Here is a 56,822-nt window from a genome sequence, read left to right as displayed (position 1 = left end):
CGGCTGCCAGGTAAGGATTGGCCTGGGCTTCCGGGGAGGGGCCGCGGTCCACCACTTCTTCATAGGGGATCGCTTTGCTCCATGCGTAAAAACCGCCCGCTCCAAGCAGGCACGCCAACAGCAGCCCCACCCACAGTAATGGCCGGTTCATCGGACGCCTCCCGCACTGAACAGGGCACGCCAATCGTTGCACAATGTCTGCTGGACTGAGACCGGGGGCAGGTGATGGCCATAGGCGAGGTTTTGCCAGTGCCGCGTCAATTCATCACTGAAGGCCAGCAACTGCGGCTGCTGCAATTGGTGAACCCGTTGCAGGATCTGGCCTTCGGTGTCAGCACTTTTAAGGGGCAGGTTGAAGTCATGCAGCAACCTGCTCAGCAGGCCACGATACAAAAGGCCGAGGGCCTCCCGTGGCTGGGTAGACCAGAGTTGCTCGGCGGCGCTGGCGATATCCTCGGGCAGGGTCTCGGCGCCCAGTTCCAGGCCGAACAATTGCGCGGGTGGTGGTTTCGCTGCTTTGGGTGTACGTGCCCCGCGCAGGCTGACAAAGGTGTGCAACCAGTCCCGATAACGCCAGGCCAGCAGGGCCACACCACCGATCAGCAGGCTCCATAACAGCACTTCCAGGCCTTGGGCGACAGGCTTGAACGTGTTGCTGTTGAGGTTGTCCAGCAGCGCTTGCAGCCACGCCGGAAGTTTGCCGTCACTGTGTGCCTTGTTTTTAACGACGGGCTTTTCTTCGCCAAAGCGATAGCGGGTGACGGTTTCCGGATTTTTGAAGGGCGGCTTGTCCAGCAGCGACTTGATGGACTGGCTTGCGCTTTGGGGAGGTAGTGGCTTGGCGTCATCCGCCATGGCGGGCAGGTTGAATGGCAGCAAGGTCAGCCCGATCACCAGCACTAACAGTGGCGCCACACTGCTCAGACGCTGGCGCAGGCGGCGGAATACCAGCTCCAGGTCCCACGCCTCCAGCAGGGTGCGGCGATTGAGATAAAGGCTGAAACCACAGGCAACATAGATGGGCTCCCAAAACACCAGGATCAAGGCGTAGAAGGCGTTGCTCAAGTGTTCCAGCCAGACCCCCTCGGAGCCCGTCGCCAGCGCCAGCCGTTGCCAATCCCAATCCAGTTCAAGCTGTTGCGGAATGAATAGATAGAACAGCGCCATGCAGCCGAACCACAGGCCGATTTCCAGGTGCACCCCAACGGTGGTCAACCAGCGCGCGGCTCCTGCATTGCGCTGCAGCAGCACGCCCAGGCGTTTCTGGCGCGCCTGGCCGTCCAGGCCTTCGAGCTGGCTGACCGGCATTACAAAACTGCGGCTGAGGCTAAGTCGGCGCCAGGTCAGGCTGGCCAGCAGTTGGTGGTTAAGCAGTCTTGGCCATTCGCGCACGGCCTGCTTAAGGCTGGGTGTTTCGCCGAACAGGGCTTTGGAGAGGATATATAAAGGCAAGCGGTCGAACGCCGGTTTGAGCCACCAGAACAGGAACATGGCTGTGGACGGGTATTTCCATAGCAACGCGGTAAGCAGGGCAAAAACCGGCAGGGTCACCAGCGCCCAACTGCTCATCAATAGCAGGCGATGTTCCCGGGCCATTAATACCCCAAGGTCCATGGCCTCCCATGCGGTACGCGGGCGAATCGCCACGCTGGCATTACTCAGGCGCATGGCGAGTCCGTCCGGCAAGGGTCAGGTAAGCCGCCACCAGCAGCCAGAGTGCAGCACCCACCAGGTATTTGATCCAAGGGGCGATCTGGGTGGTGGAAGACCAGTAGGCCTCGATAAATGCTGCGATCAGCAGGAACACCATGACACCGCACAGCAATTGCACACTCTTGCGCGCTGCGAGCCGCAGGGATTCGCCACGGGTCAGTTGCCCCGGGGCGATCAACGCCCAGCCCAGTTGCAAGCCTGCGGCACCGGCGAGTGCTATGGCCGTCAACTCAAAGGCCCCATGGCCGATGACAAATGACCAGAAGGTCTGCCCATAGCCGATTTCGGTCAGGTGCCCGGAAACCGCGCCGATGATCAGCCCGTTGAATATCAGGAAAAACACACTGCCCAGGCCGAACAGCAAGCCGGCGGCAAATGTCTGAAAGGCGATACCGATGTTGTGCATGACGTAGTAGCCAAACATCATCCAGTCTTCGCTCGATGCACGTTCGGCGGCGCGCCCCAGCCGGCTGGCCTCGGGGTCATACATGCCCTGCATCTCTGCCACCTGCTGGGGGCTGACAATGCTGTAGATCAGGTCGGGGAACAGGTAGACCAGCAGGGCAATGCCCAGCAGGCTGCCAAAGAACAGCAGGCTGGCAATCAACACGAAACGCCACTGTTCTCGCACCAGACGCGGAAAATCGGCCAGGACGAAACTCAGCACGTTCGCGGCCAATTGGCTGCGGTGGCGATACAGTTGTTGATGGCCGCGCAATGCCAGTTGTTGCAGGGGATCCACCAGGTAACTGCTGTAGCCGCGCTCCTGGGCGAGGGCCAGGAGCTGGCATAGACGCCGGTATTGATGAGGGAAATCGGCCATATCACTGGCCTTGGCCTTGCCGTGTTCCAACTGCTTCAGTTGTTCGGCAAAAGCTTGCCATTGGTGTTGGTAACGGCTTTCGAAAAGACTCTGCTTCATGTCGGCCCCAGCAGGCCGCGGGCCACACCGTTGAGTTGCTCCACGGCGCGGGCCGGGGACACCTGCAGCGGCGTCGCGAGGATCGAGGCGAGTTCGTGTACCCGTTCAGGGGACAGTTCGCCCTGGCGTTCGGCGAAGCCAAGAATCGCTCGCTGTTCACTCAGGTCCAGGGCAAACGGCAAGCGCAGGGCTGCAGCTTGGGGCACCTGGGGACGTGCCAGAGGCTGTTCGCGGTAGACCACCAAGGTGCCAGCGGCCAGGTCGCCAAGGCGTTTGAAATGAGGATGTTGCAGGCAACTGATTGCGCCGAGAAAGTAGCCGAAAGGCAGCATGTCGACAAACCGCAGGAGGTTGCGGATCAGCGACGCCGACCAGCCTATGGGGGTACCGTCGTCCTGCACGACCCGCAAGCCCATGACCTGTTTGCCCGGTGAGCAGCCCTGGTTGAGTACCTCGAACAGCACCATGTACCACCAACTGACCAGGAACAGCAGAAGCGACCCCAGGCCAACACCTATATTGCCGAGCAACGCCAATGGCACCAGCAGCACGCCCATGATCACTGCACGTGCGCCGAGGTCGAAGGCAAATGCCAGCGCCCGTGGCACCAGGCCGGCTGGGCGCAGCGGCAGGTCGATGCCCTCCGGGGTCTCGATCTGGTAGAGGGTGTCCAATGGGGCTGATGGCATCGCGATCCTTGGCAGTGCAGAGCGGCTGGAGACACGGATGCTAACAGTGTCGGTGATGGAAGCAACTACTCAAGGTTTTGCTGGATGTTTGTACAGTAGAATTGGTGCTGGCCCCGAACACGGCTGAACGCCTAGACTTCGTCGATCTTCAGCACAGGAATAGCCCGTGACCTCCATTTTCTGGTACGACTATGAAACCACCGGCATCAACCCGCGCAGCGATCGCCCACTGCAGGTTGCCGGCATTCGTACGGACCTCGATCTCAACGAGGTCGGCCCGCCGGTCAATCTTTACTGCCAGCCCAGCGACGACATCCTGCCCCATCCCGCCGCCTGTGCCATTACCGGCATCACCCCTGTAACACTGGCGGAAAAAGGCCTGGCCGAGGCCGATTTCATGACCCGTGTACATGCCGAACTGGCGGCCCCGGGAACGTGCGGCGCAGGCTACAACACCTTGCGGTTTGACGATGAAATGACGCGCTACAGCCTGTATCGCAATTTTTTCGACCCCTACGCGCGGGAGTGGCAGGGCGGTAACAGCCGCTGGGACCTGATCGACGTGGTTCGCACTGCCTACGCCCTGCGCCCGGAAGGCATCGAGTGGCCCCAGCAGGACGGGCGCGTGACCCTCAAGCTCGAGCGCCTGACCGCCGCCAACGGGATTGACCACGGCCAGGCCCACGATGCGTTATCCGACGTGCGTGCCACCATCGCCCTGGCTCGCCTGGTGCGCGAGAAGCAGCCCAAGCTGTACGACTGGCTGTTTCAACTGCGCAGCAAGCAACGGGTGATGGACCAGGTGCGCTTGCTGCAACCCATGGTGCATATCTCCGGACGTTTTTCTGCCGAGCGTCATTACCTGGGGGTCGTGCTGCCCCTGGCCTGGCACCCGCGCAACCGCAATGCGCTGATTGTCTGCGACCTTGGGCTCGATCCCCAGGGGCTGCTGGACCTGGATGCCGCTGCCTTGCGCCAACGCCTGTACACCCGTCGTGAGGACCTTGCCGAGGGCGAGCTGCCGGTGCCGCTCAAGTTGGTGCATATCAACCGTTGCCCCGTGGTCGCGCCCTTGAACGTACTGCGGGCCGAGGATCGTGAACGCCTGCAATTGGATATGGATATTTGCCAGGCGCGGGCGCTGCGGCTAACTGACGCACAGGCACTTTGGCGCGATAAGTTGGCAGTCATTTACGCCGAGGAAGATTTTGCACCGAGTTCAGACCCGGAACAGCAGCTTTACGAGGGTTTTATCGGGGATCGTGATCGACGCTTATGCGAGCAAGTCCGGGCGGCTGAGCCTGCGCAATTAGCCAGCCAGCAGTGGCCTTTTGATGATCACCGTTTGCCTGAATTATTGTTTCGCTACCGGGCGCGTAACTTCCCCGATACGCTGAACAGCGAGGAGCTACAACGCTGGAAACTTTTCTGTCAGCAACGTTTGGCAAATCCTGAATTCGGTGCGCCGAATACCTTGGAGGCATTTAATCACGCTCGGCAGGAGTTGGCCGTTAGTGCGACGCCGTTTCAGCAGCAGGTGCTGGAGCAATGGCAGAGATATGCTGACTCTTTAGCCGCTCGTGTGAATCGGTAATAGCGGTTTGTAGAAAAGACGGTCAATAAAAAACGCCAGCAAGCTGGCGTTTTTAATGGGTCGCGTATCAAGCGCAGACCGGGTGAGGCTTAGCCCAGCAGGGTAGCCCAGCCTTCAACCACGTCACCGCCCCACTTGGCTTTCCACTCTTTCAGGGTTTTGTGGTTACCGCCTTTGGTTTCAATCACTTCGCCGTTGTGCGGGTTCTTGTATTGCTTGACCTTGCGAGCACGCTTGGTACCGGTAGTTTTCACGGCGCCACGGGGTGCTTTAACTTTCGACTCTGGATCCAGCAGCGCGATGATGTCACGCAGGGATTTGGAGTATTCACCCATGAGGGTGCGCAGTTTGCCTTCGAATTCCAGCTCGGTTTTCAGTTTGTCATCTTGGGACAGGTTCTTCAAACGAGCTTGCAGCTCTTTGATAGCTTCTTCGGTGGCACGGTATTCGTTGATCAGAGACATGTGGACTACCTTATGTAGAACGCTGATTGACAGGGATAGTGGCCCAATAATAGTCAGGCGGTTTCCCCAAGTAAACATTTAAGCGCGTATTCAGGTGAATTACTTTGAATGTTTGTGAAGACGCTATGCAATCGAGTTAATTAGTAGGGGGCTATCCCGAAAATAATCTCCTTGAAATTTGCATAATTGCTGCAGCGTGCGCTGTTCATTCATATAGCGATGGTAAAACCATGCGCTATTAAGGGACGTGGCCAGGGCAACGGATCAGAATAAGGCTCATCGAATACTGCAGTTTTTCTGCACAATCGCTAGAATGGCGGCCTTTGCGAAGTTCTGGAGTTCCCCCCTAATGCGCACTTTTCGGCTGGTGATTGCTTGCCCGGACCGGGTCGGCATCGTTGCCAAAGTCAGTAACTTTCTGGCCTCCCACAACGGCTGGATCACCGAGGCGAGCCATCACTCGGACAACCTCAGCGGTTGGTTCTTCATGCGTCACGAAATCCGTGCCGACACGCTGCCCTTTGGTCTTGAAGCGTTCCGCGAGGCATTTGCGCCCATCGCAGAAGAGTTTTCGATGACCTGGCACATCACCGACACCGAGCAGAAAAAGCGCGTGGTGTTGATGGCCAGCCGCGAATCCCACTGCCTGGCCGACTTGCTGCACCGCTGGCACAGCGACGAGCTGGACTGCGAGATCGCGTGCGTGATCTCCAACCATGACGACCTGCGCAGCATGGTCGAGTGGCATGGCATTCCCTATTACCATGTGCCGGTCAACCCGCAGGACAAGGAGCCGGCATTCGCCGAGGTCTCTCGCCTGGTCAAGCAGCATGAGGCCGACGTGGTTGTGCTGGCGCGCTACATGCAAATCCTGCCGCCTGAGCTGTGCCGCGAATACGCAGGCAAGGTGATCAACATTCACCACAGCTTCCTGCCTTCGTTCGTGGGGGCCAAGCCTTACCACCAGGCTTCCCTGCGTGGCGTGAAGTTGATTGGCGCAACCTGCCATTACGTCACTGAAGAGCTGGATGCCGGTCCGATCATCGAGCAGGACGTGGTGCGTGTCAGCCACAGTGACAGCATTGAGGACATGGTGCGGTTTGGCCGTGATGTCGAGAAGATGGTGCTGGCCCGTGGCCTGCGCTATCACTTGGAAGACCGCGTGCTGGTGCACGGCAACAAGACGGTCGTATTCTGATTCAAGCGTCTTGGTTGAACAAAGAAGGGCCTGGGCGTTAAATCGCTGCAGGCCCTTTTTCATTCCCCGCACTTTTCAGGACCAGGCCATGACCGACCCACTTGATAAAGCCACGTCCAAGGCGCCTGCTACGTTGGGTGAGGGCTGCCTGAGTCGTTACGACCCGGAGGCGCTGGAGCCGGAAGACGGTACGGACTTTCCGGGAGCAGCCGAGCTGTGGGAGCAATTGCACGAGGCCGATGAATTGCCCGTTTCCCCTGGCCGAGGTGCTTGAGCGACCACCTGTTCAGCCAGCCACGCAGCCTTGGTCAGCGGTGTTCGCCCTGCGTTGAGTAGGCGTTGTACGGTTTCAAGCCAATAGCAGCGAGAGAATGCGTGGCGCATGTCCACCGGGTGCACGCCCAGGCGAATCACCGGGGCGGCGTGCCAGCGCTGTTCGCGACGATCGCTGATGACTCTGGACACCCCCCGGCGCCATGCACTGCGCGCACTCCAGGTCAGGCCCGGGGCGTCGATCGGCGTGAAATCGGGCAGTCGATACAGATGCTGCGGGCTGCTGGTGTAGCTCAGCGGTAGTTGGCGCAGGGCCTCGCGAGTGCCCTGGCTCATTAACCAGGCGGGTGCGACGAAGCCGTGCAACGGCCAGTCATGACGCCGGAATACTTCAATGCCATCCTGAAGACGATCAAGAGCCTGGGCTTGAGACAGTTGATAGAACTCAGCCTCATGGGTGTAGAGGCGGCGCATGAACCAGTCTTTGGGTGTGCGCGGTGCCGGTTGATCATCGCAATGGTAGTAACCGTGCAAGGCAAGTTCATCGCCCTTGATCACGCGGCGATCCAGCAGGCGTTGAAAATCGCCGTGGGCAGTCAAGGCGTCGCGATGATGGAAGTCCGGCACCACCAACCATGTGATTGGTACGGCACCCAGGGCATCGACGGCTTCGACAAAGGGCCGATAGTCGGCCCAGTTGTGCGGCGCCACATCGTGCAGCACCAGTAATACCGAGCGCTCATGCATGGGAAGGCATCGGCTTGTGACTGCCCAGTACCGCGTGGTAGTGGCCGAGCAGGCTGTCGACCACCGTATACCAGGCGTAATGTTGTTCTACATGACGCCGAGCCTGAGCGCCCAGGCGCCTGCTGCCGAGGTTGAACAGCTCGCGCACCGTATCGGCCATCGCCCTTGGATTGTTTGGCGCGCACAGCAGGCCGCAGCGTTCGTCGACTATCTCCGTGAACGCGCCAGCCGCCACCGCGATTACCGGTATGCCGCAAGCCATGGCTTCGAGGATGACCAGGCCAAAGGTTTCCTGGTCGCCGCCATGCAGCAAGGCATCGGCACTGGCCATCAGCCGGGCGACATGCTGTGCCGGGCGAAACCCCTCGATGACGGTGACATTGGCCGGCACGCTGGTCGGCATGCCGGAGCCCACCAGCACCAAGTGATAGCCGTCCCCCAGCCGTTTCATGCAGCGAAGCAGGATCGGCAGGTTTTTTTCCTTGGAACCGCGCCCCGCAAAGATCAGCAGGCGGGTGTCTGCGCCGATCCCCAGCTCGGCGCGCAGGCCTGGGTCGCGGGCGTCAGGGGTAAAGGTTTGCAGGTCGACGCCCAGTGGTTGGACGAACACATTCTTCACGCCGAGCCCCATGAGCTTGTCGGCCATTACCTGGCTGGGCGCCAGTACCCGGTCGAAACTTCCATAGAGTTTGCTGACATAGGCTTCAACGTTCGGGGCAAACCAAGACCCCATGCGGTTGCTCACCAGTAACGGTAAGTCGGAGTGGTAAAAGCCGATCACCGGCACATCCAGCTGGCGCCGGGCATCCAGCGCGGCCCAGGCGGTGAGATAGGGATCACCTACCTCGATCAGATCGGGCTGTAAATCGTGCAGGACATTTCGCCAGGGGGAGAGGCGAAGGGGGAAGCGGTAGCCTTTGCCGAAGGGCAGCGCGGGAGCCGGTACCTTGAAGATGCCATCCTGATTGCTCCATTGCGCGCCGGGAATCAACAGGCTATGGCGAATGCCGGGCTTGAGCCCCAGGCGTCGGTGCTTGGCGTCCAGGTAAGTGCGCACGCCGCCGCTTGTCGGGGCGTAGAACATGGTTATGTCAGCGATATGCACGATGAACATCCCTCCGATCCATTGCTCTCCTAACGTGGACCTGAGCTAAGGATAGATGTTCGGTTGGCGTTCATCGTGAAAACAGTGCAGGAGCCTGACCGGCTCCTGCGGTAGTTCAGATCCGGAAGCTGCCCACCAGCTGTTTCAACCGTGCCGCCTGCTGTTCCAGGTCGGCGCAGGCGCGCAGCGTCGATTGCAGGTTTTCCACGCCTTCCTGATTGAGGGTGTTGATCTCGGTGATGTCCATGTTGATCGACTCCACGACCGAGGTCTGCTCTTCGGTCGCGGTGGCCACCGACTGGTTCATGCCGTCGATCTCGCCAATGCGCTGGGTCACGCTGTTCAAGCGTTCGCCGGCCAGGTTGGCGATTTCCACGCTGTCATGACTGTGGCGCTGGCTGTCGCTCATGGTGCTGACCGAGTCACGGGCACCGATTTGCAGTTCCTCGATCATCTTTTGTACCTGCTGTGCCGACTCCTGGGTGCGATGGGCCAGGTTGCGCACTTCATCGGCGACCACCGCAAACCCGCGCCCGGCTTCCCCGGCGCGTGCGGCTTCGATGGCGGCATTCAGTGCCAGCAGGTTGGTTTGCTGGGAAATACTGGTGATTACCTCAAGAATCTGGCCGATATTCACCGTCTTGCTGTTAAGTGCTTCGATATTGCTGCTTGAGGCACTGATCATTGCAGACAGCTGAGTCATCGCCTTGATATTGCGTTCAACTACCTGTTGACCGTCTTCGGCCAATTGCCGTGCGTCACTGGCCTGGTTGGAGGCTTGGGCGGCGTTACGCGCGATTTCCTGTGCGGCGGCGCCCAGTTCGTTGATCGCGGCGGCAACGCTGTTGGTGCGGTTGGCCTGTTCGTCGGAATTGACCATCGACGAGTTGGACGCACTGACAACCCGCAGTGCGACTTCATTCACCTGTTGGGTGGCCGAGGACACTTCGCGGATGGACGTATGAATCCGCTCCACGAAGCGGTTGAATGCAGTGCCCAGGGTGCCGAACTCATCGTGATTCTGGATGGCCAGGCGGCGAGTCAGGTCACCTTCGCCGTCGGCGATGTCTTGCATGGCACGGGTCATGAGGTGCAGCGGTTGCAACAGCACGCGAATCAGCATGCCCAACAAGGCAATGATGATCACCACCGCAATGAGCGTGGCGATCACCGCCGAGGTGCGAAATTCGCTGAGCATGGCGAAGGATTTGTCTTTATCCACCGAAATGCCCAGGTACCAGTTCACCGACGGCAGGCCCTTGATTGGTGTGAAGGTCACGATGTTGTCCTTGCCATTGGCTTGGACTTCACTGAAGTCGCCGCTGATCTTCGGCGTGTTTTTTGGATACATGTCGGCCAGGGTTTTCATCACCAGGCTTTTGTCCGGGTGTACCAGCACCTTGCCGTCGGCGCTGACCAGGAACGCGTAGCCCATGCCGCCGAAGTTCAGCGCGCCGATGTTATCCACCAGGGTTTGCAGGCTCAGGTCGCCGCCCACCACGCCAATGCTCTGGCCGCCTTTAGCGCTGGGGGTAGCGATGGAGATGATCAACTGCCCCGTAGCGGCATCGATATACGGTTCGGTCAGCGTCGAGCCGTTGCTGCTTTGGGCGCCCTTGTACCAAGGCCGAACGCGTGGGTCGAAGCCATCTGGCATCTTCGTGTCGGGGCGGATGGTGAAGGCCCCTTTGCTATCGCCCACGTAGGTAGCCATGAAGGACGACGTCAGGGCTTTCTGTTCCAGCAAGCTGGCAACGGTCGAAGGCTCAGGGTTGATGGCGATGTTTTGCGCCGCGTTTTCCACCAGCGCAATGCGCCCGGTGAGCCAGGTCTGAATGTTGCTGGCGGTGACATCGCCCATTTCATGCAGGTAATTGTTAAGGTCGTCGCGAATGGCATTGCGTTGCAGGTAGTCGTTGTAGAGGGTGAACAGTGCGAAGGCCGCGATGACGATAAGGGAGGCTGCAAGCAGGATTTTATGGCTGAAACGCAGATTTTTATTCATAGCTTGAAGGGTCCGCTAAGGTCTTAATATCCGAAGCGCGTCCTTGTGGAACACGCGGGAGGGTAGCGTCAAAAAAGGTTGATATTTCCGTTGGTCCCTGTAGGAACTATCTGAGCGTTTTTTAGACTTTGTAGGTCTCACATCTGTCTTATCGACCTGGCGACATTAAAGATTAACCATGGGTGACGAAATGCCTGACTCCACGCAACTCCTTATCGGTGCCGGTCTTGACGGCCAGCCCATTGCCCAGGCCATGCGCCTGGCCAACCGTCACGGTTTGATCGCCGGCGCCACGGGCACAGGCAAGACGGTCACGTTGCAACGTCTGGCCGAAGCGTTCAGTGATGCGGGCGTCGCGGTATTTGCCGCAGATATCAAAGGTGACCTCTGTGGCCTGGGTGCCGCCGCCAACCCTCAGGGCAAAGTCGCAGAGCGCATCGCCGGCATGCCGTTCCTTAATTACACGGCCAAGGCGTATCCCGTCACGCTGTGGGATATCCACGGGCAGTCCGGTCATCCATTGCGCACCACCATCAGCGAAATGGGGCCGTTGTTGCTCGGCAGTTTGCTGGAGCTCACGGACAGCCAGCAGTCGGCCCTTTACGCGGCGTTCAAGGTGGCGGATCGCGAAGGCCTGTTGCTGCTGGATCTCAAGGACCTCAAGGCCCTGCTCAACCACCTGCGTTATCACCCGGAGTTGCTCGGCGAGGATGCGGCGCTGATGACCACCGGCTCCAGCCAGGCGCTGTTGCGGCGTCTGGCAGTATTGGAGCAGCAGGGCGCCGAGGCGTTGTTTGGCGAGCCGGCCCTGCAGCTTGAAGACATCTTGCAGCCCACCCGCGAGGGACGCGGGCGTATCCATCTGCTGGACGCCAGCCGCCTGGTGCATGAAGCACCGAAGGTGTACGCGACCTTCCTGTTGTGGTTGTTGGCGGAATTGTTCGAGCAACTGCCCGAGCGCGGCGACGCCGACAAACCGTTGCTCGCGCTGTTTTTCGACGAGGCGCATTTGTTGTTTGCCGACACGCCCAAGGCTTTGCAAGAGCGCTTGGAACAAGTGGTGCGGCTGATCCGTTCCAAGGGCGTGGGGGTGTATTTCGTCACCCAATCGCCGGGCGACCTGCCGGACTCCGTGCTGGCGCAACTGGGTTTGCGCATCCAGCATGGCCTGCGGGCGTTCACCACGAAAGAACAGAAATCCTTGCGAGCGGTTGCAGACGGGTTCCGGCCGAACCCGGCGTTTGATGCGTTATCGGTGTTGACCGAGTTGGGCACGGGTGAGGCATTGGTGGGCACCTTGCAGGAAAAAGGTACGCCGGAAGTCGTCCAACGCGTACTGGTCGCGCCGCCGCAATCGCGAATCGGGCCGCTCAGTTCGGCTGAACGCGCTGCATTGGTGGCCAGTTCGCCCTTGCAGGGGCGCTATGACAAGCCGATTGATCGCGAGTCGGCCTATGAAGTGTTGATGGCGCGCAAGGCGCTTGGACCGACCGAAGAGGCCAGGCAGGCCGACGAGGAGCCCAGTTTCACTGACAAGGCCGGGGCGTTTCTGGGAACCACCGCAGGCAAGGCGCTGAAATCCGCGATGCAGCAGGCCGCCAATCAGATGGGGCGCCAACTGGTGCGTGGTTTGCTGGGGTCTTTGCTGGGCGGCAGTAAGCGCAAGTAGCGGTTCAAGGTTTGGGCTTGCCATGGGCGGCCAGCCGCTCAAGTGCCGCGCGCAAGCCTGGATCGCTGATGCCGTCGGCCGTGGCCTGAATCGTCTCGGCCGCCGTCTCCGACAAGTCCATCGTGTGGCCCGCCGCGCCTTGCTGGACGGTCGGCGGCTGCACCTTGAACTGGATGCGCGTCAAGCTGGCGAACTCATCGAATGCCATCAATTGACGCTGCAGGCGTTTTTGCTGATAGCGCAGGCGGGTCGCCCAGTGACCATCTGTGACAATCAGCAGCAGGTTGCCTTCACGCCAGGACGCCACGTGGCAATGCTCACGGGCGGCCGGTTGAAGTTGGCTTTCGAGCAGGCGTTGCAAATGGCCCAAGCGTTGCGCATGGCCAAAGATGGCTTTCAACGGCTTGGCTTCGCGAAGCAACACGCTGGGCGCGCGGGCTGTAAGAGGGCGAAATGCCATGATTGGACACCTTAAGTAACAGAGCGGCCATCTTAGCAGAAAGCGTCTACGCGGCCCCGGGCAATGCATTGCCGGGGCTTTATCCACAAAATCAATGAGCTCCACGGGTTGAAGTTCGCGCAAAAGCCCTTATTTTAAACAAGCCCTCTCACAGCCCCTTGCCCGCCTCGGGGAACAACGCCACTTTCCTCACCCACGATTCCGGGTAGAATGCGCGTTCGCATGCGGCCGTGAGGGCTGCTCGGGCCACTCACGGTGCGCCCTCCATCCCTATGTGTGGAAGAACCTGCCGATATGTTTGCGCCTTTGTTAAAGAAACTTTTTGGAAGCAAGAATGAGCGCGAAGTCAAACGCATGCTCAAGACGGTGCAGCTGGTCAATGCCTTCGAAGAGCAGATGGTTGCCCTTTCGGACGAGCAATTGCGCGCCAAGACCGAAGAGTTCAAGGCCCGCATAGCCAAAGGTGAAACCCTCGACAAGCTGCTTCCCGAAGCCTTTGCGGTTGCCCGTGAAGCCGGTAAGCGTGTCATGGGCATGCGCCACTTCGACGTCCAGTTGATCGGCGGCATGACCTTGCATGAAGGCATGATTGCCGAAATGCGTACCGGTGAAGGCAAGACCCTGGTAGCAACCCTGGGTGTTTACCTCAACGCACTGTCCGGCAAGGGCGTGCACGTTGTGACGGTGAACGACTACCTGGCTCGCCGGGACGCCAACTGGATGCGCCCGCTGTATGAGTTCCTCGGCCTGACCGTAGGCGTGGTAACGCCGTTCCAGCCGCCGGAAGAGAAGCGCGCCGCCTACGCCGCCGACATCACCTACGGTACCAACAACGAATTCGGTTTCGACTACCTGCGCGACAACATGGCGTTCAGCATGGAAGAAAAATTCCAGCGCGAACTCAACTTTGCCGTGATCGACGAAGTCGACTCCATCCTCATCGACGAAGCCCGTACCCCGCTGATCATCTCCGGCCAGGCCGAAGACAGCTCGCGCCTGTACACCGAGATCAACAAGTTGATCCCGCGCCTTGAGCAGCACATCGAGGAAGTGGAGGGCGTGGTGACCAAAGAAGGTCACTTCACCATCGACGAGAAGACCCGCCAGGTCGAACTCAACGAAGCCGGTCACCAGTTCGTCGAAGACATGCTGACCCAGATCGGCCTGCTGGCCGAAGGCGAGAGCCTGTACTCGGCCCATAACCTGGGCCTGCTGACCCACGTGTATGCCGGCCTGCGTGCCCACAAGCTGTTCCATCGCAACGTCGAATACATCGTGCAGGATGGCCAGGTCGTACTGGTCGACGAACACACCGGCCGTACCATGCCGGGCCGTCGTCTGTCCGAAGGCCTGCACCAGGCCATCGAAGCCAAGGAAATGCTCAACATCCAGGCCGAAAGCCAGACGTTGGCGTCCACCACCTTCCAGAACTACTTCCGCCTGTACAACAAGCTGTCCGGCATGACCGGTACCGCCGACACCGAAGCGTTCGAATTCCACCAGATCTACGGCCTGTCGGTGGTGGTCATCCCGCCGAACAAGCCGCTGGCCCGTAAAGATTTCAACGACCTGGTGTTCCTGACCGCCGAAGAGAAATACGCGGCGATCATCAACGATATCAAGGACGGCATGGCCCAGGGTCGTCCGATCCTGGTAGGTACCGCCACCATCGAGACTTCCGAGCACGTGTCCAACCTGCTCAACAAGGAAGGTATCGAGCACAAGGTCCTCAACGCCAAGTTCCACGAAAAAGAAGCCGAGATCATCGCCCAGGCCGGTCGCCCGGGTGCGCTGACCATCGCCACCAACATGGCCGGTCGTGGTACCGACATCCTGCTGGGCGGCAACTGGGAAGTGGAAGTGGCTTCGCTGGACGATCCGACCCCTGAGCAGATCGCCCAGATCAAGGCTGACTGGCAGAAACGCCACCAGGCCGTGCTGGAATCCGGTGGCTTGCAGGTGATCGCATCCGAGCGCCACGAATCCCGTCGTATCGACAACCAGCTGCGCGGTCGTGCCGGCCGCCAGGGTGACGCCGGTTCCAGCCGTTTCTACCTGTCCCTGGAAGACAGCCTGATGCGCATCTTCGCCTCGGATCGGGTGAAGAACTTCATGAAGGCCCTGGGCATGCAGTCCGGTGAAGCGATCGAGCACCGCATGGTGACCAACGCCATCGAGAAGGCCCAGCGCAAGGTAGAAGGCCGTAACTTCGACATTCGTAAGCAACTGCTCGAGTTCGATGACGTCAACAACGAACAGCGTAAAGTGATCTATCACATGCGTAACACGTTGCTGGCCGCCGACAATATTGGCGAAACCATCGCCGATTTCCGTCAGGACGTGCTCAACGCCACTGTCAGCGCACATATCCCGCCACAATCGCTGCCTGAACAGTGGGATGTCGCCGGTCTGGAAGCTGCGTTGAAGAGCGACTTCGGTGTCGACTTGCCGGTCCAGCAATGGCTCGACGAAGACGACCACCTGTACGAGGAAACCCTGCGCGAGAAGCTCATGACCGAGCTGCTGGCCGCGTACAACGAGAAAGAAGAGCAGGCGAGTGCCGAAGCACTGCGCACCTTCGAGAAGCAAATCGTACTGCGCGTGCTGGACGACCTGTGGAAAGACCACCTGTCGACCATGGATCACCTGCGTCACGGCATCCACCTGCGTGGCTATGCCCAGAAGAACCCGAAGCAGGAGTACAAGCGCGAGTCGTTCACGCTGTTCTCCGAGTTGCTGGATTCGATCAAGCGCGATTCGATTCGCGTGCTGTCCCACGTTCAGGTGCGTCGCGAAGACCCGATCGAGGAAGAAGCGCGCCTGCGCCAGGAGGCCGAGGCACTGGCTGCGCGCATGCAGTTCCAGCACGACGAGGCACCCGGTCTGGAAGCGCCTGAAGTATTGGGTGAAGAGGTCGATGTGGCCCTGGCCCAGACCCCGGTTCGTAACGAGCAGAAGCTGGGCCGCAACGAACTGTGCTGGTGCGGTTCGGGCAAGAAGTACAAACACTGCCACGGCGAAATCAACTAAGATTTTTGCCTGACGCTGCTACACCCCGCGCCGCGACCGGCCCCTGCCGTCGCGGCGTTTTGCCATTAATTTCACCGTCGATCACGACGGCACAGACATCACCTATTTTTAAGGAGCGCATTCATGGCTGTTGGTCTTGGTCCTTTGCCCACATTGCACCCGGTTGCCGGTTTTGAGCTCGGTATCGCTTCGGCCGGCATCAAGCGCCCAGGGCGCAAGGATGTGGTGGTGATGCGCTGTGCCGAAGGCTCGACCGTTGCGGGCGTGTTCACCCTCAACGCCTTCTGCGCCGCGCCGGTGATCCTGGCCAAGCAGCGTGTTGCCGGCTCGATTCGTTACCTGCTGACCAACACCGGCAATGCCAACGCCGGTACCGGCGAGCCGGGGCTGGTCGCCGCTGCGCGCACCTGTGCCAAGCTGGCCCAACTGGCCGGCGTGGACGCCAGCCAAGTGCTGCCATACTCCACCGGCGTCATCGGTGAGCCGTTGCCGGTCGAAAAAATCGAAGGCGCCCTGCAAGCTGCGCTGGACGACCTGTCCGTGGATAACTGGGCGGCAGCCGCCACCGGCATCATGACCACCGACACCCTGCCAAAAGGCGCGAGCCGCCAGTTCGTGCACGACGGTGTAACGGTTACCGTGACCGGTATCAGCAAGGGCGCGGGCATGATTCGCCCGAACATGGCCACCATGCTTGGCTATATCGCCACCGACGCCAAGGTTTCCCGCGATGTGCTGCACAGCCTGATCCTGGACGGCGCCAACAAGTCGTTCAACCGCATCACCATTGATGGCGATACGTCCACCAATGACTGCTGCATGCTGATCGCCACCGGCCAGGCCAACCTGCCGGAAATCACCGAGGCCAGCGGCCCGCTGTTCGCGGCGCTGAAGCAGGCAGTGTTCGACGTGTGCATGGACGTGGCCCAGGCCATCGTGCGTGACGGTGAAGGCGCGACCAAGTTCGTGACCGTTGAAGTCAACGGCGGCGCCAACCACCAGGAATGCCTGGATGTCGGCTACACCGTGGCCCACTCGCCGCTGATCAAGACCGCGCTGTTCGCCTCCGACCCGAACTGGGGCCGTATTCTGGCTGCCGTCGGCCGTGCCGGCGTGCCGGACCTGGACGTGAGCAAGATCGACGTGTTCCTTGGCGACGTATGCATCGCCAGCCGTGGCGCCCGTGCCGAGACCTACACCGAAGCCCAGGGTTCGGCGGTGATGCAGCAGGAAGAAATCACCATCCGCATCGAGCTCGGTCGCGGTGAGTGCAGCGAAACCATCTGGACCACCGACCTGTCCCACGAGTACGTGAAGATCAATGCGGAATACCGCACCTGATAGAAGAGGATAAGCGCGGTGAAACGAGTGCATGTAGCAGCAGCGGTGATCCGCGGTGTCGACGGCAGGATCCTGCTGGCGCGCCGTGCCGATACCCAGCATCAGGGCGGCCTGTGGGAGTTTCCCGGTGGCAAGGTGGAGGCCGATGAGTCGGTCGCCACGGCCCTGTCCCGTGAGTTGCAGGAAGAGCTGGGTATCCAGGTCACCACGGCGCGACCGCTGATCAAGGTGCAACATGACTACCCGGACAAGCAGGTGTTGCTGGATGTCTGGGAAGTCTCGGCCTTTACCGGCGAGCCCCACGGTGCCGAGGGACAACCGCTGGAATGGGTGGCCCCGCGCGATCTGCCCCACTATGAGTTCCCGGCGGCCAATGCGCCGATCGTGGCGGCTGCGCGCTTGCCGGCCGACTACCTGATCACGCCGGGCGAGCTGGAAACGCCCACGCTCTTGCGCGGGATCCAGAAGGCTATTGCCGGTGGCATCAAGCTGATCCAGCTGCGGGCGCCCAACGGTTACGACCCCAAGTACCGCGACCTTGCGGTAGATGCGGTGGGCCTGTGCGCCGGTAAGGCGCAGTTGATGCTCAAGGGACCGTTTGAATGGCTCGGGGACTTCCCGGCGGCCGGCTGGCATATGACCTCGGCCCAACTGCGCAAATATGCGAGCAAGGGCCGGCCGTTGCCGAAGGATCGCTGGTTGGCGGCGTCATGCCATAACGCGGAAGAACTGGCGTTGGCGGAGTTGATGGACGTGGATTTTGTCACGCTGTCGCCGGTGCAGCCGACCCAGACCCATCCCGATGCGCAGCCGTTGGGCTGGGAGCAGGCGGCAGAGTTGATCCGTGGGTTCAGCAAACCGGTGTTTCTGTTGGGTGGGGTTGAGCCTGCGCAGCGGGAGCAGGCGTGGGAAGCCGGCGCTCAAGGTGTCGCAGGAATTCGGGCGTTCTGGCCTGAGGTTTGATGCTGTTCTGAAGGGCCCTATCGGGAGCAAGCCCCCTCCCACATTCGACCGGGTTCCAACTTTGGAATGTGATCGAAGTGTGGGAGGGGGCTACACCCCGATGAGGCCCTATCAGTCACCGAATCATCATCAGTGTGGCTTCGCCGCCGCCTGCCACAACACTTCTGCAACACCCTGGCGCTTGGCAATCACCCGCGCCGCCACAAACAGCAAATCCGACAGCCGATTGATATACGCCAACCCCACCCCTTCCAACGGCTCGACCGCATTCAAATGCTGACAGCGCCGCTCGGCACTGCGCGCCAGGCTGCGGCACACATGGGCCTGGGCAATCAGCGCTGAACCACCGGGCAAGATGAAATTCTCCAGGGGCCCGAGTTCTTCGTTCCAGCGATCGATCGCCGCTTCCAGCCGATCCACTTCCGCCGCGTTCAATGCCTTGTACTCCGGCATTGCCAACTCCCCACCCAGATCGAACAATCGATGCTGGCAAGGCGTAAGCACCTCGATCACGTCCTGTAAGCCTGGATGCTGCCCGCCGAGGGCTTCGAGATACGCCAGCAGTAACCCCAACTGGCTATTCAGCGTATCGACCTCTCCGATGGCTTCCACCCGGGGATGGTCCTTGGGCACGCGGCGGCCGTCGCCGAGGCCGGTTTCGCCTTTATCGCCGGTGCGGGTGTAAATCTTCGACAGGCGAAAGCCCATGGTCAGTGCTCCAGTTGGGTGAGTTCGTAAGGTGGCAGTTGGCCCGCCAGGGGCAGGCGCAAGGTGAAGCAGGTGCCTTGGCCGAGGGTGGAATGCACCTCCATCTGGCCCTTGTGGTTGTTGGTGATGATGAAGTACGACACCGACAGCCCAAGCCCGGTGCCCTGGCCGATTTCCTTGGTGGTAAAGAACGGCTCGAAGGTGCGTTTACGCACGTTTTCGCTCATGCCGATGCCATTGTCTTCCACCTGGATTTCCGCCCACGGCGGGTTAAGGCGCGTGCGCAGGATGATGCGCCCCGGTTCGCTGTCGTCCTCGCGCAGGTGAATGGCCTGGGCGGCGTTTTTCAGCAGGTTGAGCAGCACCTGTTCCAGTTCGTTGGCCGTGCCGGGCACGGGGCCCAGTTGCGGGTCGAACTGACGGATGATTGCCTGGCCCTTGAAATCGAAGCCAATGGCCAGGTCAAAGTCGTTACCGGCGATTTCTACCGCCTGGTCGATCAGCGCCGGCAGGTCGCAAGGCGCCATCTGCCGGTTGCTGCGGCGGCTGAAGCTGAGCATGTGGGTGACGATTTTCGCCGCCCGTGCCCCCGCCTGCTGGATACCGTCGAGCAGTTGCGGCACTTCGCGGCTTTGCAGGTAGCGGTTAACGGTGTCCAGCTCAACCCCCACCTGTTCGGCGTGTTCCAGGTTCTTGGGCAAGTCGGGGGACAGGCGCCGGCGAATGTTCTGCACGTTATGCAGGATCGCCCCCAGCGGGTTGTTGATCTCGTGGGCCATGCCGGCGGCAAGTCCGCCGACGGAGAGCATTTTTTCCGACTGCACCATCATCTCTTCCAGTGACAGGCGCTGGGTGATGTCGTCGATACGGATCACTACACCGCGCCCGGCACCGCCCATCAGCGGGTAGAAGGTCAGGGCGTAATGCTTGGGTTCGTCGGCCTTGATCCAGGTGACGCGCTCGATGCGTTCCACCGTGTGTTGTTCCACCGTGGCCTTGATCTGCGGCAGGTACGGCTTGAGCGGCTGGAAGGCGAGGTAGATCGGTTGATTCAGCGCTTCATCCAGGCGCGTGCCGGACAGGGCCGTGGCCTCCTGATTCCATTGGGTGACGTAGAGCTGTTCGTCCAGGGCGATCAGTGCCGAAGGCATCGAGTCGATGATGCTGTTCAGGTAGTTCTGGAAACCGGTGAGCTTTTTCTCGATCTTGCTGCGCACCTGGACTTCCAGCTCCAGCTTGCGGTTGGTGTGGCGTGTCTCTTCGGCCAGGCCTTGTGCCTGGTCGTAGGCCGCCTGGGAGTCGTCCCGTGCGCGCTTGAGCTGCTGCTCCCGGGCTTCGATGCGCGACAGCATGGTGTTGAAGGCTTCGGCGAGGCTGCCGATTTCATCGCGGTTGCCCCGGCCGGCACGCAGGGCGTAGTTCTCTTCGCGGGTGACCTGGCGTGACAGCTCTTCGAGTTCATGGATCGGCCGGGTGATCAGGCGTTTGATCTGCCGGGCGATGATCAACCACAGCAGCACACTGAAAATCAGGATGCCCAGGCTCGCCGTCAATGTGCCGGTATAGAAGGCCACCGGCAGCTCACTGCTGGCCACCAGCAGCAGGTGGCCGGACGGTTGGCCGGGTCGGGGCAGGGTGATGACCTGGTTACTGCGAAATTCGGTCACGCGCCAGGCTTCGATATGCCGGTAGTTGTCCGGCAGGTGCAGGCGATCGCCGTGTTGCATCTGCGCCAGGCGATTGCCTTCGCCGTCGTACAGGGCGGCGGCGCGCAGAGGCGAATAGCTGGTCAGTTCATTGAGCAGCGCATCGGCCTTGGCCGGGGATTCAAGGGCTTCGGCGGCTAGAGCCGGGTTGGATACCAGCCGGCCGATGGCCTGCAAGGCCTGGGGCGCCATGCTTTCCTGGGAGATCCAGTAGGCGGCGCTGATAAAGGTCAGGTTGGCCACCAGCAGGACGGTGGTCAGCAGCACCAGCAGGGCGGCCAGCAGTTTCTGCCCGACCGGTAGGTTTTCTAGACGCTGGCGCAGCGGCATCAGGGTTTTCCCAGGTGATAGACAGGCGGGCAGGGTAGCGCGTGCCTCAGTCGCGGGGCAATCCGCGTGCAAGTAACTGCTCGACCAGGCGCACTTGCAGTTGTTGCACATGGGGCAGGCTCAATTGGTGACGGGCGGCCGCCTGGCAAGCATAGCCCAACAAGTAGCTGATTTCGGTGCGGCGGGCGTTGGCCACGTCCTGGTACATGGAGGAATAATTGGCGGCCGTGGCCTGGATAACCCGTTCCACTTCCTGGTGCAGACCCCGCGCGGCGGCGGGTTGGCCGCAGCATTCCAACAGTTCGCCAAGCTCGGCACACAGGGTCGCGACTTCACATTGATGGCTCTGCAGTTCGCCATTGCGGCACTGGTAAAGCACCGTCAGCGGGTTGATCGCGCAATTGAGCGCCAGTTTGCGCCACAGGCGCGTCAGGATGTCGGTACTCCATTCGTGGGGGATGCCCGCAGCGTGCAGGTCATCCAGCCACAGCGGCGGAGTAGGGTGGCTCGCGTCCCCCAGCCAGGTGTAGCCATGGCCGGCGAACACCACGCGCCAGTCACCGTCGCGAAACGCGCCTTCGGTGCTGGAGGCAAAAATGCAGCGCGCCTGGGGCAGTTGCGCGGCCACCGCGTCTTGGCTGCCGAGGCCGTTCTGCAGCAGGATCAGCTCGGCGTCCGGTGCGAGGCGGTGTTGCAGTTGTGCGACAGCGCCCTGGGCGTCGTAGGCCTTGCACGCTACCAGCAGGCGATGAATCGGCTCGGGGCTGTAGGGCGTTTCAGCGAACACCGGGTAGGTATGGGCGACGCCGTGTTCCACCAGGGTCAAGCCGGGTGAAGCCCGGTAGCTGGCCAGGCGCGTGGCATCGCGCAGGATCAACCTGACGGGTAAGCCGGCACGAGCCAGGCGGGTGGCCCACAGTGTGCCCAGGCTGCCCGCGCCAAGAATATGCCAGGTGGTCGACATCAGTTTCTGCTCCGTAGGGTCGCTCACAGTGAACGGGACGAAAGAACCGCTATAATGCCCCGGCATTTTAGCTCGGGCGCGCTCCATCTCTACTGAGCCCGCCCCTTATATTGGAGAAATCACATGCCTTCGTTCGACGTGGTATCTGAACTGGACAAACACGAAGTCACCAACGCCGTCGAGAACGCCGTCAAGGAGCTGGACCGCCGCTATGACTTGAAAGGCAAGGGCAGCTTCGAATTCAAGGAAAAGGAACTGACCGTCAACCTGACCGCTGAAGCCGATTTCCAGCTGGAAGCGATGATCGAGATCCTCAAGCTGTCGTTGGTCAAGCGCAAGATCGACGCGCAGTGCCTTGAAATCAAGGACGCCTACGCCTCCGGCAAGCTGATGAAGCAGGAAGCCGTACTCAAGGAAGGTATCGACAAGGAGCTGGCAAAGAAGATCGTTGCCCATATCAAGGATGCCAAGCTGAAAGTCCAGGCGGCCATCCAGGGTGAGCAGGTTCGTGTCACCGGCAAGAAGCGTGATGACCTGCAGGATGCCATTGCCGCCCTGCGCGCCAAGACCTTCGACATGCCGCTGCAGTTCAATAACTTCCGCGACTGATGGCACATTGGGGAACCTGCGGGCGTTTTCGGCGTCCCACGCCCCAGAGCCAGCGCCTGCTCTTGAGCCCTACGGGGCTCATTTGCGTTTTCAGGCAGTCAATAAGCCGCACATTCGCCATACAGGAGAAGCTACATGGATTTAAACGCTGAAATGGATCACTTGATCAAGACCTCGCAGTCATGGATCCCGATGATCATGGAATACGGCAGCCGGGTGTTGCTGGCGGTGATCACCCTGGCCATTGGCTGGTGGCTGATCAACGTATTGACCCACCGCGTGGGCCGCCTGCTGGCCATGCGTAACGCGGACCTGGCGCTGCAGCACTTCATCACCAGCCTGGCGAACATCGCGCTGAAAGTCATGCTGATTGTCAGTGTGGCCTCGATGATCGGCGTGGCGACCACGTCGTTCGTCGCCGCCATCGGTGCCGCTACCCTGGCCATCGGCCTGGCGTTGCAAGGCAGCCTGGCGAACTTTGCCGGTGGTGTGCTGATTCTGTTGTTCCGCCCGTTCCGCATTGGTGACTGGATCGAGGCCCAGGGCACCTCCGGGACCGTCGATAGCATCCAAATCTTCCACACCGTGCTGCGTACCGGTGACAACAAGACCGTCATCGTGCCCAACGGCATCCTGTCCAACGGCATCATCACCAACACCAACCGTCAGCCGACCCGCAAGGTGGTCTTTGATGTGGGTGTGGACTACGAGGCGGATCTGCAAAAGGCTCGTGAAGTGCTGCTGGAGCTGTCAAAAGATCCGCGTGTACTGACGGATCCTGCTGCGGTGGCCGTGGTGTCGACCTTGGGCGATAGCTCGATCACTGTTTCCCTGCGCTGCTGGACCAATACCCCGGATTATTGGGATGTAGTGTTCATGTTGAATGAACTGGCGCGTGATCGTTTAAAGGCTGCGGGGATTGATATTCCATTTTCGCAGCGCGTTATTCGAGTGATGCAGGAAGCAGCTCCGAAGTAAGTGAAAGAAGCGCGTTTAACTTGGCCGAAAGGTCAGGTTAAACGTGTCACTTGAATCTCGTTAGTTAGCTTGCTAGTTATTTGCTGAAATAAAACTGCAATGAAAAAGCCGCTCCCTTGTAAACAGGGGAGCGGCTTTTTTGTTTAAGGCCGGAGCCTTAAGTCATCGTTGTAATTGAACCGGCAATTACAAGATGTTCAGCGGGTATTGCGCGATCAGACGCAGTTCGTCGAGGGAACCCGAGTAAACCTGATCAGATGAGCGATAGGTCGCCTGACGTACGCGCAGGCTCAGGTCTTTGGCTGGACCGCTCTGGATCACGTATTTGGCTTCGATGTCGCGTTCCCACTCTTTACCATTGTTAGTGGTCGAGGTGTTGGCGCCGGTACCTTTCACATAACGAGTCATGAAGCTCAGGCCTGGGATGCCAAAGGTCGCCATGTTCAGGTCATAGCGAGCCTGGTAGGACTTCTCGTCTTCAGCGTTGAAGTCGGAGCGGGCGATGGAGTTGGCCAGGAAAATCGTGCCGCCGCCGTCTACGCCGTAGCCGTACTGGCCGTCGCCGCTGACCTTCTGTGCTGCCAGGGTGAAGGTGTGAGCGCCAATGGTGTACGCGCCTTGCAGGCTGAACGCACGGTTGTCGAGCTTGGTGGTGCTGTCTTTGTCAGCACGGACCAGGCCGGCGCCGTCGCTCTTGGTGTCGTAGATGTTGAAGTCGACAGCCACGGACTGGTCATCGCTGAGCGCGTGGGTCCAGTTGACGTTGGCGTAGATCTTCTTCCAGTAGTCTTCCACTTTCGAGTAGTAGAGGCTGGTGGTGAACTCTGGGGTCCAGGAGTACACGCCGCCCACGAAGTTGGCGTCTCGCAGGCCACGGCTCGAGCCTGGTTCGGAGCTGGCGATACTGTCGCGGTAGGTTTGATCCTGGGCAACGATCGAGGTGAAGTGACCGGCTTCCAGTTTCAGATCTTTGATTTCGTTGCTGGTGATGGAGATGCCTTGCGGCAGTTCCGGCAGCAAACGGCTGTCATCGGAAGCGAACACTGGAGCGGTGGTGTACTGATCACCGATCTTCAGGACCGTATTGGACATACGGAACTTGATGGCTGCGCCGCCTTTGGAGTAGTCATCCTGCGAACGGCCGTCGGAACCCTCTGGGAACAGACCGGTGCCGGCACGGCCTTTGCCGCTGTCCAGCTTGACGCCCAGCAGGCCGATCACGTCGACACCGACACCGATGGTGCCTTGGGTGTAACCCGAGCTGAAGAGGCCGTGGAAGCCAAGGCCTGTTTCTTCGATACGGCTTTGTTCTGCACCGTGGTTACGGCGGTCACGGCTGAAATACAGGGCCCGCGTCAGAATGCTGGCTGTACTGTCCTCGATAAAGCCCTTGGAATCGTCCTGGGCGGACGCCATTGCGAACTGCGAGGTGCCTGCTGAAACAGCCAGGGCGATCATGCTCCACTTCATCACGCGCATCGTGATTTGCTCCTTTGGTTTTAGGAAGAGTACTGCCGTCCCACCTGTATTTTTATCTGGGCGGCTCTTTCTTTTTTGTGTCGGCGCAAAGTTATATCACGCAGACTCTATTGACGATACTTACCCATCTTTCCTTTCAGCTTCTTTACGAGGCTGTCGTAAATTGCTAGTTCCATGTCGCAAATTCACAGTCCGAATGTAACGGGACTGACAACTTCAATGCTGTTTTCAAACGTCTTTCAGAGTTTGTCGTCTTCCTTGGTATGCATTGAAACGCCACTGTTTTTTATCGCGAAACACTCACTTCCCTGCAGGTGCCGTTGTCGACGATAGGGGGGTGAATGCAACAAGCGCGCCCAAACTGGTAACTGAATGTCATTTTTTCGTGAAAAACGTTACGACGGTGTAAAAACCGCATAAGTACGGGCTTTTTACGCCGTTTGGTTTGGGCTTGACGCCCGTGTGTTACCGCTGTTGGGGGGGCAAAAAAAACGTTGCCCGAGGAAAACGTTACCGGTCCACCCCCATGAGTGGGTAGTTGGCGGATCTCTTTGAGGCACAAGTGGGTCATTTTGGTGCATCCCGGTGAGGCCCGAGTTAGCGTAGCTCAATTATTCGCCTGCATCGAAAGGGTGCGGTTTTTTTCTCCGGATGCGCCGGGGCTCTCCCGTATTCGCCGTGAAGCCGCCTGCATTCAAAGGTATGCTGGGCGCCGGAACTTGACCTGCCAAACGGAGTGCCCGTGGTGTTCGCCTTAGACCAACGCCTGCAACAAGACACACTGGTGATCGGGGACTTCCCGTTGTGCCGCCTGCTGCTGTCCAATGACTCGAATTACCCCTGGTTCATCCTGGTGCCACGCATCAACGGTATCAGCGAAGTGTTTCAGCTGGATGTCGCAGATCAACAGATCCTCTGGAAGGAAACTACGTTGCTGGCGCAGTTACTCAACGAAGGCCTGGGCGCCGACAAGATGAATATCGGTGCGCTGGGCAATGTCGTCAGCCAATTGCACGTGCATGTGATCGTACGTAAGCGTGATGACGCCGCGTGGCCTGCGCCGGTTTGGGGCAAGCATCCGGCCCAGCCGTACACTGAAGAACAAGTGGCGGCCATTCGTGTGCGCCTGCACGCGTTGCTGCCTGCCGACTTTATCTTTACCCAGGGTTGAACCATGGACTTGCAAGACCGCGTTACCGATCTGGAGAGCCGCCTGGCCTTTCAGGACGACACCATCGAGACCCTCAATGACATCCTGGTCGTCCAGCAGCGCGCGGTTGAACGCCTGCAGCTGCAGATGACCGCGCTGCTCAAGCGTCAGGAAGAAATGGGCGGCCAGTTCGAGACGTCCGAAGAAGAGGCGCCGCCACCGCACTATTAATCCGAGTGCAATAAAAAACCGCGACCCAGCCAAGGCTGGATCGCGGTTTTTTTGCTGCGACGGCTGGAATCAGCGACGCGGCAGGGCTGCGATCACGTCTTCGGCTTGCAGGCCTTTGTCGCGATTCATCACGGAGAACTCCACGCGCTGGCCTTCCACCAGGACGCGATGACCTTCGCCACGGATAGCCCGGAAGTGGACGAAGATGTCGTCGCCCGAATCGCGGGAAATAAAGCCGAAGCCTTTGGAGGTGTTGAACCACTTGACGGTACCGGTATCCCGATTGGTCATGTCGTAGTTTTGCGACGCGGCCGCCGGGGACGAACGGTAGAAGCTGATGGCCAGGTGAAGAACGATAGCGACCACAGCAATCACCAGGCTGAGCAGGATGGCCGGATGGCCGCCCACTTCAGGCATAGGTGCCAGGAGGGTGAGGGTTTGTACGACAACGGTCAGTACCAGCAGCGCGCTGACCAGGTTTTGCAGTTGATGACGTGTGCCTTTGTTCCAGTAAGGGATTACGGGAGCGAGCGTCAGGTTAAGAAGGCCGAACAAGGCCAGGTACAGAGCGTCGTGTTGTTGCAGGTAGGGCAGGCTTTCAGGCTGCAGGCTCGGGATAAAGGACAGCAGCAACGCTGCAACGCCCGTTAGCAGGTGGACGATTTTCAACATTTTGATTAACTCACGTTAAGACGGATCACAAGGAAGAGCTGACTGGCACGGTTCGCTTCTGAACAATGGGAGGCGTTGGGCACGTGCGCGGGTATCAGCCTATGCCGCTTGCCGTGGAAATTAACGACGGCGACACGCTGCCTATTTAACAGCAAAGGCCGTGCCTACTCAAATCGAGCATTTTCCGCGGTTGAAAGGGGCGTGGCATTTCTGCGTGAAACGCTTGTCCTAGACATGTGCAGGGGTTTCTGGCGGCCTTAAAGAAAATTTCCGACATGCCCAAAGGCTTGTACTGCACGGGCTGACAGGTCGTGCAGGGGCGATTTGCCGCATGTCGCCCGAGGGTGTCGGGCTGCGTCTCTGCGGCGCTCTTGCTAGAGTAGTCGTGCACCTGATCAATGAATGCTTGTCAATTGAAGGGGATAAACATGGCAATCGATATCGGTATCAGTGAAGAAGATCGTAAATCCATCGTCGATGGGCTTTCACGGCTGCTTTCCGATACCTATGTACTGTACCTGAAGACCCACAACTTCCATTGGAACGTCACGGGCCCCATGTTCCGTACGCTGCACCTGATGTTCGAAGAGCAGTACAACGAACTGGCGCTGGCGGTGGACGCCATAGCCGAGCGTATCCGTGCCCTGGGTTTTCCGGCACCGGGCGCCTATTCGATCTACGCCCGCCTTTCCTCCATCAAGGAAGAAGAGGGTGTTCCCAGCGCAGAAGAGATGATCAAGCAACTGGTGGCGGGCCAGGAGGCGGTCACGCGTACCGCACGTGGTATTTTCCCGTTGCTCGACAAGGTCAGCGATGAGCCGACCGCGGACCTGCTGACCCAGCGCATGCAGGTTCACGAGAAAACCGCGTGGATGCTGCGTTCCCTGCTCGAAAGCCAGTAAACGACAGCCACAGTGGCGCCGTTGTGGCGCCACTTGCTTGTTTCCACGCATTTCCTGGCGTTGTCCTACGCCTATCAACGCCCCGTCTTCTGGCTGCCTGCCTCGTCCTGCTGTCTTATAGGGCCACTGTCCAATGGGAGAACCCATGGGCTGTTGTTTGGCAATGGAGTGTCAGGTGTATGTCACGTGGAGTGGATGTGGGAGTGATGGAAACCGGTGGTTTCCACAAGATAAGCGTCGACCCCTTCGCCAAGGGGTTCGATATGGGGCTGGCCAAGCCATTGTCCCGATCGGTAAGGCTCAACGGATTTTCCACTTGTCTTCGGCTTGAGCAGATCTATTGGAATATCCTCACGGAAATAGCCAGGATCAATGCCTGCTCTGTCAGTGCATTGCTGTCCTATGTCGATCGGGAAGTGCACTTGCGGTATGGAGGAGTGAAGAACTTCAGTGGGTTGGTCAGGGTAGTGTGTGTGGTTCATCTGTTAAAGGGCCGTGCTGCCTCGCCAAGCCCTGAGTAATCGGCAGGCCTCGGGGCCGGTCCACTGTCGAGGTGGGCCTGCCCCGGGCAGAAAGCCGGCTGCGCTGCCTTGATTTACCAGATATAATCCCGCGCTTTGCTGCTGCCGGGGCTTTCTCCCTCTGCTCTTTATCAGGAGCGGGCGCGGCACAGTAACGATCGACCGCCGAGACATCGCCATGCCCATGTATGACTATCAATGTGCTTCCTGTGGACATCAGTTGGAAGCCATCCAGAAGATCAGCGCAGCGCCGCTGGTCGATTGCCCGGCCTGCCAGGCACCCGAGCTCAAGAAGATGTTGTCCATGCCGGGCTTCCGCCTGAGCGGCAGCGGCTGGTACGAGACCGATTTCAAGACCGGTTCGAAGAAGAACCTGGCGGGCGGCGACAAAGCAGACTGAGTTGAACTCCATGCGCAGGCTCCTGCATTATCCGTCCCCTGCTTTAATGTACGGTGACGAGGCAGGCCTCCACCGAATTTCGAATTACGAGAAGTGAAACCACTACCATGATGCGCAGCCACTATTGCGGCCAACTGAACGAGACCCTGGATGGTCAGGAAATCACCCTTTGCGGATGGGTTCACCGTCGCCGCGACCACGGCGGGGTGATCTTCCTCGATATCCGTGATCGTGATGGCCTGGCCCAGGTGGTATTCGATCCGGATCGCGCCGAAAGCTTCGCCGCCGCTGACCGTGTGCGCAGCGAGTACGTCGTGAAGATCACCGGCAAGGTTCGCCTGCGTCCGGCCGGTGCCGTGAACGCGAACATGGCGTCCGGTGCGATCGAAGTGCTGGGCTACGAGCTGGAAGTACTGAACGAATCGGAAACCCCGCCGTTCCCGTTGAACGAATACTCCGACGTCGGCGAAGAAACCCGCCTGCGCTACCGCTTCCTGGACCTGCGTCGTCCGGAAATGGCCGAGAAGCTGCGCCTGCGTTCGCGCATGACCACCAGCATCCGCCGCTTCCTCGACGAGAACGGCTTCCTTGACGTCGAAACGCCTATCCTGACCCGGGCCACCCCGGAAGGCGCGCGTGACTACCTGGTGCCTAGCCGTACCCACGCCGGCAGTTTCTTCGCCTTGCCGCAGTCGCCGCAGCTGTTCAAGCAGCTGCTGATGGTGGCCGGTTTCGACCGTTACTACCAGATCGCCAAGTGCTTCCGCGACGAAGACCTGCGCGCCGACCGCCAGCCGGAATTCACCCAGATCGACATCGAGACCAGCTTCCTCGATGAAAAAGAGATCATGGGCATCACCGAGCAGATGATCCGCAACCTGTTCAAGGAAGTGCTGGACCTGGAGTTCGGCGAATTCCCGCACATGACCTTCGAAGAAGCCATGCGCCGCTACGGTTCGGACAAGCCAGACCTGCGTAACCCGCTGGAACTGGTGGACGTGGCCGACCAGCTCACCGAAGTTGATTTCAAGGTGTTCAGCGGCCCCGCCAACGACCCGAAATGCCGCATCGCCGCCCTGCGCGTGCCTGGCGGCGCGAGCATGCCGCGCAAGCAGATCGACGACTACACCAAGTTCGTCGGCATCTACGGTGCCAAGGGCCTGGCGTATATCAAGGTCAACGAGCGCGCCAAGGGTGTTGAAGGCCTGCAGTCGCCAATCGTGAAGAACATCCCGGAAGCCAACCTCAATGTGATCCTGGATCGCGTGGGCGCGGTCGACGGCGACATCGTGTTCTTCGGCGCCGACAAAGCCAAGATCGTCAGCGAAGCCCTGGGCGCGCTGCGGATCAAGCTGGGCCACGACCTGGACCTGCTGACCTGCAAGTGGGCACCGATGTGGGTCGTCGACTTCCCGATGTTCGAAGAGAACGATGACGGCAGCTTCAGCGCCTTGCACCACCCGTTCACCGCGCCGAAGTGCTCGCCCGAAGAGCTGGAAGCCAACCCGGCAGGCGCGCTGTCCCGCGCGTATGACATGGTGTTGAACGGTACTGAGCTGGGTGGCGGTTCGATCCGTATCCACCGCAAAGAGATGCAACAAGCGGTCTTCCGCCTGCTGGGCATCAACGAAGCGGAACAGGAAGAGAAGTTCGGCTTCCTGCTCGACGCCTTGAAATACGGTGCGCCGCCCCACGGTGGCCTGGCTTTCGGCCTCGACCGCCTGGTGATGCTGATGACCGGTGCCCAGTCGATCCGTGAAGTGATCGCGTTCCCGAAAACCCAGAGTGCTGCGGACGTCATGACCCAGGCTCCGGGTGTGGTGGATGCCAAGGCATTGCGCGAGCTGCATATCCGCCTGCGCGAGACGCCGAAGGCTGAGTAAGGCTGCTGCGTGAAAGCGCACTGAGGTTTACGCAGTCTAAAAAGGCGCATCTTCGGATGCGCCTTTGCGTTACAAGGGGTGTATCCCACCCGGGGTGGGGTTGATAAGGTTTCTAGAGAATTTCGGAGTTGTGTTATGGCTGGCCATTCCAAGTGGGCGAACATCAAGCACCGCAAAGAGCGTCAGGATGCCAAGAAAGGCAAGATTTTTACCAAGTGGATCCGTGAGCTGACGGTCGCTGCCCGCCAGGGCGGGGGTGACCCGGGCTCCAACCCGCGTCTGCGCCTGGCCCTGGACAAGGCCCTCGGCGCCAACATGAGTCGTGACATTATCGACCGTGCCGTGGCCCGTGGGGCCGGCGCTGCCGACACCGACGACATGGTCGAGTTGACCTACGAAGGCTACGGCCCGGGTGGCGTGGCGGTGATGGTCGAATGCATGACCGATAACCGCAACCGTACTGCCGCCGCCGTGCGTCATGCGTTCAGCAAGTGTGGCGGCAACCTGGGGACTGACGGTTCGGTGGCCTACCTGTTCGAACGCAAGGGGCAGATCTCCTTCGCGCCGGGTGTGGATGAAGATGCGCTGATGGAAGCGGCGATGGAGGCGGATGCCGACGACGTGGTGACCAATGAAGATGGCTCCATCGACGTGTTTACCTCGTTCGCCGGCTTCTACGCCGTGCGTAATGCCCTGGAAGCGGCCGGTTTCAAAGGCTCCGACGCCGAGATCGTGATGCTGCCGACCACCAGTGCCGAGCTGGACCTGGACGGTGCGCAGAAAGTGCTGAAGATGCTCGATATGCTCGAAGACCTGGATGATGTACAGAACGTGTATTCCAACGCCGACATCCCGGAATCCGTGGCCGAACAGCTAGGCTGAAGAATGACGTAGATCCAAATGTGGGAGGGGGCTTGCTCCCGATGGCGGTGTATCAGTCAGCCTATGTCTAACTGGACGATCGCCATCGGGAGCAAGCCCCCTCCCACATTAGAACTACGATGTATCAAAAAATGTGTTTATCCGACCTGCAGGCGTTATGACTTTAATCCTAGGTATCGACCCCGGTTCGCGCATCACCGGTTTTGGTGTGGTGCAACACACCCCGCGCGGCTGCGTCTACGTCGCTTCGGGCTGTATCCGTACCGGCGCAGGCGAGTTGGCTGAGCGCCTGCAGATCGTCTATCGCGGCGTGCGTGAAGTGATCCAGACCTACGGACCGGTCACCATGGGCATCGAAAAAGTGTTCATGGCAAAAAACGCTGACTCAGCCCTTAAACTCGGACAAGCCCGTGGCGCCGCCATCGTGGCAGGGGCCGAAGAGGGCATGGAAATCGCCGAATACACCGCGACCCAGGTCAAGCAGGCCGTGGTCGGCACCGGTGGGGCCAATAAAGAGCAGGTGCAGATGATGGTCATGCACATGCTCAAGCTCACCTCAAAGCCGCAGATCGATGCCTCCGACGCCCTGGCCATTGCCATTTGCCATGCACACACGCGCTCCAGCCTGCTGCCTCACGGCCTGGGCATGGCACGCAGTCGTGGCGGGCGCCTGCGTCTCTGATAGCATCAGCGCAATCGTTATTTCCGGTCAGGCCTCGCTCTGACCCCAAGCTTTAAGGATCTGAACCGTGATTGGACGCTTGCGCGGCACCCTGGCTGAGAAACAGCCGCCGCACCTGATTCTGGATGTAAACGGGCTGGGGTATGAGCTGGAAGTGCCCATGACCACCCTGTACCGCCTGCCGTCGGTCGGTGAACCTATAACGCTGCATACCCATCTGGTGGTGCGCGAAGACGCGCAACTACTCTATGGTTTCATTGGCAAGCGCGACCGCGACTTCTTCCGCGAACTGATTCGCCTTAATGGCGTGGGGCCTAAATTGGCCCTGGCGTTGATGTCGAGCCTGGAAGTGGATGAGCTGGTACGAGCCGTTTCGGCCCAGGACACCTCAGCGCTGACCAAGGTACCGGGCGTGGGCAAGAAAACCGCCGAGCGCCTGTTGGTAGAACTCAAGGACCGCTTCAAGGCCTGGGAAGTGGTGCCGAGCATGTTCGCCCTGGTGCCGAACCAGCCGGATATGCCGGCGGGCCAGGTCGCGAGTGCTGAAAGCGACGCCGTCAGTGCGCTGATCTCCCTGGGCTACAAACCCCAGGAGGCCAGCAAGGCCGTCTCGGCCATCAAGGACAAGAACCTGAGCAGCGAAGACATGATCCGCCGAGCCCTGAAGGGAATGATTTAAGTGATTGAAGCTGATCGTCTGATCGCGGCCACCGGGCCTCGTGACCGTGAAGAAGTCCAGGACCGCGCCATCCGGCCCTTGAGCCTTGCCGACTACATCGGCCAGCCCACCGTGCGCGAGCAGATGGAGTTGTTTATCCAGGCCGCGCGCGGGCGCAGTGAGTCCTTGGACCATACCTTGATCTTCGGCCCGCCGGGGCTGGGTAAAACCACCCTGGCCAACATCATTGCCCAGGAAATGGGCGTGTCGATCAAGTCCACCTCCGGCCCGGTGCTGGAGCGGCCAGGTGATTTGGCGGCGTTGCTCACCAACCTCGAGCCCCATGACGTGCTGTTCATCGACGAGATCCACCGGCTCTCGCCTATCGTCGAGGAAGTGCTGTACCCGGCGATGGAAGATTTCCAGCTCGACATCATGATCGGCGAAGGCCCGGCGGCCCGCTCGATCAAGCTCGACTTGCCACCGTTCACGCTGGTGGGCGCGACGACCCGTGCGGGCATGCTGACCAACCCGCTGCGAGACCGTTTCGGCATCGTTCAACGTCTGGAGTTTTATAGCACTACCGATCTGGCGACCATTGTCAGCCGTTCGGCCAGTATTCTCGGCCTGCCCCTGGACCCGGAGGGCGCGTTTGAAATCGCTCGTCGGGCCCGGGGCACGCCACGGATTGCCAACCGCTTGTTGCGTCGTGTGCGTGACTTTGCCGAAGTACGGGCCAAGGGGCATATCACCAAGGCCGTGGCGGACCTGGCCTTGAACCTGCTGGATGTGGACGAGCACGGCTTCGATCATCAGGATCGACGCCTGCTCTTGACCATGATCGAGAAGTTCGACGGCGGCCCGGTGGGTGTCGACAGCCTGGCGGCGGCCATCAGTGAAGAGCGCCATACCATCGAAGATGTGCTGGAGCCGTACCTGATCCAGCAGGGCTATATCATGCGTACGCCAAGGGGGCGGGTGGTGACGCGCCATGCCTATCTGCACTTCGGGTTAAACATTCCGTCACGATTGGGGGAGATGCCCGTGGTAGACGAATTCCTTGATGCAGTGGACGATTAAAAGCTTCACGCCAGTCGATTTATTCGATGTTTGTGCTGTCCTAGTGGCTGGCGTCGTCATTCAGTCACTGGATATGTTTTTCGAGAATGAAAAAACAGTTGCCCCACCGGATTGGCAACCTGAGGAGTAAGCACTAGAGTATGCGCGCGCAAAACGGGGATCAGTCGTTCGCACATCGCTGTCGCGTTTATTACGAGGACACCGATGCCGGCGGCATCGTGTATTACGTCAATTATCTCAAGTTCATGGAGCGGGCTCGTACCGAGCGGCTACGGGAGCTGGGCTTTGCCCAATCCCAGCTGGCAGGGGAGGACCTGTTATTCGTCGTGCATTCCAGCGAGGCGCGTTACCACGCACCGGCGCGACTGGACGACGAGCTGCTGGTCAGCGCTGAAGTAATCGAATTGAACCGTGCCAGCCTGCGTTTCAAGCAGCAGGTCAGGCGGGCAACGGATGCAACGCTGCTCTGTGAGGGGCAGTTCCTGGTGGCGTGTGTGCGCACCAATAGTTTGAAGCCTCGGGCCATTCCCGAAACTCTACGTGCGGCCTTTGCCGCCGTGAGCGGCGCGGGTAAACAATCAAAGCAGGAGATTTAGCGTGGAACCTACCGTCGTCGACCATTCCTCCATGTGGAGCCTGGTCAGCAATGCCAGTGTCGTGGTTCAACTGGTGATGCTGACCCTGGTAGCCGCATCGGTTACCTCTTGGGTCATGATTTTTCAGCGCAGCAACCTGCTGCGCGCCGGTCGACGTGCCCTGGAGAGCTTTGAAGAGCGCTTCTGGTCGGGTATCGACCTGTCCAAGCTGTACCGCCAGGCCGGCAGCAACCCGGACCCGGACTCGGGCGTCGAGCAGATCTTCCGCGCGGGCTTCAAGGAATTCTCGCGCCTGCGCCAGCAGCCGGGTGTTGATCCGGAAGCGGTCATGGAAGGCGTGGCCCGTGCCATGCGCGTCGCCATTTCCCGTGAAGAAGAGAAACTGGAGCAGAGCCTGCCGTTCCTCGCTACCGTCGGTTCCGTCAGCCCGTACATCGGCCTGTTCGGTACGGTGTGGGGGATCATGAACTCGTTCCGCGGCCTGGCCCAGGCCCAGCAAGCGACCCTGGCCACCGTGGCCCCGGGTATTGCCGAAGCCCTGATCGCCACCGCGATCGGCCTGTTCGCCGCTATCCCCGCAGTAATTGCCTACAACCGCTTTGCTGCAACCAGCGAAACGTTGATCAGCCGTTACTACACCTTCGCCGATGAGTTCCAGGCGATCCTGCACCGTAAAGTGCACACCAGCGAAGAATAAGCAGGTAATTCCCAATGGCTTTAATCGCTCGAGCTCGCAAAAAGCGCAAGCCGGTCGCCGAGATGAACGTAGTACCCTACATCGACGTGATGCTGGTGCTGCTGGTGATCTTCATGGTGACCGCGCCGATGCTCAACCAGGGCGTGAAGGTTGATCTGCCCAAGGTTTCCAGTGAAGCCTTGCCGCAGGACAACAACACTCAGGTCCTGACCATTTCGATCAAGGCTGACAAGACCTATTACTGGAACCTTGGCAGCGAAGTCGACACCCAGAAGCAACAGGACAAGGCCTTGACCCTGCCGGCGATGACCGATGCGGTGACCAAGATCATTCGCTCCGGCAACGAAGGCGGCAAGCACACCCAGGTGTTCATCCGCGGCGACAAGTCGGTCGACTACGGTTCCGTCATGGGCGCCATGGGCGGGCTGCAGAAGGCCGGCGTCGGTAACGTTGGCTTGATTACCGAGGCGCCCTGATGCACCAACAGCGAGAGCCGTCCGCCTCGGAAAGCTTCTTCTGGCCTAGCGTCTGGGCAATTGCCCTGCACGTCCTGGTCTTTGGCATGCTGTTCGTCAGCTTTGCCATGACTCCGGACCTGCCGCCAGCCAAGCCGATCGTGCAGGCGACCCTGTATCAGCTGAAATCGAAAAGCCAGGCCACCACCCAGACCAATCAGAAGATTGCGGGTGAGGCCCAGAAGTCGGCTGCGCGCCAGACTGAAGTCGAACAGATGGAACAGAAGAAGGTCGAGCAGGAAGCGGTGAAGGCTGCTGCGGAACAAAAGAAAGAAGAGGCGGCTCAAAAGGCCGAGGAATCGAAAAAGGCTGACGAAGCCAAGAAGGCCGACGAGGCGAAAAAGGCTGATGAAGCCAAGAAAGCCGAGAAAGCTGCCGAAGCTAAAAAAGCTGAAGAGAAACAATTGGCTGATATAGCCAAGAAGAAATCTGAAGAAGAAGCCAAGAAGGCTGCCGAAGAAGAGGCCAAGAAAAAGGCCGCTGAAGACGCCAAGAAGAAAATAGTCGAAGACGCGAAGAAGAAAGCCGCCGAAGACGCCAAGAAAAAAGCTGAAGCAGACGAGGCGAAGAAGAAAATCGCCGACGACGCGAAGAAGAAAGCTGCCGCCGATGCCAGCAAGAAAAAGGCCCAGGAAGCAGCGCGTAAATCCGCCGAAGAGAAAAAGGCCCAGGCCTTGGCAGATTTGCTCTCCGACACGCCGCAGCGTCAGCAAGCCTTGGCCGATGAGCGTGGTGATGAAGTCGCGGGCAGTTTCGACGACCTGATTCGGGCGCGGGCAGCAGAAGGCTGGACACGTCCACCTTCGGCACGCAAAGGCATGACAGTAGTGCTGCAGATCGGCATGTTGCCGGACGGTACGGTGACTTCGGTCAGCGTGGCCAAGTCCAGTGGTGACGGTTCGTTCGACAGTTCGGCGGTTGCCGCGGTCAAGAATATTGGCCGGTTGACCGAGATGCAGGGAATGAAACCAAGCGACTTCGCTCCCTATCGTTCATTCAAGATGACATTCACACCTGAGGATCTAGCCTTGTGAGAAACCTTCTTCGAGGAATGCTTGTCGTTATTTGCTGTATGGCAGGGATAGCGGCGGCGGATGAAAAGAACATCCTGGTCACCAGCGGCAGCGATCGGGCCACCCCGATCGCGGTAGTGCCGTTTGGCTGGCAGGGCGGCAGCGTGCTGCCGGACGACATGGCCCAGATCGTCAGCGACGACCTGCGCAATTCCGGTTACTACGCACCGATTCCGAAAGGCAACATGATCAGCCAGCCGACCCAGGCCAGCGAAGTCATCTTCCGTGATTGGAAAGCGGTGGGCGCGCAGTACCTGATGGTCGGCAGCATCACGCCGGCCGGCGGTCGCCTGCAGATCCAGTACACCTTGTTCAACGTGGCCACTGAGCAGCAGGTCCTGACCGGCAGCGTATCGGGTACCGCCGAACAACTGCGCGACATGGCCCACTACATCTCGGACCAGTCGTTTGAAAAACTCACCGGTATCAAGGGGGCGTTCTCGACACGCCTGCTTTATGTAACGGCCGAGCGTTTCTCCGTAGACAACACTCGCTACACCCTGCAGCGTTCGGACTACGACGGTGCGCGGGCAGTGACCTTGCTGCAATCCCGTGAGCCAATCCTGTCGCCGCGCTTCGCGCCGGACGGCAAGCGTATTGCCTACGTGTCTTTCGAACAGAAGCGTCCGCGTATCTTCGTCCAGCACATCGATACTGGCCGTCGTGAGCAGATCACCAACTTTGAAGGCCTCAACGGTGCACCGGCCTGGTCGCCGGATGGTTCGCGCCTGGCATTCGTACTGTCCAAGGACGGCAACCCGGACATCTACGTGATGAACATGGCTTCGCGCCAGATCAGCCGCGTGACCAGCGGTCCTGGTATCAATACCGAACCGTTCTGGGGCAAGGATGGTTCGACCATCTACTTCACCTCGGACCGCGGCGGCAAGCCACAGATCTACAAGACCAGCGTTGGCGGTGGGGGCGCGGAACGCGTGACCTTTATCGGTAACTACAACGCCAATCCTAAGCTTTCGGCTGATGAAAAGACGTTGGTGATGATTCACCGTCAGGATGGTTTCACTAATTTCCGGGTTGCGGCCCAGGATTTGCAGCGTGGAACGGTAAAAATCCTCACAGATACCAACCTTGATGAGTCAGCTACTGTTGCGCCCAACGGCACCATGGTAATCTACGCCACCCGCCAGCAGGGCCGGGGAGTCTTGATGCTCGTGTCCATTAATGGACGCGTAAGGCTCCCGCTTCCTACCGCACAAGGCGAAGTCAGAGAACCGTCCTGGTCCCCTTACCTGAACTGACGCGGCGCTACAAAAAGAAGTACTTAACACACTGGGGTTCATTAGGAGTTTCACGATGGAAATGCTGAAGTTTGGTAAGTTTGCTGCTCTGGCTCTGGCTCTGTCCGTAGCCGTTGGTTGCTCGTCTAAAGGCGGCGACAATGCCGGTGAAGGCGCAGCTGTTGATCCAAACGCTGGTTACGGCGCTAACACTGGTGCAGTTGACGGCTCCCTGAGCGAAGAAGCTGCTCTGCGCGCTATCACCACTTTCTACTTCGAATACGACAGTTCGGACCTGAAACCAGAAGCCATGCGCGCTCTGGACGTTCACGCGAAGGACCTGAAAGCTAACGGCGCTCGCGTTGTTCTGGAAGGTAACACTGACGAACGTGGTACTCGTGAGTACAACATGGCACTGGGCGAGCGTCGTGCGAAAGCCGTTCAGCGCTACCTGGTACTGCAAGGTGTTGCTCCAGGCCAACTGGAACTGGTTTCCTACGGTAAAGAGCGTCCAGTTGCTACTGGCCACGACGAGCAGTCCTGGGCTCAAAACCGTCGCGTCGAACTGCGTAAGTAATTCGTCATGCGAACGTGCCGTCGTGCTCTAACTGTATTGGCTCTCAGCCTCGCCCCGCTTGCGGTGTGGGCTGCGGTTCCTGTGGAAGATAGCAACTCTGGCTATAACAATAGCGGGAGCAGTTATCCGCCAGCGGGTTATGGCACGAATGGCGCCTATGCTGGGGGGGCGGCTACGTCCGCTCCCTCGGCACAGGGCGAACTGTTCAACCAGCTGCAACGCATGCAGGATCAATTGGCGCAGCAACAAGGCACCATTGAAGTTCTGCAAAATGAGGTGCGTCAGCTGAAGCAGGAAGGCCTGGAGCGTTACCAGGATCTTGATCGACGTATAGGAGCCGGTGTTACACCTGCCGCTACTCCTGATAATTCTTCTGCCGGTGGCGCGCCCAGCGCGGCTATCGGTGGTGCAGCAGCAGGGGCCGCCGCTGCGAGCCAAGCCCCTGCCGCCAGCAGTGAACCGGGTGATCCGGCGAAGGAAAAGCTGTATTACGATGCAGCCTTCGACCTGATCAAGGCCAAGGATTTCGATAAGGCCAGCAAAGCCTTTACCGCCTTCCTGGGCCGCTACCCAAACAGCCAGTACGCGGGCAACGCCCAATACTGGTTGGGCGAGGTGAATCTGGCAAAGGGTGATCTGCAGGGGGCGGGCCAGGCATTTGCCAAGGTCAGCCAGCTGTACCCCAAGCACGCCAAGGTGCCCGACTCGCTGTATAAACTCGCTGACGTAGAACGCCGCCTGGGTCATACCGACAAGGTCAAAGGCATTCTGCAGCAGGTTGTAGCCCAATATCCGGGTACCTCCGCTGCACAGTTGGCCCAACGGGATCTGCAACGCTTGTAAGCGATGCAGCCGTTTAGAAGAAACCCGCGCCTGGCGCGGGTTTTTTCGTTAGAATCCACGCCCTTTTATGACACACGCTTCCTGGGGCCTACGCGTTGGCGGGGTTCCTTGAAGTGCCTGACGGAGGCGGACAGCCTGTTTAGCTGTTACGCCCGTGGCGACTATGCAAGACACATTACGCATCACCGAAGTTTTTTACTCGTTACAGGGTGAAACGCGAACCGCTGGCCTGCCCACGGTTTTTGTGCGCCTGACCGGTTGCCCCTTGCGTTGCCAATACTGTGACAGCGCCTACGCCTTCAGTGGCGGCACTGTGCGCACCCTCGAAGACATCCTGGAGCAGGTTGCCGGCTACCGGCCCCGCTACGTCTGTGTAACGGGTGGCGAGCCCCTGGCCCAGCCCAACGCCATCCCCTTGCTCAAACAGCTGTGTGATGCAGGTTACGAGGTCTCCCTGGAAACCAGTGGGGCCCTGGATATTTCCGCTGTAGACCCGCGTGTCAGCCGAGTAGTTGACCTCAAGACGCCGGGCTCCAAGGAAGTGCACCGCAACCGCTACGAGAACATCGAACTGCTGACGCCCAACGATCAGGTCAAGTTCGTGATTTGTTCCCGTGAAGACTACGACTGGGCCAATTCCAAGCTGATCCAGTACGGCCTTGACCGCCGTGCCGGTGAGGTATTGTTCTCTCCCAGCCACCACGACCTGAACGCGCGCGATCTGGCCGACTGGGTGGTTGCCGATAACCTGCCCGTACGCCTGCAATTGCAGCTGCATAAATACCTGTGGAACGACGAACCGGGGCGCTGAGATGACTGATCAAAAGCGCGCGGTCATCCTGCTGTCAGGTGGCCTCGATTCCGCAACGCTAGTGGCCATGGTTCGCGCCGAAGGTTACAGCTGTTACACCATGAGCTTCGACTACGGTCAGCGCCACCGCGCCGAGCTGGATGCAGCCGCCCGTGTGGCCCGAGACTTGGGCGTGGTCGAACACAAGGTGATTGGCCTGAACCTCGACGGCATGGGTGGCTCGGCCTTGACCGACAGCACTATCGACGTCCCAGAGGCCCCCACCCAAGGCATCCCGGTTACCTACGTACCGGCACGCAACACCGTGTTCCTGTCCCTGGCCCTGGGCTGGGCGGAGGTTCTGAGTGCCCGTGACATCTTCATCGGGGTTAACGCGCTTGATTACAACGGCTACCCGGACTGCCGCCCCGAATACGTCGAGTCGTTCGAGCGTATGGCCAATTTGGCGACAAAAGCCGGGGTAGAAGGGCAGGGTTTCCGGATCCAGGCACCGCTGCAAAACCTGAGCAAGGCCGCTATCGTGAAGGCTGGCGTAGGACTCGGTGTCGATTACTCGCTGACAGTTTCCTGCTATCAGGCAGACGATGACGGCCGTGCCTGTGGGAAATGCGACAGCTGCCGGCTGCGTGCAGAGGGCTTCCAAATGGCCGGAATTACGGACCCGACGCGTTATTTCTGATTTATTTCAAATAAGGTGTTGAATAATCCTTAGAAATCAGTATTATACGCGCCACCACACAGCGGGTCGTTAGCTCAGTTGGTAGAGCAGTTGGCTTTTAACCAATTGGTCGTAGGTTCGAATCCCACACGACCCACCATTTTTGGCGGTTTAGAAAATCCGGAAGGCCCACGCAAGTGAGGATTTCCGGGTTTTTTTTTGCCTGCGATTTGGTGCTTACCTGCCGGTGCGCAATGCACCCAAGCTATACCAGCATTTGGCAAACCTCCCTGTTGACTCTCCTGTTACGGGCACACCCTATCCTGCCCGCTCGACTTTTCAGGATGAAGTGATGATGAGCAAGCGAGTACTGGTGATTCTGGGGCACCCCTCAACCGACAGTTTCTGTGGGGCATTGACCGACACCTATGTGAAGGCGGCCACAGAGGCCGGGCACGATGTGCGTCTGTTACGCCTGGATGCACTGCGGTTTGATCCAGTGCTGCACGATGGCTACAAACAGGTTCAGTTGCTGGAGCCCGATCTGCTCAAGGCCCAGGCCGATATCACGTGGGCTGAGCACCTGGCGTTTGTCTATCCCATCTGGTGGGGCGGAATTCCGGCCCTGATGAAAGGCTTCTTCGATCGAATATTCCTTCCCGGATTTGCCTTCAAGTATCGCGAAGGCAAAGCCTTTCCCGACAAGCTTTTGAAGGGGCGCACGGCCCACCTGCTGGTCACGATGGATACCCCGCCGTGGTACTACAAGTGGGTCTACTGCATGCCGGGCCTGCACCAGATGCGCAAGACTACCCTGGAGTTCTGCGGCATCAAACCATTGAAGACCCTCACGTTCGGGCCGATCCTCGGTTCCGGCGACTCCCAGCGCGAAGCCTGGCTCAAGCAAGCCCAGGCTATTGCTTGCCGCTGACATAGCCGTTGCACAGCATCGCCTTGCAGCAGGCGATGCCGGCTTTATCCCTGCCAATTACACTGCCTTTTGCCACCTTCGGGTTTCCGACCCCGTAGACATGTGTGAAGATGCGGCGCGCCAAAGTACGCGCCTCTTCTGCGCCATAAAAAAAGGACTTTTACATGTATATCGGCAAAGCTGCCCAGTTGTCGGGCACGACAGTCAAGACGATCCGCCACTATGAAGACATTGGTTTGCTGCCGCCGCCGGTGCGCGAAGGGAAGTATCGGGTCTATAGCCAGCAAAGCGTTGAGCTGCTGACGTTTATCAAATGCGCTCAGCAGTTGGGCTTCAAGCTCAAGGAAATGCAGGCGATCCTTCAGGATCACCGGGGCCAGGAGCTGCCGTGGGATTTGGCCAACCAGGCGATTGCGGATAAAAAGCTGGAACTGAAAAACCAGATCGAAGGCTTGCAAAGTATCTACGACGGCCTTGAACAGTTCGAGAGCAGCCTCAAGGACGCCCAGTATCAATGCCAGTTTGAACATCTTTCCAAAACGGCCTGAACGAACGTGCTGCATGACCTCATGAAGCGTTGTGTGCTGTTCGGAAACGCCGGCAACCCCTGGTTACTCAATGGCTATGGCCGGCGTCGTCCGTTCCAGCCTCTAGCTCAAGGCGCCCTCGCGTCCTGGGTGCTCGCGTTCATCAGTGCGCTGCTCGGGCACAATGGCTGCAAAGAACCACGGAGATATCAAGGTCACTAACAGGATGGTCATGACGCCGCTGGAGAAGAGGGCCAGCGCTACCAGTGTTCCCAAGTCAATGACCGGCTTGTAGGCGGAAAACAGCAGGGCAAGGAAGCCCACCGAGAAAATCACCACGTTGACCACTGTCGAACGCCCGACACTGTGCATCGCCGTCAGGATCGCCTCGTCCACGTGGATACCTTGCTGAACCAGCAGCTTGATGCGCGACAGCAGGTGCACCGCGTAATCCACCACACCCACGACCAGGAACGTCACCAGCGTCGTGCCGATATTCAGCTCGATGCCCAACAGGTACATAAAGCCATACACCGTCACCGACGTGGTCAGCAGCGTCAGCATGCCCAGAATGCCCAGCCGGACGGACTTCAGCCAGAACATCATCATCAGCGTGACCACCAGCAACGCGAGCGAGAAGCTCAGGACCTGGCCCTGGGTGATCTCGGCCAATATGCCGGTCCATATTTTTGGCGTACCGGCATGGGTAACCTGCAGATTGGCCGGCTTGTTTACCAGCAGCCAGGCGTCCAGGCGATCGAGCATGGCCTTGTAGTCGCTGGCCACCGAAGAGGTCATGGTGTAGAGCGTCAAGGCCTTGGAGTAGTCGGCATTCAGTACGTTCTGCAAGTCTGAACCACCGCCGTTCTCGAACATCATGATGTGTTGCTCGATAAGCGAGTTACCGTCGACCTCAAAGGTTTCCGCCTGCCCCTCATCGTTGACCGATGTCACCTGCTCCAGGGCCTGTGGGACCCGCAGGTACTCGGGGTTCATATCATTGAGCACCAGGTTCATGCGCTTGACGTAAGCCGCCACCGAATAGGTGTAACTGACGTTTGGCTGAGACTTGAGAAAATGATCGAGCTTGTCGAGGAACTGCACGGTCTCCGTGGTCAACGCCCCACGCGGGGTCTTGGTGTCGAACGCGATCCAGCCGGGGGACGTGCCCGCGATCCGGGAGCGGTTGATGAACTCATCGGACACGCGCACCGGGCTGTCTTTCTTGAAGTAGGCGATGCCCGAGTCTTCGATATCGACCATGAAGGTAAACACCGTCATCAGTGCCAACAACGGCAAGCTGACCAGCAGCACCGGTTTGCGCCAGCGGATCAGGCGGGCACAGAAAGCTACCAGGTAGCGCGAGATGATCGACTCTTTGTGCACGGTTTTACGCGGCGGCTGATCTTTGCCCCAGATGGAAATCCACGCCGGAATCAACAGCAGCGAGATGATCAGGGCGGCCGTCAGCCCGATGGACATGAACACCCCGAAGTTTCGGATGCTGACGATGTTGTTGGTGGTGGAGATCATAAAGGTGGCGATGGTGGTCACGGTGGTCAGCACCACCGGTACGACCATGCGGCGCATGGTCTCGCGGTTGGCCTCGCGGTACGTCTTGCCGGCATTGAGTTGCTCATAGTACTCAGCCATCACATGTATCGCGTCGGCGCAGCAGATGGTGAACAAAAATACCGGCAGCACACTGGTGAGCAGGTCGATGGGCACTTTTAACAAGGCCATCAGCCCCAGCGTCCAGATCGTGCAGAAGAGGATATTGAACAGCGGCAGGAACACACCCAGCGGCTTGCGAAAGAAAAACACCAGCATGGAAGTCACAAGCAGGAACACGATAGGAAACAGCAGCGCCAGGTCGTGATCGATGATCTCTTGTTGGGCTGCGATGAAGATCGGCGTCCCGGCAATAAACACTTCATCGGTGAATTGCGGATGTTTGCTCTGATAGTCCGCGACGATCTGGCGTACCTGCTGGTACGCCCGCAGTTGCGCCTGGGCGTCGTCCTGCTTGGTGCCCAGCTCGGCCACCACCACCGCGACTTTCTTGTCAGGGGAGACCACCCCGCCGACCATTTGCTCGTTGCCCATGATCTGCGCTTCGACGACCTGCGGGTCCATGTCCAGGCCGTGCAGGGTCTTGTGAATCCACAGTTCGCCATCGGCGCTCAGGCTGATGTTTTCCAGGTCGGCCATCGAGGCCATTTCCTGGATGGGGTTAATCCGCTCCGCCAGGAACGTCAGAAACTGCTGGTCTCGTTCTGCCCAGCCCTGGTTGCGGGCGTGATCGCGCAGGGCTTTGGCTTGGGCATAGTCGTTTTGGTTAAACCCGCCGCCGAGGATATCGCTGGCCAACAGTTGGGCGCGGCTGTCGTTTTCGTGCTGGCCGACAACACGACGCAACTCGACTTCATCGTCGGCATTGGCCAGCATCAGCCGGCGAAGGGCCTGGGAGATTTCGAACTGCGCGTTGAGCGACTGCGTGTTAAATACACTGTGCGCATTGCTCTGGGCCACCATGACCGAGTCATAGGTGCCGGTGAACTCGTGCTGCAGGTCGATAATGGTTTTGCGCGCCGGGTGGCTTTCCTTGAGCAAGTAGGGGTTGGTGTCCGACATCAGCGAGCCGAGGGTATAGGTGAAGTAGGCCGTGATCGCCACCAGCACAAATACAATCGTGCGCGCATAACGCTCAACGAAGTTCAGGTATCGTTCCATAGTTCAATCGGTTCCACGAAAGGCAGGCGCAGTATTCAGCGGGCGGATACGGCAAATTCAGGCAGGTCGCCGGTTTTCAGGCCGCGCTTGATTGCGGTCTGGTTGAACAGCCAATCGTCCAGTTCGACGTTGTACTGCAACTGGTTGAACCGCAGTTGGGAGCGCGTGCCGGCGATGAAGTCTTCGGTTTCGCTGAGGGTGATGCTGTCGATTTGATCGACCGTCTCGACTTTCAGCGTACGCATCTGCTTGAACATCACGCCTTTGACGTCGAAGAAATCCTGGCGCATGACCAGGTTGTTTTGCTTGTCGATCCACACCTTGAGCTGGTTGTAGCCAGTCTTGGCGAGAATCTGCGCAGACACCGGCGTGCGCTCGATGACGTAGCACTCGCGCCCGCCCATGGTCTCCTCGCCCACCAGTGTCTGGCGGTAGTCTTCGGCGCGGATCTTGTCCAAGTCCGCGTAGGAGTAATCGCTGCCCATAAACGCGCCACGCTTATCGGTGGTCGAGATCCGACGGGTCTGTCGGCTGACCGGCAGGTACATCCACTGGCTGTCCTCGGCATTCAGTGCTTCGTGGGGGTTTTCGATGTGGAAGGCGACGTTGCGCACATCGTTGGGCGCCGAGAAGTACATGGTGAACTTGTCACTGTCCGAGTAATCCTTTTGCAGGTAGCTGAACTCCCGCACCCGGCTATTGCCTTGCTTGTCGAGCAGGATCAACGACACCTGCGACATGAAACTCTTGCCGTCATTGCGGTCACGGGCCTGACGAATGATGTCGTCGGCGTTCGGGGCGGCCAATGCCCCCATGCTGGTCAGCATCAGGAGGCTGGCGGTCAAGACCTTGAGGGGCGGCAACATAGAATTTCCTTTTCTTGAAGAGGGTTTTATTGAGATCAGTTCAGGGCTCAGAACAGGTAGCCGGCGGACACGCGCAGTTGATCGCGTTGGCGGTACTGGCCAAAAGTGCGGTCTTCCTTGCCAAAAAACACATCCACCTCCAGGCCCAGCTTCAGCCAGTCCACTGGGGTGTAGGTGAAGATGCCTTGCAGCAAAGCGTCGTCTTTGGCAGGCGGTGACATGGCCAGGACCAGGCGGGACTTGAGGCGGTCACGCAGGTGATTGCCCTCGGCGGACAGGGTGAACAACGGCTGGCGTTTGTCCTGCACCATGCCCATTTGCCAGTCCAGTAACTGCTGCTCCTGCCATTGCACGGAAATCAGCCAGTTGCGCAGCAGGTAGTCGACCCCCAGCAATGACTTGACCATTGGGCTCTGGCTGCTGCCGCGGGTGCGGTAGGGGTTGGTGACGTGCCAGCGGTCGAAGTAGGCCACCTCGCTGCGCACCACGAAGCTGTGGCCGGCATCGATCGCCAGGCCTGCGCCGCCCATGCTGTAACGTGGGAACTGGCGCTCCAGGAGCACGCGCTGATCGTCGGCGATGCCTTCGACCGCATACACCGGGTCCTGCTGGCGGGCGTTGAGGGCGACAAAACTGGCGTCCACCGAGCCGATCCTGCCGTTGGCGCTCATGCCATAGGAAAAACCTTTCTGCCCGCTGTAGTCCGGCTTCGAATCGATCACGAACAGGTCCGGGTCCGGGACTGCGAACAGCGGTGCGTCGAACTCGCTGCCCTGGGCCGGTGCCTGGTTTTTCAGGAAGTCGGTGATCCACAGGGCTTCCACTTCCCACTCGCCCACGGGCTGGGTCAGGCGCACCATCGGCACGGCGATGCGGCTGTCTTCAAGCAAGGCCGTGACCCCTTCGCGATAGTCGATGGGGTTGACCTGGTCCAGCACCCGCAGTTCGTCGGCGCGGCCCCAGACCACTTGCTGCCAACCTACGGTGACTTCACCGTCGCCCAGGTACTGGCCCCAGTAGAGGTGTCGCCAGTCGGCACTGAAGCGGTATTCATCCCGTGCCTCCTGGCTGTAAGGGTTATGCCCGTCATAGCGCGCGTCGTAGCGCACCCGGCCCTTGGCCTTGTAGTAGCCGCTGTCCCAGTTGTCTTCCAGGTTGGCCTTGAAATACGCCGCCTTCTGGGTGACAGGATCGTCGCCGTGCAGGCGCAAGGCACTGGCCAGTCCTACTTCCGCATCGGCATGGGCGGGCAACAGGTCTGCACCGGCCAGTCGCGGCGCCAGCGATACCAGGCCGAGCAACAGGCTGCGCGTGAACAATGCTGTGCTCATGACTACATCCCCAACCCGGCGCCGCCATCGATCATCAGGCTCTGGGCCGTGACCCCGGAGGCCTCAGGGCTGACCAGGTAACGCACCATGGCGGCGACTTCGTCGGCCTGGATAAAACGGCGCAAGGGCAGCTTTTTCTTGGCATTGCGCAGGATTTGCTCCTGGCTGATCCCGGCAATACTGGCTTGCGTTGCCAGCTCGCCCTGCAGCATCGGCGTATCGATCCAGGCTGGCAGAATCGCGTTCACGGTAATTCGGCGCGGCGCCAGGTCCAGTGCCAGAGCCTTGGTCATGCCGATAATGCCGTGCTTGGAGGCACAGTACGCGGTGTTGCGGACCTTGCCGATGCGACCAAGGATCGACGACAAGTTGATGATGCGGCCGCGATCCGCCAGCAGTGGCAGGCACAGCGAGGTGACATAAAAGGTGCCGTTCAGATTGACGGAAATCACCTTGTGCCAGTTGTCCAGGTCCTCTGGTTCATTCTCGTTGCAGACCCCGGCGCTGTTGACCAGTACATCGATAAAACCGAGGCGCGCCGACAGGTCGTTGAATAACCCCTGCACGCTGGCAAGGTCAGCGATATCGACGCCATGGGTCTCGACGCTCGCGGCAAAGGTTGCGGCGCCGACCCAGTCCTGCAGCGATGCCACGTCACGGTCCACCAGGATCAAGCGGTGGGCCGGGTCGTTGGCGAAATGTTCCGCCACTGCCCGGCCGATACCGTTGGCGGCGCCGGTAATCAAAAACGTTCTGGGTGTATTCATGGCATTTTCAGCCCGCCGTTGACCGACAGTACTTCGCCGGTCACATAGGTTGCGCGCTCGGCGAGGTACAGCACGGCTTCGGCAATGTCCTCCGGCACGGCAAAACGCTTGATCAACAGTCGCGACTGCACTTCCTGCTCGTGGGTTTCGAGCAAGGCGGCGGTCATGTCGGTGCTGACGATTCCCGGTGCGACCGCGTTGACGCGGATATTGCGCGGTGCCAACTCAACCGCCAGGGCGCGTGTCAGTGCCTCCACACCGCCCTTGGCGGCGGCGTAGCTGCTTTGCCCTTTGCCAGGCTTTTGCGCAGCCACTGAACTGAGGTTGATGATGCAGCCTTGACGCTGGCGCATCATGCCGGGCACCACCTGCTGGCAGCAGAGCAGAGTGCCGATCAGGTTGGTCTGGATCACCGCGCAGATGGCCTCGGTGGAGAGTGTCGCCAGCAATCCATCGCGCGTGATGCCGGCGTTATTGACCAGCAGGTCGATGCGCTCGAAGCGCTGTTCAACCTGTTCGAAAAACACCTTGATGCTGTGGGCGTCACTGATGTCGCACTGCGCCGTGAAGCATTCGCCACCGAGCTTTTCGACTTCATCACGTACCGCCAGGGCCGCCGCTTCGTCACGCACGTAGTTGAACGCGACCTGGTAGCCGGCCTCGACCAGTGCCAGGACGACCGCTTTGCCGATGCCGCGACTGCCTCCGGTGACTACCGCTGTTTTAGAAGACATGGCCGTTCCTTAGAGTGAGTTGTGGGTCTTGAACTGCGCCAGGCCAAAGCCATGGATCGCCGCCAAGGCACGAATCTGCTGCACTTGCTCGCGGCTGATGTCGCCGTAGGAGTAATGCTGGGTGATCCCCGCCAGGCCCATGAGCACAGACTCGGCCATGCAGGCATACAACTGGCCCTGTTTCAGGTAGGCCCGCACATTCGGCGCCAACCCATCGTCGAATGGCGTCTGCACGATGCCGCCGTGCATGTACAGCACGTCGCTGCGCTGGCTATTGATCGCCTGATCAACGTTCAACGGCACGGCGATGTCACAGATCACGCTGTGTTCGGCAAAATGCCCGGCGTCGAGAAACGGCTGCGCCGCGTTTGCCGCACACAGGACGATGCGCGCCTGCTTGAGGGCATGCAGGTCATCGGTGACGGTAATGAACGCGTTGGCACCAAGTCGCTCCTGCACCAGGCGCGAGACCTGCAACCCCAGCTGTGTGCTGTTGCCGTATTCGCTCAGCAGTGCACGGATACCGTCGATTTTGAGCAGGCGCTGCGCCAGCAGATCCTCGGTGGCCGTGCCCTTGATAATCGAGCGGGCAGCGTCGGCGTAGATCAGTTGAGCGGTTTTTTCCAGGCGGCGTACCGAGCCATCGCGGCCGCTGCCGATCAGGATCAAGTGGTCGACCGTGGCTGACAGCAGCGACGCATAGGTCGACGCCACGTTGCCGGCCGCGCCGACCACGGCCGCCGTCTGCGCCTGCAGCTCCAGCCCCTGTTGCTTGCAGCCTTGCTCGATGGCTTCCAGGCCCATGCCGATGGTCAAGGCGTTGCCGGAGGTCAGCGCCATGTCCGGGATTTTCAGGGCCTGGCAGTTGTTGGTCACGATGGAGGTATACATACCCAGGCCCGCGACGCGGTAGCCATCGGCGCGGGCATCCAGGATGCGATTGCCGACTTCTTTGCGAATCACGTCGAGGTCGCCGCTGATGATGTAGTCCGCCATGGCGTTGGAGTCCATGCACAGCGGGTACAACGTGAACTCCACGGCCATGCCCAATTGCGAGCGGATCACCACCGGGCCCACGGGGGCTGCCCGGCGTTCCGGCGCAGTGCGTTGCATGAACACACGTTTTTGCTCGTTGCTCAGTTGGCCCAGGGAAGGGTCGACATCACCGAGGATGTCGGCATCGATCAAATGATTGATAAAGGCCACGCGGGCGACGATGGGGGTGTCCTGCGGGGCATTGGCATGGGCGGTGACCTGGAAGCCGGTGTCGCGGGGCGCCACAGCGGGGATCAAGTCATGACAAATGGTGGCGGCCAGCGGGAATGCATCCCCGCGTTGCAACAAGTCACAGACCTTCTGCAAGGCTTTGATCAGCCCGTCGATCTCGGCGAAGCTGATGCAGGCGGGCGGTTCCAGGCGGATCACATTGGAGTTGCTGCCCGACGGCGCCACGCGCAGGGCTTCGAATTGCAGCAGGTAGCCGGCAATCAGGTAACCCAAGGCATCGTTGTATTGGGCCGACGCCTGTACCAGCGAGCTGTTGGTGCTCTGGTCGTGCAGTTCAATGCCGAGCAACAGCCCGCGACCTCGCACGTCGGCGATCACCCCGGGGTAGGCCGCCTTCAACTCAAGCAGCGAGGCCTTGAGGTATTCGCCCTTGGTGTGCACGTCCTTGAGCATCGCCTGGTCATCGGCGAACAGACGATTGAGCGCCGCCAGGGCGATATGGCAGGAGGCGTCGTCTTCGGCGAAGGTCGAGCTGTGGATATAGCTGAAGTCTTTCTCATAGTGGCTGCTGCGAATCACGGTGGCCGCAATCTTCATCAAGCCACCACCCAGAGCCTTGGACAGGCAGTAGTAGTCGCCTTGCAGATTGAAATGACTGCTGGCCAGGAAGGTGCCGGTACGACCGAAACCGGATTGCACCTCGTCGATGATCAGCGGGCACTGCTGCTCATTGCACAGGCGGCGCAGGGCTTTATAAAAATCGGCCGCGAACTCGATGATGCCGCCTTCGCCCTGGATAGGCTCCATCAATACGGCGGTGATTGCGCTGAACGCATCACGCTTGACCAGCAGTTGATCGCCGCACCATTGCACGTTCAGCCAATGGCGGGTGTGGCGCGCCGGCAGCTCCTGGAGTTGATGGGGTTGCTGGGGGTCAATGAACTCCACGTTCAGGCCGAAGCGCGCGAACGGCTGGCGATACTGTCGGCCATAGGTCAGTTGTACCGTGTTGACCAACTTGCCGTGAAAACTGCCGCGCAACGCGATGAACACCGGCTCGACGTGCAGCTCGGCGAGGTTGTGCTGACGCACCGCCTCAACCACCTGGCGCACCGTGGCCGTGGTCAGGTGGGCAGGCAGCAGGCCTGCCGGCAAGTCGAGGTCAGTCACATCCACTTCGCGGTAGGCGCGGTCGCTGGAGGTCAGTTGGGCCAGGGTAAAGTCCAGTTCGTCGAACTGGCGCTGCAGGTTTTTCTGGCGGCGAAACTCGGCGTGCTTGACGGCAATTTCTACTGCTTCGGCACCGCTGTTGGAAAAGGTCGAGATGTACGGTTCGTTGTTCTTCAATTCACGATTGAAGGCTTCGCTCAACGCGCGTCCCAGCGTACCGGCCGTGGCGCGGACCGACATCTGGGCGTTAAAAGGCACGTCATTGCGCAGCAGTGTGCAGAGCTGTTCGACAAACTGCGGGTCGTTATGGCCAAACAAGGCCGCGCCGTAGCCCCCGAGGAAATCGGTGACGGTCACTTCGTCACCCTGGCGGTTGCGGTAGAATAATTTGCTGCCCAGTGCCCGTTTGAACTCACACTCAAGCCCCAGGGCCTGAAGCAGATCGACAAACTTGGGGCGAACAAAATCACGGTAATCCATCACAGCCATGTCCTTTAAAAGAGGGAGGGGGGTACACACACGTCAGGCGCTGTTGGCCTGTTCGCTGTACTTCAATTGGTAGCAAGCGCTGAAACCGTTGTCGTCGCGGTTGAGCACCAGGCCATCGTCGAGCCGCGTCGAGCAGGGAGCCCCCAGCACAAACGGCAACTGCGCGGCCACGGGTTGGCTTAATCCGGCAATCGGTGGCACACGCTGGGCGAGCAGGGCGCAGCGGGCCAGGATCAGGTCCGCCAGGCTGGGAGCCGCACTCAGCAGACCGGTCAGCGGTACGCCACTGGTGATGTGGGCGGCGCCGGTTCGGGCCAGTGTGTGGCTCAACTGTCGGTCTTTGTCGGGCGTGCCGGTGCCGCTGCACACCAGCACGTCGACTTGCTGGTCTGGCAGGTTCAAGTGCTCGATCGCGGCGTCGGCGGTCATTGTCTGCAGGCAGACCTGGGGTTCATCGCCCAGATCCTCGCGACGGCGCAGGACCAGGGCCGCCGCGCCTTCGCCAGCGATACCGCCGGTGCCGTGCGCATCGAAAGCGCGCAGGGTGTCCGAACCGTCGGCGCTGATCGTGCCGGCCTGCACCAGGGCGCTGAGTGCCAGCGCATCGAGTTCGCTGCCCGCACCGACGATGATCGCCACGTCAATTCGTCCGCTCTGCAACGCGGCGCACGCTTCACGCAAGGCCGCCAGGTTGCCGGAGACCCCTTGCATGTAGGCGTTGCATTCACACTCAAGCTTGAGCGCCAGGCTGACCACGCCCAGGAGGATATTGCTCAGGCCCTTGAGCACCAGAAACGGGTCCTGTGCCCGCTCGTGCAAGATACGCCGGGCCAGGTGCTGCATGTCGGCACCTTCGCCCTGGCGGCATTCGTGGAGCAACTCGCCGTAGGACGCCAGTGACGGGTGGGTATAGCCACCCTGGCAGCAATAGAGGCCGTAGGTCAGGCCGTCGGCGCCCGGCGTCAGTTGGGCTTCGGCCAGTGCCTGTCGAACGGCGCTGACGCCCCAGATGACGGCGGGCGTGCAGTAACGTTGCAGATTTTGGGCGAGGTCCTGGCGACTGCGCTGGTGATCGTCATAGTGAATCTGCCCGAAAGCCGTGACCCGTTCACTGTGAAACTGCAAAGAGCGCAAGGGCTTGATCCCGCTGCGCGACTCACAGGCCGCCGACCAGAAGGCGTCCACGCCCCAGCCGCTGGCCAGGACACAGCCGCTGCCGGCAATGGCGATGGGGGGCGGTACGCCGCTCATTGCGCGTGCTCCTGGTATTTGCCCAGCACCAGGCAGGTATTGAGCCCACCGAAGCCGAATGAATTGCTGAGTGCCACATCGACCCGGCGGTTGACGGTCTGATGGGCGCAGTAGTCCAGGTCACAGTCGTCGGCGGCACTGTGCAGGTTGAGGGTCGGGGTAATCCTGTCGTGTTGGCAGGCCAGTGCGGTGACGATGAATTCGGGGGCGCCGGCGGCCGCGATCAAGTGGCCGAATTGGGATTTATTGGCGCTGATCGCCAGCCGTCGATAGTGCTCGTCCTGGGCGAACACCGACTTGATCGCCAGGGTTTCGGCGGCATCGTTGAGCGGGGTGGAGGTGCCGTGGGCGTTGATCAGGTCCACCTGTTGCGGGCGGATGCCGGCGTCGTGCAAGGCGGTCTGCATCGCCAGGGCGGCGCCTCGCCCTTGCGGGTCGGGCGCGGTGACCTTATAGCCGTCCAGGCTGCTGCCGAAACCCAGCACTTCGGCATAGGGCACGGCGCCACGGGCAAGTGCCCGCTCGAGGGTTTCGAGCACCACAAAACCTGCGCCCTCACCGGCAACCAGTCCGCTGCGATGGCGATCGAACGGGCGGCAAAGCCCGGTGCCCCAGCGTTGCTCGCTGCTCGCCGCACCCAATAGGTAAAGCGCGGTCATGGTGTCCAGGCTCAGCACCGAATCGGCGCCGCCAGCGATAGCGACGTCGACTTCTCCCCGGCGGATCATCTGGAATGCGTTGCCGATGGCCTGGGAAGCCCCGGCACAGGCGCTGCTGATGTTGATCACCGGGCCTTCGCAACCGATGTCGTCGGCGATCACCCGGGCCAGGCGGTCGTTGCTCTGGCACAACGAGTGGGCGGCATCGACCTGCTCAGCCTTGGCCATCAAGTAGCGCCAGGCCGGAGGGGCATTCGGCTCATCGGCGACGGTCAGCAGCATGTCCTGGATCTTGTGCGCCGGTGCGCCGGAAGCACACAGCACGGCGGCATCCCGCAACTGCGCGGGGCTCAGGCCGCTGTCGCTGATGGCTTGGCTGGCCGCCACCCAACCCAACTGGCTGCGTTTTTCCAGGGGCGTCTGCCAGGCGCGGTGACCTTGCAGGTAGTCCGGTAGTTGGCGGGTGTCCACCGGCGCCGCGTAGCGCACCGGGAAGGTGCCGTCGGCCACGCCTTCGGGCTGCCAGGGGCGGATGCAGTGCTCACCGAGCAGCATCTGCGCCCACATGGTTTGCCATTCGAAACCGAAACCGGTCACGGCACCCAGGCCGGTGATCACAATCCTTGGTGGACTCATGCCTGTTTCTCCATGGCTTCATTGACCAGTAATACGGCGCCCCAATGGCCCGTACGGCTGTGATTGAGCAGCAGCGTGTAGCCATCGTGTTGATCGTGAAGGGCCAGGGCAATTTCAGTCAGCAGGGCGCTGGCGCCCAGGTTGCCGGTCATGGGCTGGCAGCTGTGGAGAATCGCCTGGGTGTCTGTGAGTAGACGCGCCAGGGATGGGGTGTCAGGCGCGGCGACAATATGGGCTACGTCGCGCAAACCCAGTTTTTCTCTGCTTAATGTCTGTTGGATGACCTTGCTCGCCACGGCGTGGGAACGTTCGGGCGAGGCGCTGTAGCCACGGGCGAAGCCGGCGATGCGCAGGGCGCGTGCACCGTTTGCAGGAGGGCAGGCGGTCAGCAACAGCGCTGCGGCGCCTTCGCCGTAAACGTCCGGGGTCGCGAGAGGAGGGCGTTCGGTGGTGTCGCGCAGGTACAGGGCCGGCGAGAGATTCGGGCTACTGCTGACCACGACCCCTGCATCGGCACGCCCCTCGGCGATATGTTCGAAGGCCTCGATCAGCGCGTCGACCCCGGCATTACTCTGTGAGCAGAAACCGCCCATCGGACCATGGCAGTGCAACGCTTCGGCGACATAGGCCATGACACTGCTGTTGAGCATCATCAATGCATGCAGCGGCGGGGTATAGGCAAACAGTTGCGTGAGCAGCGCATCCGGTTGCTCGGCGATGGCCTGCACGGCCTCCCAGCAGGAACTGGGGCCGTCCACTTCCGGGATGGCAGCCATCAGCGCCACCCGCTCGCCAGGCAGCTGCAAGTCCTTCAACGGGCCGGCAATCTGCCCGGCGCAGTACAGCAGCCGAGCGCCCTGAGGTTCGACACTGCGTTGAATCTTGCGGTCGAACACCGTGGTCGGCAAGCGCGGTACGCTCACGGGGTACGCCAGCTGGTCCGGGGCAAAATCCAGCGGTTGTGCCGCCTGCACCGGGCCGTGCAAGTCGGTGCACTCAGTGCCGGCGTGGTTGAACACCGAAGCGGCGATCAGGTAGACGGGTTTTGCTTGAAGGCTGTTCATCTCATGCTTTTCCCAAAACCAGCGAACTGTTGACGCCACCGAAACCGAACGAATTGGACAGCACCACATCGATGGGCTGGCGCTGCGTTTCGGTCAGGAAATTCAACTCAGGGAACTCGGCGTTTGCCGGGTCATAGTTAAGGGTGGGTAGCAGCACGCCCTGTTGCAGGCTCATCAGTGACAGCACCGCCTCGATCGCGCCGCTGGCCGCAAGGGAGTGGCCGATCGCCGATTTGTTGGCTGTGAAGGTCATCGTGCTTACGCCGGTGCCGAATACCTGCGCAATCGCCAGGGCTTCACTGCGATCATTAGCCTGGGTCGACGTGCCATGGGTATTGACGTGATCGACCGCGTCGCAGCCCAGGCCTGCATGGGCGAGTGCTGCCTTCATGCAATGGGCGTAATGGCTGCCATCGCGGCTGCTGGAGGTGATCTTCTGCGCTTCGCAATAGTTGGCGTAACCCAGGACGCGGCCGATTGGCGTGGCCTTGCGGCGCTCGGCATGTTCCCTGGACTCCAGCACGATCATCGCCGCGCCCTCGCTGAGGACGAACCCGCAACGGTCGTTCATGAACGGGCGGCTCTGTTGTTCGGGCGCGAGGTCGGCACGTTGGCAAATGGCGCCCAGGCCGTCGAAGCTGTAATACGACAGTTCATGGGCCATCAACTCGACGGCGCCACATAGGGCCAGGTCGATGTCACCGCGCTCAATGGCGCGAAACGCGGCGCCGATTGCCATGGTGCCGGCCGCGCAGGCATCGGAGTGGGTGCTGATATGGTCGCGAATGCCGAGCAGGCGGGCGATGTGCACCGTCTGCTGGTCGATCCGACGAGCGAATGGGCCGCCCATCAGGGTGTGGTTGTCCAGGTAGCGATCCAGGTCGACGCTGCCGACGTCGTCCATATAACGGCTGGCCTCTTGCAGGTCACGGCTTACACAATGCTTGTTGGCGCCGAGGAACACGCCGCTGGGCACGCGGGCGAAGTCGGCGCGAACCAGGCCTGCCTGCTGCAGCGCCTGCCTGGCCACGAACTCGGCGAGCAGGCTCTGGCGCGGCAGGGTTGTGTCACCCGTCGCCACTTGTGCGCTGATGGCTTGCCATTGAACGGGGTCAATGTAACCCGCGGCGCTCGCCGCAAAACCCAACTCGGCAAACACCGGGTGTTGGCGAATGCACGAACGCTTTGCGCCGATCTGCGCAAACAGCGTTGCAGCGTCCAGTGCCGTGGGCGCTACCAACCCATAGCCCGTGACTAAAACCTCTCGCGGCCCCATGAAGAAACTCCTAGACCGCTTCCGGCAAGCGGGACGCGGCAAACTGCTCAACCAGATGGCGAGAAATGTCGTCGCCTTCCATCGGCGTCAAGCGCGCGCTGCAACCGCCGCACACCACCTGGCGACGCTCATTCAGACGCGCCTG

At 60.1% G+C, this 56,822-nt stretch carries 54 protein-coding genes, 1 tRNA gene and 2 pseudogenes (2 of these 57 only partly in view); 31 read left to right on the top strand and 26 right to left on the bottom strand.

All coding sequences use genetic code 11. The features are described from left to right. The 4 genes in view from F6S08_RS23945 to F6S08_RS23930 are tightly spaced (each overlapping or abutting the next) and all read right to left on the bottom strand, a layout consistent with a single transcriptional unit that may run on beyond the window. A protein-coding gene (locus F6S08_RS23945; protein WP_315872410.1) for a DUF4350 domain-containing protein crosses the window boundary here: on the bottom strand, positions 1-151 show its start. It extends 1,013 nt beyond the left edge of the window; 151 of the gene's 1,164 nt are visible here — the first part of the coding sequence; it begins with the start codon at positions 149-151; its stop codon lies off the left edge, out of view. Further along, positions 148-1,668, bottom strand: a complete 1,521-nt coding sequence (locus F6S08_RS23940) for a DUF4129 domain-containing protein (RefSeq protein WP_315872409.1) — start codon at positions 1,666-1,668, stop codon at positions 148-150. The genes F6S08_RS23945 and F6S08_RS23940 overlap by 4 nt, the downstream gene beginning before the upstream one ends. Next, positions 1,655-2,635 (bottom strand): stage II sporulation protein M, encoded by a 981-nt coding sequence (locus F6S08_RS23935; protein ID WP_065925880.1) that lies wholly within the window; start codon positions 2,633-2,635, stop codon positions 1,655-1,657. Before F6S08_RS23935 ends, F6S08_RS23940 begins: the two co-directional genes overlap by 14 nt. After that, a complete protein-coding gene (locus tag F6S08_RS23930) occupies positions 2,632-3,324 on the bottom strand; it encodes an RDD family protein (protein WP_065925881.1) in 693 nt (230 codons plus the stop codon). Before F6S08_RS23930 ends, F6S08_RS23935 begins: the two co-directional genes overlap by 4 nt. A gap of 166 nt (positions 3,325-3,490) precedes the next feature. Between F6S08_RS23930 and sbcB the strand changes: the two genes are divergently transcribed. Next, positions 3,491-4,918 (top strand): exodeoxyribonuclease I, encoded by a 1,428-nt coding sequence (sbcB, locus tag F6S08_RS23925; RefSeq protein ID WP_065925882.1) that lies wholly within the window; start codon positions 3,491-3,493, stop codon positions 4,916-4,918. Positions 4,919-5,007: 89 nt separating this feature from the next. On the opposite strand, the gene mvaT is transcribed toward sbcB, so the two are convergent. Beyond that, positions 5,008-5,382, bottom strand: a complete 375-nt coding sequence (gene mvaT, locus F6S08_RS23920; RefSeq protein ID WP_003175830.1) for a histone-like nucleoid-structuring protein MvaT — start codon at positions 5,380-5,382, stop codon at positions 5,008-5,010. Positions 5,383-5,731: 349 nt separating this feature from the next. Here mvaT and purU point away from each other — a divergent pair, with 349 nt between their 5' ends. Together purU and F6S08_RS23910 are read left to right on the top strand one after the other, a co-directional pair. Next, a complete protein-coding gene (gene purU, locus F6S08_RS23915; protein ID WP_015885632.1) occupies positions 5,732-6,580 on the top strand; it encodes a formyltetrahydrofolate deformylase in 849 nt (282 codons plus the stop codon). Positions 6,581-6,668: 88 nt separating this feature from the next. After that, positions 6,669-6,854: a hypothetical protein gene (locus F6S08_RS23910; protein WP_074847545.1), complete on the top strand. Its 186-nt coding sequence runs from the start codon at positions 6,669-6,671 to the stop codon at positions 6,852-6,854. A gap of 8 nt (positions 6,855-6,862) precedes the next feature. Here F6S08_RS23910 and F6S08_RS23905 read toward each other — a convergent pair. The 4 genes and pseudogenes from F6S08_RS23905 to F6S08_RS31525 form a co-directional block, all read right to left on the bottom strand. Continuing rightward, positions 6,863-7,600, bottom strand: a pseudogene (locus F6S08_RS23905) (DUF2334 domain-containing protein); the annotation flags it as partial. Continuing rightward, positions 7,593-8,714: a glycosyltransferase family 4 protein gene (locus F6S08_RS23900; protein WP_065925883.1), complete on the bottom strand. Its 1,122-nt coding sequence runs from the start codon at positions 8,712-8,714 to the stop codon at positions 7,593-7,595. The gene F6S08_RS23900 and the pseudogene F6S08_RS23905, both read right to left, overlap by 8 nt. A gap of 106 nt (positions 8,715-8,820) precedes the next feature. Next, positions 8,821-9,585 (bottom strand): methyl-accepting chemotaxis protein, encoded by a 765-nt coding sequence (locus F6S08_RS31530; RefSeq protein WP_370671262.1) that lies wholly within the window; start codon positions 9,583-9,585, stop codon positions 8,821-8,823. Between the two features lie 93 nt (positions 9,586-9,678). Then, positions 9,679-10,710 (bottom strand): annotated as a pseudogene (locus F6S08_RS31525) (cache and HAMP domain-containing protein); the annotation flags it as partial. A 190-nt stretch (positions 10,711-10,900) separates the two neighbouring features. Here F6S08_RS31525 and F6S08_RS23890 point away from each other — a divergent pair. Continuing rightward, a complete protein-coding gene (locus F6S08_RS23890) occupies positions 10,901-12,379 on the top strand; it encodes a helicase HerA-like domain-containing protein (protein ID WP_065925936.1) in 1,479 nt (492 codons plus the stop codon). 4 nt (positions 12,380-12,383) lie between these two features. Here F6S08_RS23890 and F6S08_RS23885 read toward each other — a convergent pair whose 3' ends face one another. Further along, positions 12,384-12,839, bottom strand: a complete 456-nt coding sequence (locus F6S08_RS23885; protein WP_027605525.1) for a DUF721 domain-containing protein — start codon at positions 12,837-12,839, stop codon at positions 12,384-12,386. Between the two features lie 294 nt (positions 12,840-13,133). Between F6S08_RS23885 and secA the strand changes: the two genes are divergently transcribed. From secA to F6S08_RS23870, 3 genes are all read left to right on the top strand, one after another. Beyond that, the gene (gene secA, locus F6S08_RS23880; protein ID WP_027605526.1) at positions 13,134-15,869 is read left to right on the top strand and encodes a preprotein translocase subunit SecA; all 2,736 of its coding nucleotides are present in this window, start codon (positions 13,134-13,136) and stop codon (positions 15,867-15,869) included. A gap of 123 nt (positions 15,870-15,992) precedes the next feature. Next, positions 15,993-17,210: a bifunctional glutamate N-acetyltransferase/amino-acid acetyltransferase ArgJ gene (argJ, locus tag F6S08_RS23875; protein ID WP_137212674.1), complete on the top strand. Its 1,218-nt coding sequence runs from the start codon at positions 15,993-15,995 to the stop codon at positions 17,208-17,210. 18 nt (positions 17,211-17,228) lie between these two features. Further along, complete coding sequence (locus F6S08_RS23870; protein ID WP_065925886.1) at positions 17,229-18,173, top strand: Nudix family hydrolase; 945 nt, start codon at positions 17,229-17,231, stop codon at positions 18,171-18,173. Positions 18,174-18,302: 129 nt separating this feature from the next. Here the strand turns inward: F6S08_RS23870 and F6S08_RS23865 are convergent, their stop codons facing one another. From F6S08_RS23865 to F6S08_RS23855, 3 genes are read right to left on the bottom strand one after another with little or no spacing between them, the layout of a single operon-like run. Next, positions 18,303-18,881, bottom strand: a complete 579-nt coding sequence (locus F6S08_RS23865) for a cob(I)yrinic acid a,c-diamide adenosyltransferase (protein WP_065939170.1) — start codon at positions 18,879-18,881, stop codon at positions 18,303-18,305. Positions 18,882-18,883: 2 nt separating this feature from the next. Beyond that, positions 18,884-20,917 carry a sensor histidine kinase gene (locus tag F6S08_RS23860; RefSeq protein ID WP_315872408.1) on the bottom strand — a complete coding sequence of 678 codons (2,034 nt, stop codon included), beginning with the start codon at positions 20,915-20,917 and terminating at the stop codon, positions 18,884-18,886. Between the two features lie 46 nt (positions 20,918-20,963). Then, positions 20,964-21,881 carry a putative 2-dehydropantoate 2-reductase gene (locus F6S08_RS23855; protein ID WP_315872407.1) on the bottom strand — a complete coding sequence of 306 codons (918 nt, stop codon included), beginning with the start codon at positions 21,879-21,881 and terminating at the stop codon, positions 20,964-20,966. A gap of 123 nt (positions 21,882-22,004) precedes the next feature. On the opposite strand from F6S08_RS23855, the gene F6S08_RS23850 reads away from it, so the two are divergent. Continuing rightward, positions 22,005-22,490: a YajQ family cyclic di-GMP-binding protein gene (locus F6S08_RS23850; protein ID WP_053135814.1), complete on the top strand. Its 486-nt coding sequence runs from the start codon at positions 22,005-22,007 to the stop codon at positions 22,488-22,490. 135 nt (positions 22,491-22,625) lie between these two features. After that, positions 22,626-23,468, top strand: coding sequence for a mechanosensitive ion channel family protein (locus F6S08_RS23845; protein ID WP_315872406.1), 843 nt, complete (start codon positions 22,626-22,628; stop codon positions 23,466-23,468). Between the two features lie 186 nt (positions 23,469-23,654). Here F6S08_RS23845 and F6S08_RS23840 read toward each other — a convergent pair whose 3' ends face one another. Continuing rightward, entirely contained in the window at positions 23,655-24,947 is a 1,293-nt protein-coding gene (locus tag F6S08_RS23840) for an OprD family porin (protein WP_027605533.1), read from the bottom strand. Between the two features lie 745 nt (positions 24,948-25,692). Here F6S08_RS23840 and F6S08_RS23835 point away from each other — a divergent pair. Further along, positions 25,693-26,118: an HIT domain-containing protein gene (locus tag F6S08_RS23835; protein WP_065925937.1), complete on the top strand. Its 426-nt coding sequence runs from the start codon at positions 25,693-25,695 to the stop codon at positions 26,116-26,118. Positions 26,119-26,121: 3 nt separating this feature from the next. Then, on the top strand, positions 26,122-26,328 hold the full coding sequence (locus F6S08_RS23830) for a SlyX family protein (protein WP_065925891.1): 207 nt from the start codon (positions 26,122-26,124) through the stop codon (positions 26,326-26,328). A gap of 69 nt (positions 26,329-26,397) precedes the next feature. Here F6S08_RS23830 and F6S08_RS23825 read toward each other — a convergent pair whose 3' ends face one another. Next, positions 26,398-27,000 (bottom strand): cold-shock protein, encoded by a 603-nt coding sequence (locus F6S08_RS23825; RefSeq protein WP_005790922.1) that lies wholly within the window; start codon positions 26,998-27,000, stop codon positions 26,398-26,400. A 428-nt stretch (positions 27,001-27,428) separates the two neighbouring features. On the opposite strand from F6S08_RS23825, the gene F6S08_RS23820 reads away from it, so the two are divergent. The 20 genes from F6S08_RS23820 to F6S08_RS23725 all read left to right on the top strand — a co-directional run bounded on the left by F6S08_RS23820 (position 27,429) and on the right by F6S08_RS23725 (position 42,495). Then, positions 27,429-27,902 (top strand): Dps family protein, encoded by a 474-nt coding sequence (locus F6S08_RS23820; protein ID WP_065925892.1) that lies wholly within the window; start codon positions 27,429-27,431, stop codon positions 27,900-27,902. Between the two features lie 179 nt (positions 27,903-28,081). Further along, a complete protein-coding gene (locus tag F6S08_RS23815; protein ID WP_065925893.1) occupies positions 28,082-28,423 on the top strand; it encodes a ribbon-helix-helix domain-containing protein in 342 nt (113 codons plus the stop codon). Between the two features lie 178 nt (positions 28,424-28,601). After that, positions 28,602-28,823 carry an FmdB family zinc ribbon protein gene (locus tag F6S08_RS23810; RefSeq protein ID WP_010208103.1) on the top strand — a complete coding sequence of 74 codons (222 nt, stop codon included), beginning with the start codon at positions 28,602-28,604 and terminating at the stop codon, positions 28,821-28,823. A 107-nt stretch (positions 28,824-28,930) separates the two neighbouring features. Continuing rightward, positions 28,931-30,706: an aspartate--tRNA ligase gene (gene aspS, locus F6S08_RS23805; protein ID WP_027605538.1), complete on the top strand. Its 1,776-nt coding sequence runs from the start codon at positions 28,931-28,933 to the stop codon at positions 30,704-30,706. Positions 30,707-30,841: 135 nt separating this feature from the next. After that, positions 30,842-31,588 carry a YebC/PmpR family DNA-binding transcriptional regulator gene (locus F6S08_RS23800; RefSeq protein ID WP_027605539.1) on the top strand — a complete coding sequence of 249 codons (747 nt, stop codon included), beginning with the start codon at positions 30,842-30,844 and terminating at the stop codon, positions 31,586-31,588. A gap of 157 nt (positions 31,589-31,745) precedes the next feature. Beyond that, positions 31,746-32,270, top strand: coding sequence for a crossover junction endodeoxyribonuclease RuvC (ruvC, locus tag F6S08_RS23795; protein ID WP_315872405.1), 525 nt, complete (start codon positions 31,746-31,748; stop codon positions 32,268-32,270). Positions 32,271-32,337: 67 nt separating this feature from the next. Continuing rightward, on the top strand, positions 32,338-32,949 hold the full coding sequence (ruvA, locus tag F6S08_RS23790) for a Holliday junction branch migration protein RuvA (protein WP_003175802.1): 612 nt from the start codon (positions 32,338-32,340) through the stop codon (positions 32,947-32,949). After that, positions 32,950-34,008 (top strand): Holliday junction branch migration DNA helicase RuvB, encoded by a 1,059-nt coding sequence (gene ruvB, locus F6S08_RS23785; protein WP_065925895.1) that lies wholly within the window; start codon positions 32,950-32,952, stop codon positions 34,006-34,008. Between the two features lie 140 nt (positions 34,009-34,148). After that, a complete protein-coding gene (ybgC, locus tag F6S08_RS23780; protein ID WP_032890914.1) occupies positions 34,149-34,604 on the top strand; it encodes a tol-pal system-associated acyl-CoA thioesterase in 456 nt (151 codons plus the stop codon). 1 nt (position 34,605) lies between these two features. Further along, positions 34,606-35,301 carry a protein TolQ gene (gene tolQ, locus F6S08_RS23775; RefSeq protein ID WP_053135845.1) on the top strand — a complete coding sequence of 232 codons (696 nt, stop codon included), beginning with the start codon at positions 34,606-34,608 and terminating at the stop codon, positions 35,299-35,301. A gap of 23 nt (positions 35,302-35,324) precedes the next feature. Further along, positions 35,325-35,777 (top strand): protein TolR, encoded by a 453-nt coding sequence (gene tolR / locus F6S08_RS23770; RefSeq protein ID WP_161793227.1) that lies wholly within the window; start codon positions 35,325-35,327, stop codon positions 35,775-35,777. After that, on the top strand, positions 35,777-36,850 hold the full coding sequence (tolA, locus tag F6S08_RS23765; protein WP_027605542.1) for a cell envelope integrity protein TolA: 1,074 nt from the start codon (positions 35,777-35,779) through the stop codon (positions 36,848-36,850). The genes tolR and tolA overlap by 1 nt, the downstream gene beginning before the upstream one ends. Positions 36,851-36,867: 17 nt before the next feature. Further along, on the top strand, positions 36,868-38,148 hold the full coding sequence (tolB, locus tag F6S08_RS23760; protein ID WP_043293513.1) for a Tol-Pal system beta propeller repeat protein TolB: 1,281 nt from the start codon (positions 36,868-36,870) through the stop codon (positions 38,146-38,148). A gap of 55 nt (positions 38,149-38,203) precedes the next feature. Then, the gene (gene pal, locus F6S08_RS23755) at positions 38,204-38,704 is read left to right on the top strand and encodes a peptidoglycan-associated lipoprotein Pal (RefSeq protein ID WP_003209827.1); all 501 of its coding nucleotides are present in this window, start codon (positions 38,204-38,206) and stop codon (positions 38,702-38,704) included. Between the two features lie 6 nt (positions 38,705-38,710). Continuing rightward, positions 38,711-39,547: a tol-pal system protein YbgF gene (gene ybgF / locus F6S08_RS23750; protein ID WP_027605544.1), complete on the top strand. Its 837-nt coding sequence runs from the start codon at positions 38,711-38,713 to the stop codon at positions 39,545-39,547. Positions 39,548-39,710: 163 nt separating this feature from the next. After that, a complete protein-coding gene (gene queE, locus F6S08_RS23745) occupies positions 39,711-40,358 on the top strand; it encodes a 7-carboxy-7-deazaguanine synthase QueE (protein WP_027605545.1) in 648 nt (215 codons plus the stop codon). A 1-nt stretch (position 40,359) separates the two neighbouring features. Next, positions 40,360-41,037: a 7-cyano-7-deazaguanine synthase QueC gene (queC, locus tag F6S08_RS23740; protein WP_065925898.1), complete on the top strand. Its 678-nt coding sequence runs from the start codon at positions 40,360-40,362 to the stop codon at positions 41,035-41,037. 63 nt (positions 41,038-41,100) lie between these two features. Beyond that, positions 41,101-41,176: transfer RNA gene (locus F6S08_RS23735), tRNA-Lys, on the top strand. A gap of 192 nt (positions 41,177-41,368) precedes the next feature. Beyond that, positions 41,369-41,947 (top strand): NAD(P)H-dependent oxidoreductase, encoded by a 579-nt coding sequence (locus F6S08_RS23730; protein WP_065925899.1) that lies wholly within the window; start codon positions 41,369-41,371, stop codon positions 41,945-41,947. 164 nt (positions 41,948-42,111) lie between these two features. Further along, complete coding sequence (locus F6S08_RS23725) at positions 42,112-42,495, top strand: MerR family transcriptional regulator (RefSeq protein ID WP_074847541.1); 384 nt, start codon at positions 42,112-42,114, stop codon at positions 42,493-42,495. 102 nt (positions 42,496-42,597) lie between these two features. On the opposite strand, the gene F6S08_RS23720 is transcribed toward F6S08_RS23725, so the two are convergent. The 11 genes in view from F6S08_RS23720 to F6S08_RS23670 are tightly spaced (at most 47 nt apart) and all read right to left on the bottom strand, a layout consistent with a single transcriptional unit that may run on beyond the window. Next, entirely contained in the window at positions 42,598-45,207 is a 2,610-nt protein-coding gene (locus F6S08_RS23720) for an efflux RND transporter permease subunit (protein WP_315872404.1), read from the bottom strand. Positions 45,208-45,242: 35 nt separating this feature from the next. After that, positions 45,243-46,073, bottom strand: coding sequence for an outer membrane lipoprotein-sorting protein (locus F6S08_RS23715; protein WP_074847539.1), 831 nt, complete (start codon positions 46,071-46,073; stop codon positions 45,243-45,245). A gap of 47 nt (positions 46,074-46,120) precedes the next feature. Next, a complete protein-coding gene (locus F6S08_RS23710; RefSeq protein WP_074847538.1) occupies positions 46,121-47,404 on the bottom strand; it encodes a DUF1302 family protein in 1,284 nt (427 codons plus the stop codon). A gap of 2 nt (positions 47,405-47,406) precedes the next feature. Beyond that, positions 47,407-48,171: an SDR family NAD(P)-dependent oxidoreductase gene (locus F6S08_RS23705; RefSeq protein WP_074847537.1), complete on the bottom strand. Its 765-nt coding sequence runs from the start codon at positions 48,169-48,171 to the stop codon at positions 47,407-47,409. Beyond that, on the bottom strand, positions 48,168-48,905 hold the full coding sequence (locus F6S08_RS23700) for a 3-oxoacyl-ACP reductase family protein (protein WP_074847536.1): 738 nt from the start codon (positions 48,903-48,905) through the stop codon (positions 48,168-48,170). Before F6S08_RS23700 ends, F6S08_RS23705 begins: the two co-directional genes overlap by 4 nt. 9 nt (positions 48,906-48,914) lie before the next feature. Beyond that, complete coding sequence (locus F6S08_RS23695; RefSeq protein WP_315872403.1) at positions 48,915-51,782, bottom strand: aminotransferase class III-fold pyridoxal phosphate-dependent enzyme; 2,868 nt, start codon at positions 51,780-51,782, stop codon at positions 48,915-48,917. 42 nt (positions 51,783-51,824) lie between these two features. Further along, positions 51,825-53,042, bottom strand: coding sequence for a beta-ketoacyl synthase N-terminal-like domain-containing protein (locus F6S08_RS23690; RefSeq protein ID WP_074847534.1), 1,218 nt, complete (start codon positions 53,040-53,042; stop codon positions 51,825-51,827). Next, on the bottom strand, positions 53,039-54,337 hold the full coding sequence (locus tag F6S08_RS23685; RefSeq protein WP_315872402.1) for a beta-ketoacyl-[acyl-carrier-protein] synthase family protein: 1,299 nt from the start codon (positions 54,335-54,337) through the stop codon (positions 53,039-53,041). The genes F6S08_RS23690 and F6S08_RS23685 overlap by 4 nt, the downstream gene beginning before the upstream one ends. Next, on the bottom strand, positions 54,334-55,401 hold the full coding sequence (locus F6S08_RS23680) for a beta-ketoacyl synthase (protein WP_315872401.1): 1,068 nt from the start codon (positions 55,399-55,401) through the stop codon (positions 54,334-54,336). The genes F6S08_RS23685 and F6S08_RS23680 overlap by 4 nt, the downstream gene beginning before the upstream one ends. A gap of 1 nt (position 55,402) precedes the next feature. Further along, the gene (locus F6S08_RS23675) at positions 55,403-56,677 is read right to left on the bottom strand and encodes a beta-ketoacyl-[acyl-carrier-protein] synthase family protein (protein WP_315872400.1); all 1,275 of its coding nucleotides are present in this window, start codon (positions 56,675-56,677) and stop codon (positions 55,403-55,405) included. A gap of 10 nt (positions 56,678-56,687) precedes the next feature. Next, on the bottom strand, positions 56,688-56,822 hold the final stretch of the coding sequence (locus tag F6S08_RS23670) for an acyl carrier protein (RefSeq protein WP_074847530.1). The gene runs 435 nt beyond the window's last position; the window shows 135 of its 570 coding nt (coding positions 436-570); the start codon falls outside the window, past its right edge; its stop codon occupies positions 56,688-56,690.

The organism is Pseudomonas sp. JV449, from assembly GCF_032424295.1.
GTDB classification, from domain to species: domain Bacteria; phylum Pseudomonadota; class Gammaproteobacteria; order Pseudomonadales; family Pseudomonadaceae; genus Aquipseudomonas; species Aquipseudomonas marginalis.
This window is presented reverse-complemented; position numbering and strand designations above follow the sequence as displayed.

Bases quoted from the DNA above. Each gene is read 5' to 3' on its own strand.
- F6S08_RS23825 (WP_005790922.1), bottom strand. From the start codon at position 27,000: ATGTTGAAAATCGTCCACCTGCTAACGGGCGTTGCAGCGTTGCTGCTG.
- ybgF (WP_027605544.1), top strand. From the start codon at position 38,711: ATGCGAACGTGCCGTCGTGCTCTAACTGTATTGGCTCTCAGCCTCGCC.
- F6S08_RS23710 (WP_074847538.1), bottom strand. From the start codon at position 47,404: ATGAGCACAGCATTGTTCACGCGCAGCCTGTTGCTCGGCCTGGTATCG.
- secA (WP_027605526.1), top strand. From the start codon at position 13,134: ATGTTTGCGCCTTTGTTAAAGAAACTTTTTGGAAGCAAGAATGAGCGC.
- F6S08_RS23855 (WP_315872407.1), bottom strand. From the start codon at position 21,881: ATGTCGACCACCTGGCATATTCTTGGCGCGGGCAGCCTGGGCACACTG.
- F6S08_RS23695 (WP_315872403.1), bottom strand. From the start codon at position 51,782: ATGGATTACCGTGATTTTGTTCGCCCCAAGTTTGTCGATCTGCTTCAG.
- ybgC (WP_032890914.1), top strand. From the start codon at position 34,149: ATGCGCGCGCAAAACGGGGATCAGTCGTTCGCACATCGCTGTCGCGTT.
- pal (WP_003209827.1), top strand. From the start codon at position 38,204: ATGGAAATGCTGAAGTTTGGTAAGTTTGCTGCTCTGGCTCTGGCTCTG.
- F6S08_RS23885 (WP_027605525.1), bottom strand. From the start codon at position 12,839: ATGGCATTTCGCCCTCTTACAGCCCGCGCGCCCAGCGTGTTGCTTCGC.
- F6S08_RS23930 (WP_065925881.1), bottom strand. From the start codon at position 3,324: ATGCCATCAGCCCCATTGGACACCCTCTACCAGATCGAGACCCCGGAG.
- F6S08_RS23865 (WP_065939170.1), bottom strand. From the start codon at position 18,881: ATGGGCTTTCGCCTGTCGAAGATTTACACCCGCACCGGCGATAAAGGC.
- F6S08_RS23850 (WP_053135814.1), top strand. From the start codon at position 22,005: ATGCCTTCGTTCGACGTGGTATCTGAACTGGACAAACACGAAGTCACC.
- purU (WP_015885632.1), top strand. From the start codon at position 5,732: ATGCGCACTTTTCGGCTGGTGATTGCTTGCCCGGACCGGGTCGGCATC.
- F6S08_RS23845 (WP_315872406.1), top strand. From the start codon at position 22,626: ATGGATTTAAACGCTGAAATGGATCACTTGATCAAGACCTCGCAGTCA.
- F6S08_RS23940 (WP_315872409.1), bottom strand. From the start codon at position 1,668: ATGCGCCTGAGTAATGCCAGCGTGGCGATTCGCCCGCGTACCGCATGG.
- F6S08_RS23705 (WP_074847537.1), bottom strand. From the start codon at position 48,171: ATGAATACACCCAGAACGTTTTTGATTACCGGCGCCGCCAACGGTATC.
- F6S08_RS23715 (WP_074847539.1), bottom strand. From the start codon at position 46,073: ATGTTGCCGCCCCTCAAGGTCTTGACCGCCAGCCTCCTGATGCTGACC.
- F6S08_RS23840 (WP_027605533.1), bottom strand. From the start codon at position 24,947: ATGCGCGTGATGAAGTGGAGCATGATCGCCCTGGCTGTTTCAGCAGGC.
- F6S08_RS23860 (WP_315872408.1), bottom strand. From the start codon at position 20,917: ATGCCGCTGCGCCAGCGTCTAGAAAACCTACCGGTCGGGCAGAAACTG.
- queE (WP_027605545.1), top strand. From the start codon at position 39,711: ATGCAAGACACATTACGCATCACCGAAGTTTTTTACTCGTTACAGGGT.
- F6S08_RS23890 (WP_065925936.1), top strand. From the start codon at position 10,901: ATGCCTGACTCCACGCAACTCCTTATCGGTGCCGGTCTTGACGGCCAG.
- F6S08_RS31530 (WP_370671262.1), bottom strand. From the start codon at position 9,585: ATGGTCAATTCCGACGAACAGGCCAACCGCACCAACAGCGTTGCCGCC.
- F6S08_RS23720 (WP_315872404.1), bottom strand. From the start codon at position 45,207: ATGGAACGATACCTGAACTTCGTTGAGCGTTATGCGCGCACGATTGTA.
- F6S08_RS23830 (WP_065925891.1), top strand. From the start codon at position 26,122: ATGGACTTGCAAGACCGCGTTACCGATCTGGAGAGCCGCCTGGCCTTT.
- F6S08_RS23680 (WP_315872401.1), bottom strand. From the start codon at position 55,401: ATGAACAGCCTTCAAGCAAAACCCGTCTACCTGATCGCCGCTTCGGTG.
- mvaT (WP_003175830.1), bottom strand. From the start codon at position 5,382: ATGTCTCTGATCAACGAATACCGTGCCACCGAAGAAGCTATCAAAGAG.
- F6S08_RS23730 (WP_065925899.1), top strand. From the start codon at position 41,369: ATGATGAGCAAGCGAGTACTGGTGATTCTGGGGCACCCCTCAACCGAC.
- F6S08_RS23820 (WP_065925892.1), top strand. From the start codon at position 27,429: ATGGCAATCGATATCGGTATCAGTGAAGAAGATCGTAAATCCATCGTC.
- F6S08_RS23810 (WP_010208103.1), top strand. From the start codon at position 28,602: ATGCCCATGTATGACTATCAATGTGCTTCCTGTGGACATCAGTTGGAA.
- F6S08_RS23800 (WP_027605539.1), top strand. From the start codon at position 30,842: ATGGCTGGCCATTCCAAGTGGGCGAACATCAAGCACCGCAAAGAGCGT.
- aspS (WP_027605538.1), top strand. From the start codon at position 28,931: ATGATGCGCAGCCACTATTGCGGCCAACTGAACGAGACCCTGGATGGT.
- F6S08_RS23675 (WP_315872400.1), bottom strand. From the start codon at position 56,677: ATGGGGCCGCGAGAGGTTTTAGTCACGGGCTATGGGTTGGTAGCGCCC.
- F6S08_RS23700 (WP_074847536.1), bottom strand. From the start codon at position 48,905: ATGTCTTCTAAAACAGCGGTAGTCACCGGAGGCAGTCGCGGCATCGGC.
- tolA (WP_027605542.1), top strand. From the start codon at position 35,777: ATGCACCAACAGCGAGAGCCGTCCGCCTCGGAAAGCTTCTTCTGGCCT.
- F6S08_RS23690 (WP_074847534.1), bottom strand. From the start codon at position 53,042: ATGAGCGGCGTACCGCCCCCCATCGCCATTGCCGGCAGCGGCTGTGTC.
- tolB (WP_043293513.1), top strand. From the start codon at position 36,868: ATGCTTGTCGTTATTTGCTGTATGGCAGGGATAGCGGCGGCGGATGAA.
- queC (WP_065925898.1), top strand. From the start codon at position 40,360: ATGACTGATCAAAAGCGCGCGGTCATCCTGCTGTCAGGTGGCCTCGAT.
- argJ (WP_137212674.1), top strand. From the start codon at position 15,993: ATGGCTGTTGGTCTTGGTCCTTTGCCCACATTGCACCCGGTTGCCGGT.
- ruvC (WP_315872405.1), top strand. From the start codon at position 31,746: ATGACTTTAATCCTAGGTATCGACCCCGGTTCGCGCATCACCGGTTTT.
- F6S08_RS23910 (WP_074847545.1), top strand. From the start codon at position 6,669: ATGACCGACCCACTTGATAAAGCCACGTCCAAGGCGCCTGCTACGTTG.
- F6S08_RS23935 (WP_065925880.1), bottom strand. From the start codon at position 2,635: ATGAAGCAGAGTCTTTTCGAAAGCCGTTACCAACACCAATGGCAAGCT.
- F6S08_RS23900 (WP_065925883.1), bottom strand. From the start codon at position 8,714: ATGTTCATCGTGCATATCGCTGACATAACCATGTTCTACGCCCCGACA.
- F6S08_RS23725 (WP_074847541.1), top strand. From the start codon at position 42,112: ATGTATATCGGCAAAGCTGCCCAGTTGTCGGGCACGACAGTCAAGACG.
- F6S08_RS23685 (WP_315872402.1), bottom strand. From the start codon at position 54,337: ATGAGTCCACCAAGGATTGTGATCACCGGCCTGGGTGCCGTGACCGGT.
- F6S08_RS23815 (WP_065925893.1), top strand. From the start codon at position 28,082: ATGTCACGTGGAGTGGATGTGGGAGTGATGGAAACCGGTGGTTTCCAC.